This is a genomic window from Streptomyces sp. DSM 116793 (assembly GCF_057320905.1).
This window is the reverse complement of sequence record NZ_CM170494.1, coordinates 3,628,291-3,685,961: the sequence shown is the minus strand read 5'-3', so window position 1 is coordinate 3,685,961 and position 57,671 is coordinate 3,628,291. Positions and strand designations below refer to the sequence as shown.

Here is a 57,671-nt window from a genome sequence, read left to right as displayed (position 1 = left end):
CCGGGGGATGCTCAGCGCGGTGGCGTTGGAACGGTCCTTGGCGACGTGCAGCAGGATGTTGGTGTCGGCGTGGCCGACGCTGCCCTTGTCGCCGTAGCCCTCGTTGCCCTTGCCGGTGCGCTTGTCGGTGCCGATCAGCAGGATGTTGAAGGCCGCGTCCTTGGCGAAGCCCTGGCTGCCCGCGCCCGCGACGTCCGTGGTGTTGATGTTGCCGTCCAGGTGCCGGTAGTAGAGGTACCCGGCCGCCGACGCGCCCACCAGGACGAAGGCCATGACGCCGCCGGTCCACAGCAGCGCCTTCTTCGCGGCGGACTTCTTCCTGGGCCTGCCCCGGCGCCGGCCCGGCGGCTCCTGGACCGGACGCCGCCTGCGCTGCCCCGGTACCCGCGGGGTCTCCTGGTCCTCGTACGGCGGCGCTCCGCGCCCGCCCGCGCGCCGGCCGCCGGGGCGTTCGACGGTCGGCATGCGCTGCGTGGCGCCGTCCTGCCCTGCCGCGCGCCCCGGGGAGCGCGGGCCCTGCCGCGCGCTCTGCTCGCCGCCGGGGCGCCCTGCCCCGCGGGCGCCGCGCCCGGGGCCGCGCTGGCCCGGCATGGGTGACTGCCCAGCGGAGGGATTCAGTCGCAGCTCGTAATCACCGGTGTCCGGGTTCAGTACCCACTGGTCTGCGGGGTCGATGTCGTCCGACCGCCCACGGCCTTGCGCGTCCACGGTTGTCCGTCCTCCGTCGGGGCCACGCGGCGCCTTCCCCCTTGCCTGTTGTCAAGGCGCTCGGTGAGTCGTCCAGCAGTGCGCGACCGAAGCGGCCTGATGCACCGGAGCGCTCACACTATCCGCCCACTTCAGTACGGGACGACGGCGGTGACGAATTCCACGCCCCTACAACCGGGCAATCCCCCGCAATTCCTCGAAACGAAGGTGCCCGATTGGCTTTCGCTTTACTCGTCCCGGGTGTACGGGCGTGGCCCGGCGTGCCGCGGCCGCTCAGCCGCAGGTGTCCTGTGCGGCCGTATTGCCCGGGAATGTCGGGGCGGGAGAGCGGGTCGGGCCGCCGCCCCTGCCGTGCGCGCCCTTCCGTGGCGGCCGGACGACCTCCACAGGGGCGTCCGTACGGAGCCGGTCGAAGAGCTTCTCTGCACGGTTCTGTACGAGTTGGTCCCGGTTTGCATTGCCGGGGTACGGGCGGCGTGGCACCGTCAGGAACTGGGTGCGTCCTGTAGGAATGTTGCGCACGCCTCTGACCAGGTCGTAAAGGCTCCGCAGGCGCGCCAGGCCCGGATCGGTCGTCAGGGACGAGGTGGCCGCGTCCAGGACCGGGTAGAGCCGGCCCGGGTTGAGCAGCACGCCGTTGCTGCGCACCTTGGCCATCAGGGCGCCGAGGAAGCGCTGCTGGCGGTCCATGCGGCCGGTGTCGCTGCCGTTGCCCAGGGTCTTGCGCGCCCGTACATAGCCCAGCGCCTGCTCACCGTTGAGTATCTGCCGTCCGGCCCGCAGGCTCAGATGGGCGTCGGCGTCGCGCATCGGCTCCCGCAGGCAGACCCCTACGCCTCCCACGGCGTCCACCAACCGCTTGAAGCCCCGGAAGTCGACGATCACGTAGTGGTCGACGCGGATGTCGGTGAGCCGCTCGACGGTCCGCACGGCGCAGGCCGAACCTCCGGTCTCGAAGGCGTAGTTGAACATCGCGTACATCGGCTTCGTCACGGTGCCGTCCCGTCTGCGGCAGGCGGGCACCCGCACCATCAGGTCGCGCGGTACGGACACCGCGGTGGCCCGCCGCCGGTCGGCGGCCAGGTGCAGCAGGATGGTGGTGTCCGAGCGCTGGGTGCCGTCGTCGCGGCCGTATGTGCGGTTGGCGGCGCCGGCCCGGCTGTCCGAGCCGATCAGCAGGATGTTCTGGGCACCCCGCACCAGCGCCGTGGGCCGCTCCTTCTCGTACCGCTCCAGCTCGGCCGCCGCGCCCGTGTCCGCGGTGATGTTGCCGTTCAGCTTCTCGTACGCGACCCATCCGGCGCCCCCGGCGCCGAGCACGAGGGCGGCGCCCGCGGTCGCGGTCCAGCGCAGCCAGCGGCTCCTGCGCCGGCGGCGGGCGGTTCCGGCGCCGCTCGGGGTCGAGCCCCGGCGGCGGGGGCGGCCGCGACGGGCGGCCGGTCCCGGCGTGCCGTCGCCCGGCCCGGCCGGCCCGGCCGGCCCGCCCGGCCCGCCCGGCCGGCCGGACTCCGGCGGCATGCCCTCGGTGTCGGCCACGTGCGCATCCACCCCTTGGGACGACGGCGGGAAACCGGCCCGACGGCGACTTTCGGCCGCGGCCCGGTCCGTTCCTACGACCATCACCCGCGAACGCCCCGGCGGCGCGCGGGCGGTGCGGCGCACTGCGCCGAACGGGTGGCGTCCGAGGGCCGGCGTCCGGTGGGGGTGCTGGGAGAGGGGGGCGGGGAACTGCGCGACCAGCCCTCCACGGGCGGTGGTGGTGAAGGGGGCCGTAAGGGGCTGGGTCTGGGGCGCGCCGCAGGCGTGTGGTGTGGGTGTCGGGGGTGCTTGTGTCTGTGAGGGGGGGTGCCGCTTGTGGTTTGTGTCCGGTCAGCGTCCGGTGGGGGGTGCTGGGAGAGGGGGGCGGGGAACTGCGCGACCAGCCCTCCACGGGCCGGTGGTGGTGAACGGGGCCGCAACGGGCTGGGCCTCGGGCGCGCCGCAGGCGCGTCCCGCGGCGGAGCCGCACAATGCCGCAGCCCCGCGCCGGGGCGCCCTACCGGGCGATGGCCGTGACCCGCTCGGACTCGACGCGCTTGTCAAGGGCACCCTCGACCAGGGCATCCGCGTTGCGGCACAGCACCACGGACCCGCCGGCCGCCAACGGTGCGTACAACCCCGCGCTCAGGCCGTCCCAGGTGTCGTACCCGCGGGTGGACAGCAGCCGGGAGCCGGGCCCCGTCAGGCCGAGCCCGGGCGCGTCGGCGGCGGCCCGCGCCGCGACCTCCGCACCTGACAGCTCCGCCCCGGCGACGACCAGCGCGGGCGCGGCGGGGTCGACGGGCGCGAACGGGCTGAAGCGGTCGCCCTGCCCCGGCACCTCCACCGCGTAGTCGGTGAACCCCTCCGGCGGTTGCGGGAAACGCCCGCCCAGCGGGCGCAGCGCCAGCGCCACGCGCTCCCCGCGGCAGGCGCGCGCCGCGTCGAGCGCGTCAGGTCCGCTGACCACCAGGTCCGCCTCCGCCGGGTCCCCGCCGACGTCCGCGACGACGCCCACCGAGGAGCAGGCGAGCAGCCACACCGCCGTCTGCCAGTGCGCGGGCAGCAGCAGCGCGAGCCGGTCGCCGGGCTCGGCCGCCAGCTCGTCCTGGAGGAGGTTCGCCGTCTTGGCCACCCAATTGGCGAAGGTCGCCACGGACAATTCGACGCGTTCACCCGTCGCGTCGTCGTAGAAGGTCACCAGAGGGCGGCCCGGGTCGGCGGCGAGTGCGGATCGCAGCAGGTCGGCGGGGGTGCGGTCGGTGGTGTTCACGCCGGTGAGCATACGCGTGCACCGGCCGGGCGCGGCCGTGCGGGGGAACGCGGGGCCACCCGGATGGGCCGACGGCGCTTCGCTGCGGCCAGGGTCCGCGCCTCGGGTGAAATGGACAGTTTCGTTGCTGTCTGTAAACGATCGGATGCATGCGTGGATTTCTTCTCTCCTCAGCGGGCGCCACATGCGTGGCCGCCCTTGCCCTGCCCTTCGCCCTCACGCCCGGAGCCAGGGCGGCCACCGCGGCGCCGTCCGCGCCCCCCGCCGCCCCTGCCTCCGGCGGCACCCAGTCCCTGCCCCTGGTCCCGCTCGCCGCGGGCCGGGCCCTCGGCGACGTCCCCGCACAGGGCCTGATGCGCGGTCATGTGCGTCCCTTCTCGCTCGTCGGCGTCGCGTGGGACGACCCGGACGCCCCCCTCGCCGGACGGGTCCAGGTCCGCACCCGCCCGGCCGGCGGGAAGGCCTGGTCGCGCTGGCGGGACGTGGCGGTACAGGGCCACGAGCACGCGCCCGACCCCGGCTCCGCCGAACGCACGGGGCGCCGGGTGCGCGGTGCCACGGCCCCCCTGTGGGTGGGCAGGTCGGACGGTGTGCAGGTCCGGGTGACGCCGGCGGCGACGGGCGGCAAGGGCGCGCCGGCCGCCCGGGGCCGCCCGGCCGGGACCGGGACCCGGGGGGCCGCGGGGCGCACGGCGAGGACCCTGCCGGCCGGGCTGCGGCTCGAACTCGTCGACCCGGGCGGGCCGGGCGAGGCACCCGTGATCCGGGAGGCACCCGCGACCCGTGAGCGGCAGGCGATCCGCGAGAGGCCACCGGCCCGCGAGAGGCCCGCGACTCGCGAGGCACCCGCGCCCCGTGAGACGCCCACGGCGGGCGCAGCCGCGGAGGACGGAGCCGGAAGGGACGGAGTCGGTCAAGGCGGGGCCGGAAAGGGGGGAAGCGGTCAGAGCGGAACCGGGAACGAAGCAACCGGGAAGGAAGGAGAAGGAACCGGAAAGGAAGGAACCGGAACCGAAACCGGTCACGGCGAGCACGCGACCGCGCCGGGAACCGCGGCGGGAGCCGCCGTGCAGGGAGCGGCCGTGCAGGGAGGAGCCGTGCAGGGAGGAGCCGCGGCACCGGGCACCGCGCGCCCCGCCGGACTCGCGCATGCGAGCGCGCCGCGGCCGGTCATCGTCAGCCGTGCGGACTGGGGCGCCGACGAGAGCCTCAGGGAGAGCGGCTTCCGCTACACCGACACGGTGAAGGCCGCCTTCGTGCACCACAGCGACAGCGGCAACGACTACTCCTGCGCGCAGGCCGCCGAGGTGGTCCGCGGCATCTACCGCTACCACGTGGAGACCCAGGGCTGGCGGGACATCGGCTACAACTTCCTCGTCGACAAGTGCGGAACCGTCTACGAGGGCCGGGCCGGAGGCGTGGACAGGCCGGTGATGGGCGCCCACACCATGGGGTTCAACACCGACAGCACCGGCATCGCCGTCCTCGGCAGCTTCACCGACACCGACCCGCCCCAGGCCGCCCTGGACTCGCTCGCCCGGCTCGCCGCCTGGAAGCTCGGCCTGACCGGCGCCGACCCCGAGGGCACCACCCTCCTCACCTCCGACGGGGGCAACCTGTTCCCCAAGGGCGAGCAGGTCCGGCTGAACGTGATCTCGGGACACCGGGACGGCTACAACACCGACTGCCCCGGCACCCGGCTGTACGACAGGCTCGGCACGATCCGCAGCAGCGCGGCGGCGCTACAGGGCCGGTGAGAGCGGAGTCGTCGAGAGCAGGGCTGTTGAGGGCACGGTCGTCGAGGGCAGAGGCGCGCGGGCGGGACAGGCCCGCAGGCATGCAGGCATGCAGGCATGACGCAGGTACGCAGGCAGGGGCAGGGGCAGGGGCAGGGGCAGGGGCAGGGGGCTCAGGGGCGCACAGGGGCCAGGGGCACAGGCACAGGTCGCGGAGCGCGGAGGAGGGCCGCCGGGGTGCCGCTCAGGCCGGTCGCCGCCGGACCGTCTGCCTAAACTGGCCGGCCGGAACAACCTCCGGCCGGCCCCAGCAGGAAGCAGAGACGACGTGACAGAAGCGATCCTTCTGGTCGGGGGCAAGGGCACCCGGCTGCGCCCGCTCACGGTGAACACGCCCAAGCCGATGGTGCCGGCCGCCGGTGTGCCGTTCCTCACGCACCAGTTGGCGCGGGCCCGGGCGGCGGGCGTCGAGCACATCGTCCTGGCGACGTCCTACCTGGCGGAGGTCTTCGAGCCGTACTTCGGCGACGGCTCCGGGCTCGGGCTGCACCTGGAGTACGTCACCGAGCGGGAGCCGCTCGGCACCGGGGGCGCGATCCGCAACGTCTCCTCCCGGCTGCACTCGGGCCCCGACGACCCGGTGCTGGTCTTCAACGGCGACATCCTCACCGGTCTCGACATCCGTGCCCTGATCGCCGCCCACGACGCGGCCGGCGCGGATGTGTCGCTCCATCTGACGCGGGTCCCCGACCCGCGTGCGTACGGCCTGGTCCCCACCGACGCCACCGGGCGTGTGCTGGCCTTCCTGGAGAAGCCCAGCACGCCCGAGGAGATCGTCACCGACCAGATCAACGCCGGCGCGTACGTCTTCCGGCGCTCGGTCATCGACACCATCCCCGAGGGCCGTCCGGTCTCGGTGGAACGGGAGACGTTCCCGGGGCTGCTGGCCGCCGGGGCCCACCTGCAGGGCATGGTCGACTCCACGTACTGGCTGGACCTGGGCACCCCGGAGGCCTTCGTCCGCGGCTCCGCCGACCTCGTCCTGGGGCGCGCACCGTCGCCGGCGGTGCCGGGGCGCTGCGGGGACCGGCTCGTCCTGCCCACGGCACGGGTCGCGCCGGGCGCCAAGCTGAGCGGGGGGACGGTGGTGGGGGAGCGCGCGCTGATCGGCGCGGGCGCGCGGCTGACGGGCAGCGCGGTGCTGTCCGGCGCGGTGGTGGAGCCGGGTGCGGTGGTCACCGACTCGCTGATCGGCGAGGGTGCCCGGGTGGGCGCGCGCACGGTCGTCACCGGAGCGGTCATCGGCGACGGGGCGTCGGTCGGCGCCGACAACGAACTGCTCGCCGGGGTCCGCATCTGGTGCAACGCGTCGCTGCCGGCGGGCGCGGTCCGGTTCTCCTCCGACCAGTGAGCGGCGGCCCCGGGCGGGGACGCGGTCTGCGGGCGGGGCCGCGGAGCCCTGCGGGGCGGGGCGCTCGCGGGCGGGACGCGGGAGACGCGCGGGCCGGGACCGGGGAAAGGGGGAACCGCCCCCGGCCGGGAGACCGGGGGCGGTGGTGTCGACGGGGTCGGCTCAGTAGCCGTGGCCCTTGACGTCGATGTCGACGTTCCGCGAGCAGTCGATGTTGTCGTTGTTGGTCGACAGGATCGGGACGTCGATGACGCGGATGCTGTTGCAGTTCAGGACGTTGTTGTCGTTGCTGATGTCGTCCTGGGCAGCAGCAGTTCCGGCGGCAACGCCCGCCAGCGCCAGAGCGGTGAACGAGGTGGCGAGGGTCTTCTTGAGCATCATGTTTCTTTTTTCTCCTTGAGGAGTGGGGGAATTCCGCGGATGCGAAGTCCACGTTTGGTGGCGTCGGCCGACTGGCCCACATCCGTTCACCCCGGAGGGTGTGCGTTCTGTGGGAGTCAGTATCCGGCGTTGCCAATTGGTGAACGAACCGGAGGCCCGCCAGGTATTGATCCGAACGGGTGCCGTTTCATCGTCCTACCGGATCGGAGCCGTATTCGTTTCCGGCGCCTCGACTTCCTCGACATGCCGCACATTCGTTGAGCAGTCGATGTTGTCGTTGCTCGTTGACAGGACAGGGACGTCGGCAAGGCGCAGGTTGAGACAGTTGAGCACCTGTGCATCGTTGACGAGAATCACGTCGTTGTCGGCCTGCGCGACGCCGGAGCCGGCGGCGAGCAGGGTCGCCGAGGAGAGCGACACAGCGGCGATTCTTTTCAGGATCACAGAAGCCTCTGTTCGTATCGGAGCGCTTTGCTTGGTTCGTCTCGCGACACATTCGGGAGATGGCCCGTATGCCGGACAGGCAGTGCTTGCACTGTGTTCTGCCTTGTCTGCCTTGTGTGTTACTGCGCTGATAAACGAGAGCGCCCGGCCCGAGTTGTGCTGCCGAATGAGTGAACCGACCGCCGTAAACGTCCGCATGGCCGCGTCCGGGACACGCCGGGGCGTGGTGCTTGAGTTTTCCCGGCCGTGAATGCAGGGGAATTCGGGATTGTGCGGTGGCGTGGCGTCAGAGGGGCGGCGCGGGTGTCGGGAGAGTGGCCCGGATGTCATGAGGGGCGGCGCGGACGTCATGAGGGGCCGGCGCGGGGATCGGGATAGTGGCACGGTGTCGGAGGAGCCGCGCGCGTGAGGGGTCCGGCAGCCGGAGGAGGGGCCGGGGTGAGCGGCCGGCAGCCGGAGAAGGCGCCGGGGTGCCGGGGTGACTGGCCGGGTGTCGGAGGAGGCGCCGGGGTGAGTGGTCCGGGTGAGTGGCGCGGGCGTCAGAGCAGGCCGATGTCCGTGCGGCGCATGCGCGGGGCGCGGCGGGCCGGGGCGCGGCCGCTGAGCAGGATCAGCCGGGCGGCGCGGTGCCGCTGCCCGGCGTACGGCTCCAGCAGCCGCAGCATCTCCGCGTCGTCGGCGGTCCGGTCGCCGTTCAGTGCGTAGCCGACGATGCCGGGCAGGTGGAGGTCGCCGACGGTGACCTCGTCCGGTGCGCCGTGGCTGCGCTGCACGGTCTCCGCGGACGTCCAGGGCCCGATGCCCGGCACCAGTTCGAGCCGGGTGCGGGCCTCGCCGGGCGGCAGGTCCACGGCCTCCTCGAGCCGCCGGGCCACCCGTACCGCCCGCAGGATCGTCGACGACCGCTTCTGGTCGACGCCGGCGCGGTGCCAGTCCCAGGACGGGATCAGCGCCCAGGTGCGGGGCGCCGGCATCACGTGCAGCCGGTCGGGCGCGGGTCCGGGCGCCGGCTCGCCGTAGCCGCGTACCAGTCGCCGCCACGCCCGGTACGCCTCCAGGGTGGTGACCTTCTGCTCCAGCACCGTGGGGATCAGCGACTCCAGGACGAGACCGGTGCGGGTCAGCCGCAGGCCCGGCCTGCGGCGCTGGGTCAGCGCGACGAGGCGGTGCCGGGGGGTGAAGGCGGACGGGTCGTCCGCCGCGCCGAGCAGGTCCGGGAGCCGGTCGAGCAGCCAGGGTGCGCCCGGCCCCCAGGCGGCGGCCTCCACGTCGGCGCCGGAGACCGCCACGCGCAGCGTGCCGGGCCCCGCGGGGGTGCGGGTGGCGCGCCATATCGAGCCGTCCGGCAGCGCGCGGAAGGTGGGGTCGCCGCCGCCCCTGCGCAGCGGCCCGAGCACCAGGCCCAGGTCGAGCGGCCCGGGGGGCGTCCAGCGCCGGGTGAGCACCCGGGGGCGGGGGGCGCCACCGGGAGCGGGCGCCGGGGCGGCGGGCTGCGCGGGCACACCGGGATGCCCGGCGCGCACTGCGGTGCGCGCCGGGTGGCGGGGGGCGAAGCGTCCTGCCACGGTGCACCTCATTTCACGCTACGGCCGCGAAGTGCACCCTACGTGCCTTCGGCACGGGGACGACGGCCCGGGCGCCGCCCCGCACCGGCGGTGGCCGGAGACAACGGAGAGTGCCCTTTCGAGGGCGCCGGGACAGCAGGGGAGGGAGGTCACCGCGTCACGATGAACCCCTCCGCCTCGCGCGCGGGCCGTTCCTTCGGCGGCTCGGCCGGATGACCGATCGCCACCGCCCCCATGGGGTCCCACTCCGCGGGGAGCCCGAGCACCTCCCGGACCACGTCCCGGCAGAACATCGTCGACGACACCCAGGCGGAGCCCAGCCGCTCACCGGCGAGCGCGACGAGGAAGTTCTGCACGCCCGCGCCCATGGCGACCACGAACATCTCGCGCTCGGCGGCGTCACGGCGCGCGTCACCGTAGGTGTGCGCGCCGTCCGTGACGAGGCACGGCACCGCCAGACAGGGGGCGGCCCGCAGCACCTCGCCGCGGCGCACCCGCTTGGCGATGGACTCCTCGGACTTGCCGTCGGCACGCAGATCGGCGATCCAGGCGTCCCGCATGGCGTCCAGCAGGCGGGTGCGGGAGTCCGGCGACTCCAGCAGGACGAAACGCCACGGTGTGGTGTGGTGCGGCGCGGGCGCGGTGACCGCCGCCGCGACCGCCCGGCGCACCGCGCCCGGGTCCACGGGCTCGTCCGTGAACGCGCGGACCGTGCGCCGCTGGGTCACCGCCTCCCGCACCGCCTCCGAGGTGCCGAGCCGGAACATGTCGTCACGGGCGACCCGCACCAGCGCCCGCGCGCCCTGCGCCCCGTCCCCGTTCGCCGGCCCCTCGCCGTCCTCGTCCGTGGCCGTCAGCTGCGGCAGCCCGCGCACCACGGCCACCGGCAGCCCCGCCGTCTTCCCCTTGACCAGGTCCCCCGCGGCTGCCAGCTCGTCGGCGGTGGCGATGACGGTGGACTCAAGGGGGTTGCCGTGGGCGTCCGTGCCGCCGCGCAGGTCGTCCAGGACGCGGACGCCGCAGGAGCCGATGGCGACGTCGGTGAGGCCGGTGCGCCAGGGGCGGCCGAAGGTGTCGGTGACCAGGACACCGACGTCCACTCCGAGGATGTCGCGCAGCCCGGCGCGCACCGCGCGCGCGGAGGCGTCCGGGTCCTCGGGCAGCAGCAGGACCGTGCCTGCGGGGGTGTTGGACGCGTCGACGCCGGCGGCTGCCATCACCAGGCCCTGGCGGTTCTCGACGATCCGCAGGGTGCCGCGGCGGGCCACCACCCGGACCGTCTCCGCGTCGATGGCCGCCTCGCGGTCGGCCGCCTCGACGATCCGGCCCTCCGCCTTGGAGACGACCTTGGAGGTGACCAGAACCACATCGCCGTCCCGGAGGCCGGGCTCGGCGGCGGCGATCAGCTTGGCGAGGTCGTCCCCGGCCGCGACCTCGGGCAGGCCGGGCACCGCCCAGACCCGGTACGCCGCAGGGGAGTCGTCCGTCGCGCGTGTGCCGGCGTCCGTCGCGCGCGTGCCGGCGGTCATGCCCGGACCTCGTCGGCGAGGGCGAGGGCCTCCTCGGCCATCCGGGCCGCGGCGCCGACGTCCGTCATCATCAGCGGCACCGCCCGGCAGCGGATCCCGGCGGCCGTCACCCGCTCCACCGCGGCGGCGTCCACGGTGTCGACGAGCCAGCCGTCCAGCAGGCCCGAGCCGTAGTGCTCGGCGACGGCGGCGGCGTTGGACTCCACGCCGACCGCGGCGAGCACCTTGTCGGCCATGCCGCGCACCGGCGCGCCGCCGACGATGGGGGAGAGGCCGACGACGGGCACGCCGGCGTCCGCGATGGCCTCCCTGATGCCGGGCACGGCGAGGATGGTGCCGATGCTCACCACCGGGTTGGACGGCGGGAAGAGGACGGTGTCGGCCTCGGCAATCGCCTCCAGGACGCCGGGCGCGGGCTTCGCCTGGTCGGCCCCGACGGGCACCACCGCGTGCGCGGGCACCGAGGCGCGCAGCCGTACCCAGTACTCCTGGAAGTGGATGGCGCGCCGCTCGCCGGCCGCCCCGGTGCCGTCCCCGCCCTCCTGGGGGGTGGCTTCGCCGTCGGCGGGCGGCAGGGTGACCGCGACGTGCGTCTCGACGCGGTCGTCCGTCATGGGGATGAGCCGCACGCCGGGCTGCCAGCGGTCGCACAGCGCCTCGGTGACGGCGCTCAGCGGGTACCCGGCGCCGAGCATCTGGGTGCGGACGACGTGGGTGGCGAAGTCGCGGTCGCCGAGGGCGAACCAGTCGGGACCGGCACCGTAGGCGGCGAGCTCCTCCTTGAGGTGGAAGGTCTCGTCGGTGCGCCCCCAGCCCTGTTCCTCGTTGATCCCGCCGCCGAGGGTGTACATCACCGTGTCGAGGTCCGGGCAGACCCGCAGGCCGAAGAGGTGGATGTCGTCGCCGGTGTTGCCGATGACGGTGATCTCGGCGTCCGGTGCTGCTTTCTTGAGACCGCGCAGGAACCGGGCACCGCCGATGCCGCCTGCCAGAACCACAATGCGCATAACGCCCAGTCTTGCAGGCGGGTACGACAACGCGTCAGCCGCGGCCCCCGGACCGGCTCCGGACGCCGGGACACCGGCCCGCACGACGGCCGGCGCCTGGCCGTGCGCCGGCCGTGCGCCGGCCGTCCGCCGGCGAGAGCGGCCCCGCGGGCCGCGGAACGGTCAGGCCGCGGCGGGACCGTCAGGCCGCGGCGGGACCGTCGGGCACTGGTGGGAACCGTCAGGCACCGGTTCGACGGTCAGGCCGTGGTGGGGCCGGAGTGTCCGGCGGGGGCGGTGTGCCGCCGGATCGCGCAGCTCGCGGTGTGGACGGGCATCTCGGTGAGGCCGGGGTGGTAGATGTGCAGGCTGACCGCGGGTTCGAGGGAGTCGTTGACGACGCCGTGCACATAGCCGGGGGCGAAGACGCGCTGGGCGCCGGCGGTGAGGGTGTGGACGCCGCGCCCGGTGTGCTCGGTGAGGGTGCCGTCCAGGACGGTCAGCACCCCCGAGGAGGGTCCGTGGTCGTGCGTTCCGCTGCCCTGGCCGGGCACCCAGGAGAGCAGCCACATCTCGTACCCGGGGCCGGTGCGCAGCCGGTGGTACCAGCGGCTGAGGGGGTCGTAGCGCACGAGGGGCCGCCACTGGGCGCGGTCGGCGGCGATCGCGCGGGCCAGGCCGGCGAACTCGGCCACGGTGGAGGGGTGCTCGGGGGCGGGCTGGAGGAGGTGCATGACCTCCAGGATGTCGCCGGCGATCTGCAGATCGCTGTCGCTGTTCATGACGGCGGGAGTGTCCTTGGCGGGAGAGCTGGGGTGTCGCGGACGGCACCCGGAGCCGGGGCGTCGGGGGAGAGGGGGCCGGAGCGGTGGGGCTCAACAGCAGCGACAGCAACAGCTCATGCGCGCGGGGGCAGCACTGGAAGACCCGGTGGGACGGGTCACGGTGAGCGCCGAGTTCGCGAGCATGCCCACAAGGACATCGGTTCACACCTGTGTTGTCAATCTGATGCCGTATATGGCCGGGATGTTTCACCCCATCCGGTTGCCCGGCTAGACGAAAGGTTTGTGCACCGGGGAGGGTGGGGCGGTGTCCCCGGGCGGCCGGAGCGGTGCGGCCCCGGTGGTTCCGTGCCCCGCGTGCAGGGGCCCGGCCCGGTCCGCGAAGAACCGGCCGTGTGGCTGAACTGGATCGGCGTGCGGAACGTCTTTCTCTCTGGAGGCTCGTGCACGGCCGCGGAGGGTCCGCGGCGCCCTGTGGAACCTCCCGGGGACCGGGGTGGAGTCCGGCCTTCCGGGTGGGTCTCTGGCGTGTGCCGCGGTTATGCGGATTTGAACACTTTCGGCAAGGGGTTGGTTCCGCAGAGTGAATACAGGGCTCGGTAGCAGATCCCAGCTTGACTGCCCCGGAGCGTCACACTTGTAATTTCACTCGTGTCGTTCGGCCGGAATCGGAACGGGCGCACCACGGGGTCGCAAAGACAGACGAGGGGCACATATGACCGAGCTGTTTGAGGAACTGCTGGTCGAGGCCGAAGAGGAACTCGGCTGGCAGGAGCGCGCGCTGTGCGCTCAGACCGACCCTGAGTCCTTCTTCCCCGAGAAGGGCGGCTCCACGCGCGAAGCGAAAAAAGTATGCCTCGCGTGCGAAGTACGCTCGGAATGCCTCGAATACGCACTCGCCAACGACGAACGGTTCGGTATCTGGGGCGGCCTCTCGGAGCGTGAGCGGCGCCGTCTGAAGAAGGCGGCCGTTTAGCGGCTGCCCGCAGGGGCCCCGTCGCGCCGTGCGCCGCACCCGGGGCCGCGCCGCGCCCGGCCCGCCAGGGGCCCGAGGTCCCGGCACGCCCATCGCCGCGTGCTCCGCCGTGTCCGGAGATTCTCGTGCCGCCGCCATGCGGTGGCACCTTTTCGGGGCGCCTCCGCATTCGCGTGTGCCGCTGCGGCCCGTACGCCCGGAGGGAATCGTCTCCGGTGCGCATCCGGTACGTATCCGCTGTGCGTCAGCGGGTACGGAACTCACTTGCCTGTGTTCGTCCGCGCAATCGCCTGCCGGCCTTCGGTCGTGGCCGGGGAATCGCCTGCCGGCGCACGGCGGTGGGTGCCCAAACGCGCGCCGGCGCACGGTAGTTGTAAGCAATCACCTGTGCTTTATGGAGCCGCCGGCGCGGAATCGTCTCCCGGCTCACCGGACGGCGGCGCCCGGCGCATTCGGAAATGACTTCCCGTCAGTTTTTTCGGTGACTCCGTGTGACGCGTCGCTTTGCGTGCTCGGCGGGACGGGGACGGCCGGGGCCGGGCGTGCGGTGCGGCAGCGTCCCCGAGCGATGGCGTCCGGCGCGGGAGGCCGGCGGAACCCCTGCGGGACCCCCCTGCGGGAAACCCCGCCGGGGAGCCCCGCGGAAAGCGGGCGGGGGAGAGGTTGTCCACAGGCGGCCGATGGCTGTGCGGCCCAGCCGTTAGTGTGGGCCTTCGTCCGAGACGCACCGCGACCAGAGCGGGACCCGGTGCGTCCACCGCAGTCCAGCGAACCGGGGCCCGTACCTCGATGTCCGTGCACAGCCATCCGGCCACGCAGTATGCAGCCGCCGCCACAGGGTTCGGCGGGGTGGGGCAGCCGCTGTCCGACCCGGCCCGGCAGCCGCTGTCCGACCCGGCCACGCCGCCGGAGTTCCCCCGGCACGTCGTCACCGCCGTGCTGGTCTCGCACGACGGCGCCCGCTGGCTCCGCGACGCCCTCGCCGGCCTGCTCGGCCAGGACCGCCCCGTGCAGAGCGTGATGGCGGCCGACACCGGCAGCGCCGACGACTCCGCACGCCTGATCACCGAGGCCATCGGCCAGGACCGCGTGCTGCACCTCGCGCGGCGCACCGGATTCGGCGCCGCCGTCGACGAGGCGGTCCGTACCGCGGGCGTGCTCACCCCCGACGACCTGCCGTACCTCAAGCGTCCCAGCGGCTGGGACCCGGTCACCCGCGCCTGGCGTGACGAGGCGTACGACATGCCCGACCTGCCGTACGGCGAGCCCGAGCAGTGGCTCTGGCTGCTGCACGACGACTGCGCCCCCGAGCCCGGCGCCCTCGCCGAGCTGCTCCGCGTCGTCGAGCAGGAGCGCGAGGCCGGCAAGGACGTCGCCGTCGTCGGCCCCAAGCTCCGCGGCTGGTACGACCGCCGCCAGCTCCTGGAGGTCGGCGTCTCCATCGCCAACAGCGGCCGACGCTGGACCGGCCTGGACCGCCGCGAGCAGGACCAGGGCCAGCACGACCAGGTGCGGCCCGTGCTCTCGGTGTCCACCGCGGGCATGCTGATCCGCCGCGACGTCTTCGAGGAACTGGGCGGCTTCGACCGCCGCCTGCCCCTGATGCGCGACGACGTCGACCTGTGCTGGCGCGCCCAGGCCGCCGGCCACCGCGTCCTCATCGCGCCCGACGCGATCGTGCGGCACGCCGAGGCGGCCTCCCGCGAGCGCCGCACCGTCGACTGCGTCGGCCGCACCTCCACCTCGCCGCACAAGGTCGACAAGGCCGGCGCGGCCTACACCCTGCTCGTCAACACCCGCTCGGCCGTGCTGCCCTGGGTGCTGCTGCGGCTGGTCCTCGGCACCCTGCTGCGCACGCTCGCCTACCTCGTCGGCAAGGTGCCCGGCCAGGCCCTCGACGAGATCACCGGCCTGCTGGCGACGCTGCTGCGGCCCGAGCGGATCCTCGCCGCCCGGCGCAGGCGCGGCGCGCCGGTCATCGGCAAGGACGAGCTGCGCCCCCTGTTCCCGCCGCCCGGCGCCACCGTACGGCTCACCATCGAGCAGGCCGCGGCCAATCTCGTGGGCCGCTCCGACCCGGAGGCCTCCAGCGCCGGCCGGCACGGCGGAGCCGTGGAGTCGGGCCCCGGCGGCGACGACGCCGACTTCCTGGAGATCGAGCAGTTCGCGCGCCTCAAGCGGATCGCGCGCAGGCCCGGGCCGATGCTCTTCGTGGTGCTGCTGCTGATCTCCCTCGTCGCCTGCCGCGCCCTGATCGGCGGCGGCGCGCTGGCCGGCGGCGCGCTGCTACCCGCCCCGGCCGACGTCTTTGAGCTGTGGGGCCGGTACCTGGACGGCTGGCATCCGGTCGGCCCCGGCGGCACCGAGTCCGCGCCGCCCTATCTGGCCGTCGTCGCGCTCCTGGCCACCCTGCTGTTCGGCTCCACGGGCCTCGCCGTCACCGTGCTGCTGGTCTGTTCGGTGCCGCTGGCCGGCTTCACCGCCTACTTCGCCTCCCGGCCGCTGGTCGCCTCCCGGCTGCTGCGCGCGTGGGCGAGCATCGCGTACGCGTTCCTGCCCGCCGTCACCGGCGCGCTGGCGGGCGGCCGGATCGGCACCGCGGTGCTCGCCATCCTGCTGCCCCTCATCGCGCGCGCGGCCATCGCCTCCGGTGGCCTTGCCTCCTCAGGCGCCTCCGGCGCGCGCGGCAGCTGGCGCGCCACCTGGGCCTACGCCCTGCTGCTCACGCTGACCACGGCCTTCACGCCCATCGTCTGGCCGATCGCGCTGATCCTCGGCATCGGCCTGCTCGCGCTCCGCCGCGACGACCTCGTGGCCCAGGGACTCCGCTTCCTGGCCGTGCTGGGCACCCCCCTGCTGATCCTGGCTCCCTGGTCGCTCTCGCTGCTGCCGTTCGGCTTCTTCCGGGAGGCGGGCCTGGCGTACGGAAAGGGGGTCGCCTCCGCGTTCGACCTGCTCGGCGCCTCGCCCGGCGGCCCCGGCACCCTCACCGGCCTGCTGCTGATCGGGATCCCGCTGGCCGCCCTCGCCGCCCTGCTCCGCGGCGAGCGGCAGACGGCCGTGTACACGGCGTGGGCCGTCGCCCTGACCGCCCTGGTCTTCGCGGCGCTCTCCAACGCCTCCACCTGGGCCGGCCCGGCCACCCTCGTCTACGGCATCGCCCTCCTGGGGGCCGCGGCCGTCGGCGCCGAAGGGGCACGCGCGCGCGTGGCCGAACTCAGCTTCGGCTGGCGGCAGCCCGTCGCGGCGCTCATCGCGCTCGCCGCGGCACTGGGCCCGCTGGCGGCCGCGGTCTCCTGGATGGTGGGCGGCGCCGACGGTCCGCTGGAGCGGCGCGACCCGGTGCAGGTGCCCGCCTTCGTCGCCGAGGAGAGCGGCACGCAGGACCAGGCCCGCACCCTCGTCCTGGACGGCGATTCGCCGGCCAGGGTCTCGTACAGCCTCGTGCGGGGCTCGGGCGCCCGGCTCGGCGACGCCGAGCTGACCGAGGCGGCCGGCGGCAACACCCGCCTGGACAAGGTGGTCGCCAACCTGGTCGCGGGCTCCGGCGCCGACCAGGCCCAGCAGCTCGGCGGCTTCGCGGTGCGCTATGTGCTGGTGCGCGACGGCGCCCCCCGGCAGATGAGCCGCGTCCTGGACGCCACCCCCGGCCTCACCCGGCTCAGCCAGCAGGACGGCACCGCCCTGTGGCGCCTCGACCGCCAGGTGGCCCGTGTGGTCGTCGAGCCGCCGTCCGGCGCCGGCTCCACCGAGCCGGCCCCGGTCGCCGCCGGCCCCGTCGAGGTGCACACCACCATCCCGTCCGGCGCCGACGGCCGCGTCCTGCGGCTGGCCGACACCGCGGACCCGGGCTGGACGGCCACCCTGGACGGCCGCCCGCTGGCCAGGACCACCGTCGACGGCTGGGCGCAGGGCTTCAAGCTGCCCGCCGCCGGTGGCCGTCTCGACGTCACCTTCGACACCCCCGTCGGCCACACCGCCTGGCTCATCGTTCAGGGCTTCCTCGCCGTGGTGCTGGTGGTGCTGGCCCTGCCGGGCCGCCGCCGCGACATCGACGACGACCTGCCGGAGGAGACCCCGGTCCCCGCCGAGCCCATCGAGGGCGAGGGCCGCCGGGCGCGCAGGCTGCGGGCCCAGGCGGAGTCCATGGAGGCCGCGGTGGACGGTGCGCCCGGCGGCCGTCCGGCGAGCGGTGCGGCGGCCGCCCCCGGCGCGGGCACCGGGGGCGCCGATCAGCCCCCGCACCCCGAGTTCGCGGGCGCCCCGGCCGGCACGGCCGTCCCGGAAACGGTGCGGCAGCCGGACGACACGCTCCACCCGGGCGCCCCCGGTGCCGACGACGACACACAGGCCCCCACCCCCGTGGACCAGCCCGCCGGCCAGATCCCGCAGCAGGGTGCGTACGGCGAGTGGGACACCGGAAGCGAGCCGTACCAGCCCGCCGGGTACGGCGCCGGCTACGGCGACGAGCAGTACGCCCAGGGCCAGTACGGCGCGGGCCACTACCAGGGCGGCGCCTATCAGGAGGGCGAGTACGCGGACCAGGGCGCCCACCAGGGCGGCCAGTTCGGCCAGGACGCCTATGGGCAGCAGTACCAGCCCGGTGAGTACCCGTCGGGCGAGTACTCGCCCGAGGGGTACCAGGACGCCGGCTACGGGCAGTCCGGGCAGGGCGCAGGCCAGTACGGAGCGGGCGGCCCGTACGACCCGTACGGCACCTACGGCGGCGCGTACGACCAGTCCGCCCGGCCGGACCAGCCCGGCTACGACCCCGCCTACGGCCAGGGCTACGACACCGAGTACGGCCAGGTGCCGCCGCCTCCCGCCCGGCCGCCGCACGGCACCGACAGCGACCGCCCCGACGGGAGCCAGCAGTGAACCGCACCACCCTGTCCCTGATCGCCGGAACCACCGCACTCGTGGCCGTCACCGGTCTCGCGACCCTCACCGCGCCGGACGGCTCAGCCGACGACACCGGGGGCTCCGCGGCACGGCGGCCCGTGGAGCGCAGCAGCCTGCTCTGCCCCTCGCCCGGCCCCTCGGACCTCGCCGACACGACGTACACGTCCTTCACACCGGGCTCCGCGAGCGGCGCGGCCAAGGGCGCTGCCGAACTCCTCCCCGCGGACCGCCGGCCGGACGACGCCTCGGACACCGGCGGCAGCAAGGACAAGGGCAAGGGGAAGAGCGGCGGCAAGAAGACCGACGACAAGACGTCTGGATCCGACAACAAGACGTCAGGATCCGACGACAAGACGTCAGGGAAGGGCGCAGGCCAGGCCAAGCCTGTGCTGTCCGGCAAGCAGCCCGGCAAGCCCGCCACCGCGGACGTGTCGGGCGCCGACCGCCCCGCGCTGATCGGTTCCGCCGACGGAGCCATGGCCCCCGGCTGGACCGTGCAGCAGACGACGCAGATCCCCGCGGGCGACGGCCGCGGCCTCTACGGGGTGAACTGCTCGGCACCCGACACGGACTTCTGGTTCCCGGGCGCGAGCACCGCGGACGACCGCACCGACTATGTCCACCTCACCAACCCGGACGACTCCGCGGCCGTCGCCGACGTCGAGCTGTACGGCAAGGGCGGCGCGATCAAGTCGGACGTCGGCGAGGGCATCCAGATCGGACCCCACCAGAGCGTCCCGGTGCTGCTGTCGACGCTCACCGACCGGCCGGAGACCAATGTCACGGTCCATGTGACGGTCCGCAGCGGCCGGGTCTCCGCCGCCATGCAGGCCGCCGACGCCCACCTGGGCGGCGACTGGCTGCCCGCGGCGGGGACGCCCGCGACCAGCCTGGTCCTGCCGGGCATCCCCAAGGACACCACGTCCGCCCGCCTGGTCGCCTTCGCCCCCGGCGAGGACGACGCCGACCTCAACGTGAAGCTGATCTCCCCGACCGGCGCCATCACCCCCGCCGGCCACGAGACCCTGCACGTCAAGTCGGGCATGACCGCCGCCGTGGACCTGGGCGACATCACCCGCGGCGAGGCGGGCACCCTGATGCTGACCCCCTCGGACTCCGAGGGCCGCCCGGTGCCCGTGGTGGCGGCGCTCCGGGTGGTGCGCGGCAAGGGCGCGAACCAGGAGTCGGCGTTCATCCCCGCCACGCCCCCGGTCGGCGAGCGGGCCACTGCCGCCGACAACCACGCCAAGGGCACCACGCTCTCCCTCACCGCCCCGCACGGCGCCGTCAAGGTCCGCGTCACCTCGTCCGCGGGCAGCGGCGGCGGGTCCCCGGCCTCCAAGACCTACACGGTCAAGGCAGGCACCACCCTCGCCGTCCAGCCCCCCGCCCCCCAGGGCCTCAAGGGCACCTACGCCCTCACCGTGGAACCCGTCTCCGGCGGCCCCCTCTACGCCTCCCGCACCCTGGAACTCCCGCACGACGACATCCCCATGTTCACCATCCAGCCCCTCCCGGACGACCACGGCATGGTCCAGGTCCCCAAGGCGGCGGAGGACCTGTCGATACTCCAGTAGGAGCGCCCGGTCGGGCGCCTGGCCCCGAGGGGCGGTGAATCGAGCCGGTCCGGCGTCGGGGACCGGGGATCGCCCAAGCCCGTCCGGCGGTCCAGGTCGCCCGAAGGGCGACGGGGCCGGGACGGGCCCTGAACTGGGACGGGCGAGGCCGGGGCGAGCCGGGGCCGGAACGGGCCCTGAACCGGAACGGGCCCTGAACCGGAACGGGCCCTGAACCGGAACGGGCCCTGAACCGGGACGAGCCCTGGACCGGGACGGGCTCGGGACCCGCACGGGCCCGTCGGGCCCTATTCCTCCCCGTACCCGGGATCCACCGTCTCCGGCGTCAGACCCAGCAACTCCGCCACCTGCTCCACGACCACCTCATGGACCAGCACAGCCCGCTCGTCCCGGCTCTTGGTCCGGATCTCCACCGGCCGCCGATAGATCACGACCCGCGCGGGCCGCCCCGCGCCTCCGGACACCGTGCCGCCCAGCGGAACCGCATCGTCCGCCCACCCCCCGCCGTCACCACTCCCCGGCTGGGGCACCTCCAGGACCAGGAAGTCGATCTCGGCGAGCTGCGGCCAGCGCCGCTCCAGCCGCTCCACGGAGTCCTGCACAAGATCGGCGAAGACCTCCGCGCGGCTCGCGGAGAGCGGTACCTGCGGCGGTGCGACGGGCCCGCGCATACCCCGTCCATGACGGTCGCGACGCCGTGGCCCGGGGCCCGTGGTGGGGGGCGGTACTGGCTTGTCCATCACTGGTGAAGCGTAGTCCTCACGCGGGCCCGGGCGCGCGTGCGGAGGACGGCCCCGCCGCACCGGAGCGGCCGCGTGAACCCCCGTGGACGCCGGCGTCCACACCCGACCCCGGCCATTCCGTCCGTGCACGAACTATGCCGTTTCACGATCATTCGGGCCAGGCTTGAGCACGATTGCATTTCTGTCCCAGACTGCGCTGCTACTGCCAAATGACGGGTTTTATGACGGCTGATGACCGGACAGCCCGACATGACCCTCCGAACCGCGCACCGTCCGTGCAGGTCAGTACGGACTCGCCCGAATTGCGCCGCGACGAGATCCCGCCACGACACGGTGGGGTGACCTCGGGGAGAGTCATCGCGGCCCGGTCAAGAGTGCGGTACCGTCCATCGTCGTGAGCCCTGTACGTCGCTGTTCGCGCACCGCCTGCGGCCGGCCTGCCGTTGCGACGCTGACGTACGTCTACGCCGACTCCACCGCCGTCCTGGGTCCCCTCGCCACCTACGCCGAGCCGCACTGCTACGACCTCTGCGCCGAGCATTCCGAGCGGCTGACCGCGCCCCGCGGCTGGGAGGTCGTCCGGCTCGCCGACGCCTCCGGCCCGGCCCGCCCCACCGGCGACGATCTCGAAGCGCTCGCCAATGCGGTAAGGGAAGCGGCCCGGCCCCAGGAGCGCGCCGCGGAGGCGGGCGGCGGCCGCCAGGCGGACCCCATGGAGGTCGCCCGCCGCGGCCATCTGCGCGTCCTGCGCTCCCCGGACAACTGAGCACTCTCCCGCTCCCGGATCCCGTCCGCCCCGGCCCCCGCGCTCGCGATCGGCCGCGCACCCCCGCCCCGGGCCACTCGGGAGGCCCCACGCCCCAGGCATCCCGAGCAGCCCGAGCGCCCGCGCCGCCCGAGTGCCTCCCCGCGCCCTGGCAGACGTCCCGATGGCGTCCCCATGGCGTCCCCATGGCGTCCCGATAACGCCCAGACGACGACGCCCCGCTGACGACTTCCGGTCGTTCAATTCTGTACAAGGCATTGACGCAGGGTCCCGCAGACACGAACATCCCCGTACCCGTGAGAGATCACTTTCCACATCACGGAATCCGGGGAGATGAGGTTGTCCGTGTTCACCCAACAGCTGGAGCCCGTCGCCGCCTCGCTGGGCCTGTCAGCGCTTGTCGCATGCCTCCCGCTCGTCGTGGTCCTGGTCCTGCTCGGCGCCGTCCGGATGAAGGCGCACCACGCGGGCCTGCTGGGCCTCCTCGCCGCCGTGCTCGTCGCGTGGTTCCCCTACGGGATGCCGCTCGGCCAGACGGTCTCCAGCGCCTTCGAGGGCGCCGTCTTCGGGCTGCTGCCCATCATGTGGATCGTCGTCAACGCCCTGTGGGTGTACCGGATGACCCTGCGCACGCGGCACTTCGACATCCTGCGCCGTTCCTTCGGGCGGCTCTCCGACGACCCGCGCATCCAGGGCCTCGTGATCGCGTTCTGCTTCGGCGCGCTCCTGGAGGCGCTGGCCGGTTTCGGGGCACCCGTCGCGATCTGCTCGGTGATGCTGGTGGCGCTGGGCTTCGACCCGGTGCGCGCGGCCGTCGTCTCCCTGGTCGCCAACACCGCGCCCGTGGCGTTCGGCGCCATGGCCACCCCCGTCGTGACCCTGGCCCAGGTCGCCGGCCTGCCGCTGGACCAGGTCGCCTCGGTGGTCGGGCGGCAGACGCCGCTGCTGGCCCTCGTGGTGCCCCTGGTGCTGGTCGGGCTGGTCGACGGCCGCCGCGGGCTGCGCGAGACCTGGATACCCGCGCTGGTGTGCGGGGTGGCCTTCGCGGTGGTGCAGTTCGCTGCGTCCAACTACGTCTCCCCGCAGCTCGCCGACATCGGCGCCTCACTGGCCGGCGCCGGCGCACTCGTGGCGCTGCCGCGGTCCCGCAGGCCCGCCCCCGAAGCCGTACGCGCCTCCGTCCTCACGGGCGCGCGCAGCGAGGACATGGACCAGGAGGACCCACGGCCCGAGGTGCTGCGTGCCTACGCGCCCTACGCGCTCATCGTCGTCATCTTCTCGATCGCCCAGATACCGCCCGTGAAGGAGCTCTTCGACAAGGCGACCCAGGCGGTCGACTGGCCCTTCCTGAACGTCGCGGGCCCCGACGGCAAACCCGTCAGCTCCAACGTCCTCAGCCTCCCCCTGGTCTCCACCGGCGGCACGCTCGTCCTGGTGGCGGGCCTGTGCACGGCGATCGTCCTGGGGGTCCACGCGCGCGTGGCGGTACGGGAGTGGGCGGCGACCGTCCATGAGCTGCGGTACGCGATCCTCACCGTGACGTCGGTGCTGGCCCTCGCCTACGTCATGAACCTGTCGGGGCAGGCGGCGACGATCGGCCATTTCGTGGCCGCGGCCGGCGCGGGCCTCGCGTTCCTCTCCCCGGTGCTGGGCTGGTTCGGCGTGGCCGTCTCGGGCTCGGACACCTCCGCCAACGCCCTCTTCGGAGCGCTGCAGGTCAGCGCCGCCCAGCAGTCCGGCCTCCCGCCGGACCTGCTGGCCGCGGCCAACAGCTCCGGCGGCGTGCTGGGCAAGATGATCTCCCCGCAGAACCTCACCATCGCCTGCGCCGCCGTCGGCCTCCGCGGCCGCGAGGGCGACCTGCTGCGCAAGGTGCTCCCCTGGAGCCTGCTCCTCCTCCTGATCATGTGCCTGATCGTGGTGGCGCAGAGCACGGCGGTCCTGGGCTGGATGCTGCCGTAGGGGCCGCCGGGAACGAAGGAGCAGGGGGACCGCACGAGCCGGAGGGCACCGCACGAGCGGGAGAGCACCGGACGAGCCGCACGAGCAGACCGAGCCGCACGAGCAGACCGAGTCGCAGGAGCATGCCGGGCCGCACGATCCGCACGAGCAGGCCCGGCCCCATGGAGATACCGGTCCGAACGGATGGCAACGCGCTTTCCGAGGCCACGGAGTCTCCAGCAGCCTCCAGAGATACCCGCAGCCATACGGGGGTATACGACCGTTACAACGTGCACAACGTGCACAACGTGCACAACGCCCGGCGCCGCGGCTCCGCGCTCCGTCCGTCGCCGTACGGTCCGCGTCAGCTTGGGCTCCGTACAAACGGCCGTCAGTCCCTACGGGTAGCGTTGGCCTACCGCAGAGGACTTCAGGAGGGCTCGCTGTGACCGCTGATCTGTCGCAGATCGTGAAGGCGTACGACGTCCGCGGAGTGGTCCCCGACCAGTGGGACGAGCCACTGGCCGAGCTGTTCGGGGCCGCCTTCCAGAGGGTCACCGGCGCCGCGGCGATGGTGATAGGGCACGACATGCGCCCCTCGTCGCCCGGCCTGTCGCGGGCCTTCGCGCGCGGCGCCGCGGCCCAGGGCGCCGACGTCACGGAGATAGGGCTGTGCTCCACCGACCAGCTCTACTACGCCTCGGGAGCGCTGAACCTCCCGGGCGCGATGTTCACGGCGTCGCACAACCCCGCCCGGTACAACGGCATCAAGATGTGCCGCGCCGGCGCGGCCCCGGTCGGCCAGGACACCGGCCTCGCGGAGATCCGGGCCCTCGTCGAGGAGTGGCAGGACACCTCGGCCCCCGCCCCCGCCGAGCGGGCCGGCACCCTCACCCAGCGTGACACCCTGCGGGACTACGCCGACCACCTCCGCTCCCTGGCCGACCTCACCTCGATCCGCCGCCTGAAGGTCGTGGTCGACGCCGGCAACGGCATGGGCGGTCACACCGTGCCGACGGTCCTGAGCGGTCTGCCCATCGACCTCGTGCCGATGTACTTCGAACTGGACGGCACCTTCCCGAACCACGAGGCAAACCCGCTCGACCCGGCCAACATCGTGGACCTCCAGGAGCGCGTGCGCACGGAGGGCGCGGACATCGGCATCGCCTTCGACGGCGACGCGGACCGCTGCTTCGTGGTCGACGAGCACGGCGACCCGGTCTCGCCGTCCGCGGTCACCGCCCTCGTCGCCTCCCGCGAGCTGGCGAAGAACGGCGGCAGCGGCACCGTCATCCACAATCTGATCACGTCGTGGTCGGTACCCGAGGTGGTCCGCGAGAACGGCGGCACCCCGGTCCGCACACGCGTCGGCCACTCTTTCATCAAGCAGGAGATGGCCAGGACCGGCGCCATCTTCGGCGGGGAGCACTCCGCCCACTACTACTTCCGCGACTTCTGGAACGCGGACACCGGCATGCTGGCGGCCCTGCACGTCCTCGCCGCGCTCGGCGGCCAGGACGGCCCCCTCTCGGGCCTGGTCGCCCAGTACGACCGCTACGCCTCCTCCGGCGAGATCAACTCCACCGTGGACGACCAGGCGGACCGCCTCGCCGCGCTCAGGACCGCCTTCCAGGACCGCGAGGACGTCACCCTGGACGAACTCGACGGCCTCACGGTCACGGCCGCGGACTGGTGGTTCAACGTCCGCGCGTCCAACACGGAGCCGTTGCTGCGGTTGAACGCGGAGGCCCGTGATGAGACCACGATGACCAAGATCCGCGACGAGGTCCTCTCCATCGTCCGGGGCTGACCCCCCAAGCGGAACGGTTGCCCCCGGTCCCCACACGCACGCCGTGGGCCCGCGCGCCCGCGGTGGCGGCCTTCCCCCCTGCCCTGGCGGTGCGGGCCGGTACGTCCAAGCGCCGCGCGCCGTGGGCTGTGTCCCCCGGTGCCTGAAGGGCCTGGGAGTTACCGCGGCGTGCGGAACGATTGCCCACAGCGGTCAGCGGTACGGGCGGGCGCCGACAGCGGGCGGCGGTTCTGGCGGGCGGGCGCCGACAGCGGTGACCGGTGGCTGGAAGGTGCGGTCCCACCGGGTCGCAGTCGCCGACGAGAGGTGAGGGGACGTGGGGGGATGTCCGCCCGCAGTGTCCGGCGCCACGACCAGAGAACCCGAACGCCTACGGAGGGCGCCGGACCGAGGACGGATATCCCCCCGCGGCCCCGCCCCACAACGAAACCCAAGGCGCCCCAGCCCCATCAGAACCCGCGCACGCCAAGACCACCCCACCCACCAAAGCCAGAAGGCGCCCCAGCCACAACCAACGCCCGCACCGGCCCCGCGAGCACTCCCACAAGCACCCCCGGGCCGGCCCCCACCCCCGCGCTACCCTGACCAGGAAACACGCTCCAGAAAAGGACCCCGAATGCCCCTCGAATCCGGCCTCCTGGACATCCTCGCCTGCCCGGCCTGCCACGCTCCGCTCACAGAGGAAGAGACCCAGGACCACGACCAGGACAGCGAACTGCTCTGCACGAGCAAGGACTGCGGCCTCGCCTACCCCGTCCGAGACGGCATCCCCGTCCTCCTCGTGGACGAGGCCCGCCGCCCCGCATAACACAATCGCCCCCCACGAACTCGAACCACACCCGCGCCACCTCACACGCGAACCACCCTCACCACCCCACACGCGCACCACCCCACACGCGCACCACCCCACATCCCTCCACCGCACCACCGCTCACCCACCCACCCCCCTCCCTCCCTCCCCCTCCCCCACCCCGAAGCCCACCGCCGCACAACCGACGCCCCGCCCCGGAGGCCCCAGCCATGCTGGACGAATCGCTGCTCGACGCGCCCGAAGACCTGGCCAGGGCCGACCGCCGAGGCCTGCTCCGCGGCGCCGCCGAAGCCGGCGCCCGCGTCCGCACAGCCCTGCGCCACGCCACCGAGTCCGGCATCGCAGAGCTCCAACCCGACGGCCGCCCCCGCGCCCTCCTGATCGCCGGCCCCGGCACCGCCGCCACGGGCGTCGCCGACCTGCTCGGCATGCTGGTAGGCGCCGGCTGCCCCGTCACACGCCTGAGCCCCACCGGCGTGGCCCCCGCCGCGGGCGCCCTGCGCTGGGCCCTGCCCGGCTGGGCCGGCCCGGTGGACCTGCTCCTCGTCACCACCCCGGACGGCACCGAGCCCGGCCTTGAACTCCTCGTCGAGCAGGCCTACCGCCGCGGCTGCACGGTCGTCTCGGTGTCCCCGGCGGGCTCCCCGCTCGCCGAGGCGGTCGAGGGCGCGCACGGTCTCGCCGTACCGATGGCCACCGCCCCGTACGAGCAGGACGAGCCGGACGCGGCGTCCGCCCCCGGCGCACTGTGGGCGTTGCTCACCCCACTGCTGATGCTGCTCGACCGCACCGGCCTGCTGACCGCTCCGCCGCCGGCCCTCCAGAAGGTCGCGGACCGGCTCGACCACGTCGCCGAGCGGTGCGGCCCGGCCATCGCCACGTACAGCAATCCGGCCAAGACGCTCGCGGCCGAACTCGCCGAGTCGCTCCCGCTGATCTGGACGGAAGGTCCGTCGGCGGGCCCGGCAGGCCGCCGGTTCGCCGCCGCGCTCGCGGAGCTGGCCGGCCGGCCCGCGCTCTCCGCGGAGCTGCCCGAGGCTATGCCGGCGCACGGTGCGCTGCTCGTCGGCGCCCTGGCCGCCGGCGCCGACCCCGACGACTTCTTCCGCGACCGGGTGGAGGAGCCACAGCCGCTGCACGCACGCGTGGTACTGCTGCGGGACCGTCCCACGGACAACCTCAGCGCCGCCCCGGCCGCCCGCGAACTGGCCCTCAGCCATGACACCGCGATCAGCGAGTTCGAGCCGGAGGACGGCGCCGAGCTGGAGACGATGGCCGAGCTGATCGCCATCACCGACTTCGCCGCCGTCTACCTCGGCCTGGCCACCAGGACCTACTGACACACGGATGCGCACAACCTGAGAAGCGCACCCCCCAACCCGCCCCGAGACCCACCCCAGGAAGCCCCACATGGACCGCCTAGCGAACACGATCCGGCCCTACGCCTGGGGCTCGGCCACCGCGATCCCGAACCTCCTCGGCGTCGAGCCGACCGGCGAACCGCAGGCCGAGATGTGGATGGGCACCCACCCCGGCGCCCCCTCGGGCACCCCCCGCGGCCCCCTGAACGAGGTGATCGCCGCGGCCCCCGAGCGCGAACTGGGCGCGCGCGCCACGGCCAGGTTCGGCCCCCGCCTGCCGTTCCTCCTGAAGCTGCTCGCCGCAGGCGCCCCGCTCTCCCTCCAGGTGCACCCGAACCGCACCCAGGCCGAGGAGGGCTACGCGGACGAGGAGCGCCGCGGCGTCCCGGTCGACGCGCCGGAGCGCAACTACAAGGATCCCAACCACAAGCCCGAACTCATCTGCGCCCTCACGCCCTTCGACGGCCTCTGCGGCTTCCGCGAACCCGCCGCGGCCGCCGACCTCCTGGCCCGCCTGGAGGTCGACTCCCTCAAGCCGTACGTGGACCTGTTGCGCGCCCACCCCGAGGAGGCCGCCCTCAGGGAGGTGCTCACGGCGCTGCTCACGGCCGACCCGGACGACATGGCCGTCACCGTGGCGGAAGCCGCCGCGTCATGCGCCGCACTCGCCCGCCGAACCGACGACGGCACCGGCACCCGCACCCGCACCCGCACCGGCACCCGCACCCCCGCCGTCCCCGACTCCGGTATGGACACCGGCACCGCCTGGGGCGCGGACTACGCCGCATACGCCTCCCTCGCACACCACTACCCCGGCGACCCCGGCGTCATCGCCGCGATGCTGCTCAACTACGTCCGCCTTGCACCGGGCGAGGCCCTCTACCTCGGCGCCGGCGTCCCGCACGCATACCTCCAGGGCCTGGGCGTGGAGATCATGGCTAACTCGGACAACGTGCTGCGCTGCGGGCTCACCCCCAAGCACGTCGACGTCCCCGAGCTGCTGCGGATCGTCCGCTTCGAGGCGAGCGGCCCTGGAGTGCTGCGTCCGGCGCCGGGCGAGGACGGCGAGGAGGTCTACGAGACCCCGATCGACGAGTTCCGCCTCTCCCGGTACGCCCTGACCGAGGGCACGGCCCCCCGCGTCCTGACCGTGCCCACTCCGCAGATCCTGCTCTGCACGGCGGGCGCGGTACGGGCGGGCGACGTCCCGCTCGGCCCCGGCGAGTCGGTGTTCGTCCCCGCCGGTGAAGAGGCCCGGGTGAGCGGGACGGGAACCCTCTTCCGGGCCACCGTCGTGGCCTGAGGGACCGCAGAGGCACCACCGCATGCGGGCCTGTCGGCGCGTGCTGCAACAATGACCCACTGCAAAGGACGGGCAAAGCCGGTGAGCGCGCCGCCGACGACACGGCACCGGCGAACACAGCGCACGCGACGAACACAGCGCATGTGACGAACACGGCGCATGTGGACGAACACAGCGCATGTGACGAACAGCGTCACGCGACGAACAGAGTCACGCGACGAACAGAGTCACGCGACGAACACAGCGCACGCGAAAAGGGCGAACGCAAAAAAAAGGGGATGCGGGGAACAGATGAGCGCTTCAGGCGGCACCAAGGCGATCGTGGCGGCACTCGGCGCCAACCTGGCGATCGCCGCATCGAAGTTCGTGGCGTTCGTCTTCAGCGGCTCCTCGTCGATGCTGGCCGAGGCCGTGCACTCGCTGGCCGACTCCGGCAACCAGATCCTGCTGCTGCTCGGCGGCAAGAAGGCCCGGCGCGCCGCCACCCCCCAGCACCCGTTCGGCTACGGCCGCGAGCGCTTCATCTACGCCTTCCTCGTCTCGATCGTCCTGTTCTCCATCGGCGGCATGTTCGCGCTCTACGAGGGCTACGAGAAGGTGAAGCACCCGCACGACCTGGAGTCCTGGTACTGGCCGGTCGGCGTCCTGGTGTTCGCGATCGTCGCCGAGGGGTTCTCGTTCCGCACGGCGATCAGGGAGGCCCGTGAGCTGCGCGGTGGCTTCTCCTGGGTGCAGTTCATCCGCCGTGCGAAGGCCCCCGAGCTGCCGGTCGTCCTGCTGGAGGACTTCGGCGCCCTCATCGGCCTGCTGCTCGCGCTGGGCGGCGTCGGCCTCGCGCTGCTCACCGGCAGCGGCGTCTGGGACGGCGTCGGAACCCTGTGCATCGGCGCGCTGCTGATCTCGATCGCCCTGGTGCTGGCCGTCGAGACCAAGTCGCTGCTGCTCGGCGAGGCCGCGGGCGCCGAGGTGCTGGCCAGGATCGAGAATGCGCTCGTGGACGGCGAGTCGGTCACCCGCATCATCCATATGCGCACTCTCCACCTCGGGCCCGAGGAACTCCTCGTCGCCGCCAAGATCGCCGTCCGGCACGACGACACCGCCGCGGAGGTCGCCGCCGCCATCAACGCCGCGGAGGAGCGCATCCGGGGCTCCGTCCCCATCGCCCGGGTGATCTACCTGGAGCCCGACATCTACAGCGCCGAGGAGGCCGCCGCGGGCCCCGACCCGGCCGCCACCCCGGGCGGCCCGGGCCCGGCTGCCGGCCACCCGGAACACTGAGCTTCCGGGGCGCGACCGCCGCGCCGCCGTCGTCGTACTTCTTTGTGAGTCCGCGCACGTCGATCCTGGGCGGCACGCCGGGAATGATGGAGGGTGCGGCGGTACGGCCGGCGGAGAACCCCGCCCGCACCGCCGCGAAGGGCCGAAACGGACTGGGGTCGGCGCCCCGATCGGTGTAAATTCGTGACCGAGCCAGACGTCGCTGCTGATGGCGGTCGGGCGGCCTCCAGGGGCCGACCGAGGGAGAGAGGGCCTCCGACGGACTGCGCTGCGCGCACCCGGGCATCCGTATGCCCGTTGCCCGCCGTTGCGCAGGTCAGCCGTACCCACCTCGATCAACCACGAGGAGCAGCACGAATGTCGACTGTCGCGAACCGACAGCAGCAGGACTTCAAGGTCGCCGACCTTTCGCTGGCCGAGTTCGGCCGCAAGGAGATCACCCTCGCCGAGCACGAGATGCCCGGCCTGATGGCCGTCCGCGAGGAGTACGCCGCCCAGCAGCCGCTGGCCGGCGCCCGGATCACGGGCTCGCTGCACATGACCGTGCAGACCGCCGTGCTCATCGAGACGCTGGTCGCCCTCGGCGCCCAGGTCCGCTGGGCATCCTGCAACATCTTCTCCACCCAGGACCACGCCGCCGCCGCGGTCGCCGTCGGCCCCGACGGCACCCCGGACAACCCCAAGGGCGTCCCCGTCTTCGCCTGGAAGGGCGAGACCCTTCAGGAGTACTGGTGGTGCACGGAGCAGGCGCTGACCTGGCCGGACACCCCGACCGGCGGGCCCAGCATGATCCTCGACGACGGCGGTGACGCCACCCTCCTGGTGCACAAGGGCGTCGAGTACGAGAAGGCCGGCGAGGTGCCCTCCGTCGACACCGCCGAGAGCGAAGAGCACGCCGTCATCCTGCAGCTGCTCACCCGCAGCCTCGCCGAGAGCCCGCAGAAGTGGACGAACCTGGCCTCCGAGATCCGCGGCGTGACCGAGGAGACCACCACAGGCGTCCACCGCCTGTACGAGATGCACCGCGACGGCACCCTCCTCTTCCCGGCGATCAACGTCAACGACGCCGTCACCAAGTCGAAGTTCGACAACAAGTACGGCTGCCGCCACTCCCTCATCGACGGCATCAACCGCGCCACCGACGTCCTGATCGGCGGCAAGACCGCCGTCGTCTGCGGCTACGGGGACGTGGGCAAGGGCTGCGCCGAGTCGCTGCGCGGCCAGGGCGCCCGGGTGATCGTCACCGAGATCGACCCGATCTGCGCCCTCCAGGCGGCGATGGACGGCTACCAGGTGGCGAGGCTCGACGACGTCGTCGAAGAGGCCGACATCTTCGTCACCGCCACCGGCAACCGCGACATCATCATGGCCGCGGACATGACCCGGATGAAGCACCAGGCGATCGTCGGGAACATCGGCCACTTCGACAACGAGATCGACATGGCGGGCCTGGCGAAGATCCCGGGCATCGTCAAGGACGAGGTCAAGCCGCAGGTCCACACCTGGACCTTCCCGGACGGCAAGAAGATCATCGTGCTCTCCGAGGGCCGCCTGCTCAACCTGGGCAACGCGACCGGCCACCCCTCCTTCGTGATGTCGAACTCCTTCACGAACCAGACGCTGGCGCAGATCGAGCTGTACACCAAGCCCGACCAGTACCCGACGGACGTGTACGTCCTGCCCAAGCACCTGGACGAGAAGGTCGCCCGCCTCCACCTGGACGCACTCGGCGTCAAGCTCACCAAGCTCCGCCCCGAGCAGGCCTCCTACATCGGCGTCGAGGTCGAGGGCCCCTACAAGCCGGACCACTACCGCTACTGAACCACCGGCCTCGGCCGACGGCCGGGTCGAGCAGGCCCCCGCACCCCCGTGGCGGGGGCCTGCTCCGTCCCGGAGGTACGGTCGACGCGTTCCGACGGGTACGGGACGCCGCCGTCCCCGACCCGTGTGCCGGAAGACTCAGGACCTCCCATGCCCCGCGGCCGTTATTCGCTCCATGATCCGCACGATCACACCCCCCTGGGCGAGGAACACTTCCACTGCGCCCCCGGCCCGTCCGGCTGGCGCTATGTCTCCGAGCTGACCACTCCCGCGGGCGACCACGCGGGCTCCGTCGACCTGGCCGTCGACGAACTGGGCCGCCCGATCCGTCTGGAACTCCACGCGTCGAGCTGGCAGGTGCGCGGGGCCGCCCTCGACGGCGTCACCTGGGTACGCACCGACCCCACCGGCACGCACGCCACCCAGGGCAACGCCCCCGCTCATGCCTTCAGCGGCACCTCGCCGGCCTTCCTCGTCTCCACCGCCCGACTGCTGCGCCTCACCCCCGGTTCCCCCGCCACTCGTGTCCGCCTCGTCACCTTCACCGACCCCGTGCTGGCACCCCGCACCGTCGACCAGTCCTGGGCGCTGGTGAAAAGAGAAGCACACGCCACTGACAACGGCCCCCTGACCGTGGACGAATACCAGGTCAGCGCCCTGGACACGGGCGAGCGGCACACCGTCCACCTCACCGGCGACGTGGTGCTCGCCGCCCCCGGTATCGAACTGGAAGACCTCGACTCGCCGCCGTCGGTGTTCCCCTGATCCCGGGGCTCCGGAATGTCATGGCGGTGCTTCGGAAGGCCGCGGCGGTGCTCCGGAAGGCCGCGGCTGTGCTCCGGAACGCTGTGCCGGTCCGGGAGGGGGCCGGGCCGGCGGTCACGTCCGCGACCGAACTGCGGTCGTGCCGCGGTCACGCCCGGCGCCGGACGAGCCGTGCCTGTGCTCACGCCGGCGGGACGAACCCCGTGGCAGCCCCGTCGCGCGGTGCAGGCCCCGATCCCGGAGCGCGAGTGGGACCCGAGGGGGGCGCCGGCTGCGCACCGGGAGCCGCCGGTGCGGGAGCGGGCTCAGGTGCGGGGGCGGGCTCGGGTGCGGCGGTGGGCTCGGGTGCCGTGATGGACTCAGGTGCAGCCGTGGGCGGTTGCGCCGGAGCATGGGGCGGCGCCGGAGCGAAGGCGGGCGCGGGGGCGGGCGCGCCCCCAGAACCTCCCCAGCTCCACGCGCCCGGCGCCGCCCCGCCCCCGAAGGCCCGGCGGGCGTCACGCGTCTGCCGTTCGTGGACCACGGCGGCCAGATAGGCGGCGGGCGGCACGTCGGGTGGCGCCGGGGCGCCCGTACACTCCGCGAGGTCCGACGCCAGCCGGGCGGCCATCGTCCAGCCCACCTGCGGGTCCAGCTGCTCCATCCGGGTCAGGTACTGGCGGACCGCCAGCCACAGACCGTCCGGCACGCCCGACAGGTCGAGGCCCGAGAACCGCCCGGCCAGCCACGGCGGCGGAGGTGGCACAAACCCGCCGGACGGTCCGGGCACCCGCTCCCGCACCACCAGCGTCCCCGCGAACACATCCCCGACGCGTCGCCCGCGCGCCGACACCAGGGACGCGATACACGCGACGACCCCCACGGACAGCAGGATCTCCACCGCCCCCATCGCCCCGCGCACGAGCGCATGCCGGAACCGGATGGGCCCTCCGTCGTCCCGCACCACGCGCAGCCCGAACGCAAGCTTCCCCAGCGACCGCCCATGAGAGAGCGTCTCCACCGCGATCGGCCCGCCCACCAGCAACAGCAGGAACGACGCGATCGCAATGGCCGCCGCGGCGGCATCGTCCAGGGAGGACGTCGAAGCCAGCACCGCGAACATCACCGACAGGTAGACCACCAGAGCGACGACCAGATCGAGCACCTCGGCCAGCGCCCGGCTCGGCAGCCTCGCGGGACGCAGCTCCAGCGCCACCGCCTCGCCCGTCACAAGCTCGCTCACGCCTGCCGTCCTCTCTCCGCTCCCCAACGGTCCGCGCCCGCCTCAGCGCCCTCACGGGGCCCCTCCGGGGCAGTGGCCCGGTCCGCACCGGAAACTGCCAGTCTGCCAAGCTGACGTGTATCGCGCCGCACCAGGAGGTGGGATACACCTCGTAGTCGGGGCCGGACGGTGGCGCCGGCGGTGGCACACGGCCCCGTGTCAGCGACGGGTGGCCACGAGAGCCACCGGGAAGCTGTGAGAGTCACAAGGAGCGACGAGGAGTGGCCGCCATGGACCTCGATGTGTTCGTGTCCGCGCACCGTGCGCAATGGGACCGCCTCGACAGCCTGGTGCGCCGCCGGCGCCGCCTGACCGGCGCGGAGGCCGACGAACTCGTCGCCCTCTACCAGCGCACCGCCACCCACCTCTCCCTGATCCAGTCCAGCGCCCCCGACCCCCGGCTCACGGGCCGCCTCACACAGCTGCTGGCCCGCGCCCGGAGCGCGGTCACCGGCACCCGCCGCGCCTCCTGGCGCGACGTGGCCCGCTTCCTCACCCGCGGCTTCCCGGCGGCGGTCTACCGCAGCAGGCACTGGTGGGTCCCGACTGCCCTGGTCTCCACGGCGATATCGATCGTCCTGGGCTGGTGGATCGGCACGCACCCGCAGGTCAGGGCCACCATCGCGGCCCCGTCGGAACTCCGGAGCCTGACCCGGCCGGGCGGGGAGTACGAGACGTACTACTCCAGTCATCCAGCGGCATCGTTCGCAGCCCAGGTGTGGACGAACAACGCCGAGGCAGCCGGACTCTGCCTCGTCCTGGGAGCCTTCGTCGGCATACCCGTCCTCTGGGTGCTGTTCCAGAACATGCTCAATGTGGGCGTGGGCATCGGCCTGATGTCCTCGGCAGGTCGCCTGGACACCTTCCTCGGCCTCATCCTCCCGCACGGCCTCCTGGAACTGACCGCCGTCTTCGTCGCCGCCGGCACCGGTCTCAGGCTGGGCTGGACGGTGATCGACCCCGGCCCCCGCTCCCGCCGGACCGCCCTCGCGGAGGAGGGCAGGGCCGCCCTAGGGATGGCGGTCGGCCTGGCGCTCGTCCTCTTCGTCTCGGGGACCATCGAAGGCTTCGTCACACCGTCGGGACTTCCGACGTGGGCGCGCATCGGCATCGGCATCGCCGCGGAGACGGCGTTCCTGGTGTACGTGTACGTGGTCGGGGGGCGGGCGGCCAGGGCCGGCGAGACGGGCGACCTGGCCCCGGAGGAACGCAGTGCGGACCTCCCGCTCGCGGCCTGATGTGCATCAAGCACCCGCGAGCTGCTAGTCTCCCTTCACCGCGCCGAAGTCCCTTGACAGGGATGGGGCGTGGCGCTAGGTTAGAGCAGTTGCCTTGAATCAGGTCAGGCCAGGTTGGACTGGACGCCGGTTCAGGCTTCCGTGACGATCTACGAACTCCTTCGCAATCCTGGATTCCGGAGGAGCCTCCCGGCCCTGAAATGGAATATGCGGCTGGCCAGTCCCGGTCAGTCCCCGCTGAATCCATCTGATAAGGTCAGGACCTGCAAAGGGAAGCCGAGAGGCACCCAAAGGCACAGGCCCTCCAACGGCCACTGGATACGAATTCCGGTCGGTGACGACAAGGAAAACGGATCTGGTACGGTTGGAAACACCGAAGGGAAACGCCCGGAGGAAAGCCGCGGAATTTGGTTCCGGGGTGAGTACAAAGGAAGTGTCCGTTCCTTGAGAACTCAACAGCGTGCTAAAAGTCAACGCCAGATATGTTGATACCCCGTCTGCCGGAGATTGTTCTCCGGTGACGAGGTTCCTTTGAAAAAATACACAGCGAGGATGCTGTGTGCGGGAAGATAATTCCTCTTCCCGCACCGCTCTCGTGATGTGTTCGCCCCGAGTACGGGGAAGCATTCACGGAGAGTTTGATCCTGGCTCAGGACGAACGCTGGCGGCGTGCTTAACACATGCAAGTCGAACGATGAACCGGCTTCGGCCGGGGATTAGTGGCGAACGGGTGAGTAACACGTGGGCAATCTGCCCTTCACTCTGGGACAAGCCCTGGAAACGGGGTCTAATACCGGATATGACACCGGGAGGCATCTCCTCGGTGTGGAAAGCTCCGGCGGTGAAGGATGAGCCCGCGGCCTATCAGCTTGTTGGTGGGGTGATGGCCTACCAAGGCGACGACGGGTAGCCGGCCTGAGAGGGCGACCGGCCACACTGGGACTGAGACACGGCCCAGACTCCTACGGGAGGCAGCAGTGGGGAATATTGCACAATGGGCGCAAGCCTGATGCAGCGACGCCGCGTGGGGGATGACGGCCTTCGGGTTGTAAACCTCTTTCAGCAGGGAAGAAGCCGCAAGGTGACGGTACTTGCAGAAGAAGCGCCGGCTAACTACGTGCCAGCAGCCGCGGTAATACGTAGGGCGCAAGCGTTGTCCGGAATTATTGGGCGTAAAGAGCTCGTAGGCGGCGTGTCACGTCGGTTGTGAAAGCCCGGGGCTTAACTCCGGGTCTGCAGTCGATACGGGCATGCTTGAGTTCGGTAGGGGAGATCGGAATTCCTGGTGTAGCGGTGAAATGCGCAGATATCAGGAGGAACACCGGTGGCGAAGGCGGATCTCTGGGCCGATACTGACGCTGAGGAGCGAAAGCGTGGGGAGCGAACAGGATTAGATACCCTGGTAGTCCACGCCGTAAACGGTGGGCACTAGGTGTGGGTCACATTCCACGTGGTCCGTGCCGCAGCTAACGCATTAAGTGCCCCGCCTGGGGAGTACGGCCGCAAGGCTAAAACTCAAAGGAATTGACGGGGGCCCGCACAAGCGGCGGAGCATGTGGCTTAATTCGACGCAACGCGAAGAACCTTACCAAGGCTTGACATACACCGGAAAACCGTGGAGACACGGTCCCCCTTGTGGTCGGTGTACAGGTGGTGCATGGCTGTCGTCAGCTCGTGTCGTGAGATGTTGGGTTAAGTCCCGCAACGAGCGCAACCCTTGTCCCGTGTTGCCAGCAGGCCTTTGTGGTGCTGGGGACTCACGGGAGACCGCCGGGGTCAACTCGGAGGAAGGTGGGGACGACGTCAAGTCATCATGCCCCTTATGTCTTGGGCTGCACACGTGCTACAATGGCCGGTACAATGAGTTGCGATGCCGTGAGGTGGAGCGAATCTCAAAAAGCCGGTCTCAGTTCGGATTGGGGTCTGCAACTCGACCCCATGAAGTCGGAGTCGCTAGTAATCGCAGATCAGCAGTGCTGCGGTGAATACGTTCCCGGGCCTTGTACACACCGCCCGTCACGTCACGAAAGTCGGTAACACCCGAAGCCGGTGGCCCAACCCCTTGTGGGAGGGAGTCGTCGAAGGTGGGACTGGCGATTGGGACGAAGTCGTAACAAGGTAGCCGTACCGGAAGGTGCGGCTGGATCACCTCCTTTCTAAGGAGCACTTCTTACTCGGATCCTGTTGTGGGGTTCGGGTCAGAGGCCGGTTCATCGGCGAGTGTCCGGTGCCGGTTGCTCATGGGTGGAACGTTGACTATTCGGCCTGGTTCTGGGCTTGGAGGCTGCTAGTACTGCCCTTGTGGGGGCGTGGAACGTGGTTCTTCGGGTGGGACGGGTTGAGCACGCTGTTGGGTGTCTGAGGGCGCGGCCGCTTGGTTGTGTCTTCGGTTGCCGGCCCCAGTGAACTCAAGCCGTGTGGTTTGGGGTGGTGGGTGGTTGGTCGTTGTTTGAGAACTGCACAGTGGACGCGAGCATCTGTGGCCAAGTTTTTAAGGGCGCATGGTGGATGCCTTGGCACCAGGAACCGATGAAGGACGTGGGAGGCCGCGATAGGCCCCGGGGAGCTGTCAACCGAGCTGTGATCCGGGGGTGTCCGAATGGGGAAACCCGGCAGTCGTTATGGGCTGTCACCCATACCTGAACTCATAGGGTATGTGGAGGGAACGCGGGGAAGTGAAACATCTCAGTACCCGCAGGAAGAGAAAACAACCGTGATTCCGGGAGTAGTGGCGAGCGAAACTGGATGAGGCTAAACCTTGAGCGTGTGAGACCCGGCAGGGGTTGCGTTCAGGGGGTTGTGGGAGCGAGCTTCAGCAGTCTGCCGGCTGTTGGGTGAGTTAGAAACCGTTGATGTAGGCGAAGGGCATGCGAAAGGCCCGGCGTAGAGGGTAAGACCCCCGTAGCTGAAATGTCAGCGGCTCACTTGTTTGTTTCCCGAGTAGCATGGGGCCCGAGAAATCCTGTGTGAATCTGGCGGGACCACCCGCTAAGCCTAAATATTCCCTGGTGACCGATAGCGGATAGTACCGTGAGGGAATGGTGAAAAGTACCCCGGGAGGGGAGTGAAATAGTACCTGAAACCGTGTGCCTACAAGCCGTGGGAGCGTCGCTGGCGGGAACTTGTTCCTGTTAGTCGTGACTGCGTGCCTTTTGAAGAATGAGCCTGCGAGTTTGCGGCATGTTGCGAGGTTAACCTGTTGTGGGGGAGCCGTAGCGAAAGCGAGTCCGAATAGGGCGGTGGAGTAGCGTGCTCAAGACCCGAAGCGGAGTGATCTAGCCATGGGCAGGTTGAAGCGGCTGTAAGAGGTCGTGGAGGACCGAACCCACCAGGGTTGAAAACCTGGGGGATGACCTGTGGTTAGGGGTGAAAGGCCAATCAAACTCCGTGATAGCTGGTTCTCCCCGAAATGCATTTAGGTGCAGCGTCGTGTGTTTCTTGCCGGAGGTAGAGCACTGGATAGGCGATGGGCCTTACCGGGTTACTGACCTTAGCCAAACTCCGAATGCCGGTAAGTGAGAGCGCGGCAGTGAGACTGTGGGGGATAAGCTCCATGGTCGAGAGGGAAACAGCCCAGAGCATCGACTAAGGCCCCTAAGCGTGTGCTAAGTGGGAAAGGATGTGGAGTCGCAGAGACAACCAGGAGGTTGGCTTAGAAGCAGCCATCCTTGAAAGAGTGCGTAATAGCTCACTGGTCTAGTGATTCCGCGCCGATAATGTAGCGGGGCTCAAGCACACCGCCGAAGTCGTGTCATTGCGATATTACTCTTAACGGAGGTCGTGATGGGTAGGGGAGCGTCGTCTGCTGGGTGAAGCAGCACCGGAAGGTAGTTGTGGACGGTTGACGAGTGAGAATGCAGGCATGAGTAGCGATTCACACGTGGGAAACGTGTGCGCCGATTGACTAAGGGTTCCTGGGTCAAGCTGATCTGCCCAGGGTAAGTCGGGACCTAAGGCGAGGCCGACAGGCGTAGTCGATGGATAACCGGTTGATATTCCGGTACCCGCTGTGAAGCGTCAAACATTGAATCCAGTGATGCTAAGCCCGTGAAGCCGCCCCGGAGCCTTCGGGTGAAGGGGAGTGGTGGAGCCGGTGGCCCGAGCTGGTAGTAGGTGAGTGATGGGGTGACGCAGGAAGGTAGTCCATCCCGGGCGGTGGTTGTCCCGGGGTAAGGGTGTAGCCCGTCAGGTAGGTAAATCCGCCTGGCTTGTGGGTGAGGCCTGATGCCGAGCCGATTGTGGTGAAGTGGATGATCCTATGCTGTCGAGAAAAGCCTCTAGCGAGTTTTGTGGCGGCCCGTACCCTAAACCGACTCAGGTGGTCTGGTAGAGAATACCGAGGCGTTCGGGTGAACTATGGTTAAGGAACTCGGCAAAATGCCCCCGTAACTTCGGGAGAAGGGGGGCCATTCCTGGTGATCGCCCGTGCGGTGTGAGCTGGGGGTGGCCGCAGAGACCAGCGAGAAGCGACTGTTTACTAAAAACACAGGTCCGTGCGAAGCCGTAAGGCGATGTATACGGACTGACGCCTGCCCGGTGCTGGAACGTTAAGGGGACCGGTTAGCTCACTTTCGGGTGGGCGAGGCTGAGAACTTAAGCGCCAGTAAACGGCGGTGGTAACTATAACCATCCTAAGGTAGCGAAATTCCTTGTCGGGTAAGTTCCGACCTGCACGAATGGCGTAACGACTTCTTGACTGTCTCAACCATAGGCCCGGTGAAATTGCAGTACGAGTAAAGATGCTCGTTTCGCGCAGCAGGACGGAAAGACCCCGGGACCTTTACTATAGTTTGATATTGGTGTTCGGTTCGGCTTGTGTAGGATAGGTGGGAGACTGTGATGCGGGCACGCCAGTGTTCGTGGAGTCGTTGTTGAAATACCACTCTGGTCGTGCTGGATGTCTAACCTGGGTCCGTGATCCGGATCAGGGACAGTGTCTGATGGGTAGTTTAACTGGGGCGGTTGCCTCCTAAAGGGTAACGGAGGCGCCCAAAGGTTCCCTCAGCCTGGTTGGTAATCAGGTGTTGAGTGTAAGTGCACAAGGGAGCTTGACTGTGAGACTGACGGGTCGAGCAGGGACGAAAGTCGGGACTAGTGATCCGGCGGTGGCTTGTGGAAGCGCCGTCGCTCAACGGATAAAAGGTACCCCGGGGATAACAGGCTGATCTTCCCCAAGAGTCCATATCGACGGGATGGTTTGGCACCTCGATGTCGGCTCGTCGCATCCTGGGGCTGGAGTCGGTCCCAAGGGTTGGGCTGTTCGCCCATTAAAGCGGTACGCGAGCTGGGTTTAGAACGTCGTGAGACAGTTCGGTCCCTATCCGCTGTGCGCGTAGGAGTCTTGAGAAGGGCTGTCCCTAGTACGAGAGGACCGGGACGGACGAACCTCTGGTGTGCCAGTTGTTCTGCCAAGGGCATGGCTGGTTGGCTACGTTCGGGAGGGATAACCGCTGAAAGCATCTAAGCGGGAAGCCTGCTTCGAGATGAGGGCTCCCACCTACTTGATGGGGTAAGGCTCCCAGTAGACGACTGGGTTGATAGGCCAGGTCTGGAAGCACCGTGAGGTGTGGAGGTGACTGGTACTAATAGGCCGAGGGCTTGTCCTCAGGTGCTCGCGTTCACTGTGTTGGTTCTGAAACCACGAACAATCACATGGTCTTGCCCGTAGGGGTTGGGGTTGTGGTTGGTGGTGTGTGTTTCGGTGGTTATAGCGTGGGGGAAACGCCCGGTTACATTCCGAACCCGGAAGCTAAGCCTTACAGCGCCGATGGTACTGCAGGGGGGACCCTGTGGGAGAGTAGGACGCCGCCGAACTCTTATTAGAAGAAAACCCCCGTACCGGTTTCGGTACGGGGGTTTTCTTTTTTTGTGGCCATGGGCTCTGCTCATTCCTGCAAGCCTCCGGTCCCTACAACTCCCGTCGCTCACAGCCTCCCTGCGGACTTCAGAGCGAGGTAGGCATCGGCCAGCTCGGGAGCCAGAGCGTCCGGCAGAGCGTCTACCACCGTCACACCACGGCGTGTCAGTTTGTCGGCGGTGCGGCGGCGTTCGTCCTGGGCCTGAGCGGCGGCTGCCGCGTCGTACACGGCGTCGATGGTTCCCCTTCCCGCGGCCATACGGGTGATGCGCGGGTCCGCGACGGAGGCCACCAGCACGGTGTGCCGCTGGGTGAGCATGCCGAGGACCGGAAGCAGCCCCTCCTCCACGGGAGCCGCTTCGAGACTGGTCAGCAGCACGATGAGGGCGTGCCGGGGCGCGGTGCGCAGGGCCGCGGACACCAGGCCCCGCGCGTCCGTCTCCACCAGCTCGGGTGCCACACCGGCCATGGAGTCCACCAGCGCGGGCAGGACGTCGTTCGCGGTCCTGCCCTGGACCAGGGCGCGGATCCCGCGGTCGTAGGCCAGCAGGTCCACGCGGTCCCCTGCGCGGGAGGCGAGCGCGGCCAGCAGCAGGGCCGCGTCCATCGCCGCGTCGAGGCGTGGCGCGTCGCCGACGCGGCCGGCGGAGGTGCGGCCGGAGTCCAGGACGAGCAGGATGCGTCGGTCCCGTTCCGGACGCCAGGTCCGGACGGCGACCGAGGACTGTCGTGCCGTGGCCCGCCAGTCGATGGAGCGGGTGTCGTCGCCCGGGACATAAGCGCGCAGGCTGTCGAACTCCGTGCCCTCACCGCGGGTCAGCACACTGGTGCGGCCGTCCATCTCCCGCAGTCGGGCCAGCTTGGACGGCAGGTGCTTACGGCTGTGGAACGGCGGCAGGGCCCGCACCGTGCCCGGAACCAGATGGCTGCCCTGGCGGCACAGCAGGCCCAGCGGCCCGTAGGAGCGGACGGTGACACGGACGGCGTGGTGGTCTCCGCGGCGCGTGGGGTGGATGTGGGTGACGACACGGCGGCGTTCGCCTGCCGGCACCGTCAGCCGATGATGCCTGGCACCGTCCTGCGAGGCCCGTGCCCCGCTGCTCGGCGGCCAGGCATCGCGTAGGGCGGCCCGCAGCGGGCGGCCGGAAGTGTTGGTGACGGTGAGCGTGGTGTCCACCGATTCGCCGAGGCGTACCGACGTGTCCGGTGAGCGGGTGAACGCGAGGCGGCGCACGGGAGCGGCCAGTGCGAGGTCGCAGAGGCACGCGAGCGCGATCGGGAGGTTCACGGCCAGGATGCCCGTCCAACTCGGCGCGAAGAAGCCGACGAGCAGGGAGGCGAGGGCCGCCAGCAGAGCGGTGCGTCCGGTCAGGGCCATGAATCCTCGGGCTGTGGTCGTGGTGGTCGTGGTTGGTCGTGATCGTGGTCGGTGGTGCAGGTGGGGGGGCGACGGGGCGGGAGCGGGACGAGTGAGTGGGGAGCCGTGACGATGGAGTCAGCGGGGCACGGGGACGTGCGCCAGGACCGAGTTGATGACGGAGTCGGCGGTGATGCCCTCCATCTCGGCCTCCGGCCGCAGTTGGACGCGGTGCCGGAGGGTCGGCAGGGCCAGGGCCTTCACATCGTCGGGGATGACGTAGTCGCGGCCGGTCAGCCAGGCCCAGGCGCGGGCCGTGGAGAGGAGGGCCGTGGCGCCGCGCGGGGAGACGCCGAGCGTGACGGACGGCGACTCACGGGTGGCGCGGCACAGGTCGACCACATAGCCGGTGATGTCGTGCGAGACGGCGGTGCGTGCGACCGCTTCCCGGGCCGCTTCCAGGTGTGCGGGAGTGGCGACGGGGCGCACCCCGGCGGCGTGCAGGTCGCGCGGATCGAAGCCTTCCGTGTGGCGCTTCAGTACGCCGATCTCGTCCTCGCGCGAGGGCAGCGGGACGTGCAGTTTCAGGAGGAAACGGTCGAGCTGGGCCTCGGGCAGCGGATAGGTGCCCTCGTACTCGACCGGGTTCTGCGTGGCGGCGACGAGGAACGGCTCGGGGAGCCGGCGAGGTGTGCCGTCCACCGTGACCTGGCGTTCCTCCATGGCCTCCAGCAGGGCCGACTGTGTCTTCGGCGGGGTGCGGTTGATCTCGTCGGCGAGCAGCAGATTGGTGAAGACCGGGCCCGGCTGGAAGGAGAACTCCGCGGTGCGCGCGTCGTAGACGAGGGAGCCCGTGACGTCGCTGGGCATCAGGTCCGGGGTGAACTGGACCCGTTTGGTGTCGACTGCGAGGGCGGCGGCGAGGGTGCGCACCAGGAGCGTCTTCGCCACCCCGGGGACACCTTCGAGAAGGACATGGCCGCGGCAGAGGAGCGCCACGACCAGGCCTGTGACGGCGGGGTCCTGGCCGACCACGGCCTTGGCGATCTCGGTGCGCAGCGCCTCCAGGGAGGCGCGGGCGCCGCCCGGGTCGGCCACGCGAGGGGCATTGTCAGTGGTCGGGTCCATCATGAACGGCGTACCTCTCCTTCGAGGGCGTCGAGGTGTTCGGCGAGGGCGATGAGTGCTGCGTCGTCGCGGGGCGGCGGCCCGAAGAGGAGGGCGTGCAGGTGCTGTTCACGGCCCGGGGCGTGCGGCTGACGGCTCGGGGAACCGGGTGTGCCCGGGGCTTGCGCGGGGCTCTGGCTCCTGGCCAGCCGGGCGGCCAGGGCGGGGAGCAGCACCTCGGGGGAGTGCGCGTGGGAAGGGGGAGTGCCGATGAGTGGGGCGAGTCGGAGGCGGGTGGCGGTGCGCAGGGAGTCGGCGGCGCGGTCGCGTGCGTCGGCCTTGCGGTAGAGGCGGGCGCGGCCCTCCGCGGCCTCGGAGGCACGGATGGCGACGGGCAGCCGTTCGCGGACGAGGGGGCCCAGGCGGCGGGCCCGCCAGAGGGCGGCCAGCGCGACCGCGACGGCGGCCTGGAGCGTGCCCCAGAGCCAGCCGGAGGGGATCAGGTCGTAGAAGCTGCGGCTGCCCGTGTCCGTGGTGGCCGGGTCGGCGAGCGAGGGGAGGTACCAGACCAGATGGGGGCGGGAGCCGAGGAGTTGCAGGGCGAGGGAGGCGTTCCCCCGAGCGTCGAGCCGGTCGTTGTAGAAGATGTCCGGCGCGCCGAGGACGACGGTGTCGCCCCTCGTGCCCGCGTCGGGGACACGGACGAGCGTGGGGAGCCCGTCGCTGAAGTAGCAGGAGTCGGCGGAAGGGGACGTCGGGTCGTAGCGGAGCCCGCCGGTGTCGGCCGCGCCCGCGCGCCGGGCGGCCGGAAGGGCGCAGCCGGGGGTGAGCGTCGAGTCGATGCTCGGGGCCGGGTCCGCGCTGACGTCCGGGACGAGCGTGGCGGCCGACGCCGCGCTCGGTGCGACGAGGACGGTACGCCCGCCGGCCCCTGCCATCGCCGCGTGCAGCCGCGCCTGCTGGCGGGGCGTCAGCAGATCCGGGTCGGCCACCAGGAGGGTGGTGTCCGGGCCCGCGGCCGCCCGTGCCGCCTCAAGGGTGGTGACGGTTCGCGTGGAGACACCCCGGTCGGAGAGGAGCGCTGCCACGGCCCGGGAGCCGAGCGGGTCGGCGGACCGTGGATCGAGCCGGCCGTGCTGGGCGTCCGAGCGGACCACGGCGATGACGATCGCCGCGGCCAGCAGGACCGCGGCGGCCAGGACGAGACCTCGTGCGCGGGTCCAGACGCTCCGGGCGGTGGGGGCGGTGGACGTTGTCCCGGGCGGCGTCGGCCCCTTCGGCGTCGTGCGGGGTGGCGCCGTGCCGCGTGGGTTCGTGCCGGATGGTGGCGTTCCGGACGGGGACGTGCCGGACGGGGACGTGCCGGCCGGCGGGGCGGCGGTGCTGTGCGGTGGAGCGTCGGGGCCGGCCGGCGGGTGTGGTGCCGCGGGGGGCCGGGAGCCGTCGGGGGTGCGCCCCGGGGCGGGGGCGGCCCCTGGGGTGGGAGCGGTGTCCGCCGCGGGAGTCTGCTGCGAAGCCTGGCTCGGCCGCGAGGCGGGACCCGGCTGCGGGGTGGGGGAGGAGCCGGTCATTCGGGCGTCCTCCGAGGCGGGGTGCCGGGATGGCTCGCGGTGGTGGTGTGGCTCGTGTGGCTGCTCGCCGTGCCGGCGCCGGCCCCGGTGAGCACGGGCCGGGCGCGTACCAGGTCCTCGTCGAGCGCGGACATGCGCCGGTACGCGGGCTCGTCGCCGCTGCGGCCGCCGTATGCGACGTCGTCGAAGTCCCGCGCGGCGGCGCGCAGCCGGTCCTCGTGGGAGGGCAGCGAGACGGCGGCCTCCGCCGCGGCCTCGTCGGCGGTGCGCCCCGGCCGCGGTTCGAGCAGCGCGCGTTCCTCCAGGTCGCGCACGATGGCCCGCATCCGCTCCTGGACCGCCCGGCTCCAGTGGCCCTCGGCGGCGTGCGCCTCCGCGGCGGCGCGGTGTTCCGCCGCGCCGCGCGGCCGGTCGGTGAAGAGCGGTGCGGCCGCCGCGGGTGTGCGGCGGGGCGTGCCCAGGCGCCACCAGAGCGCCGCGGCAAGCGCCAGCACGGCCAGCACGATGACGAAGAGGCCGAGCCCGCCGCCGGGCGTGACGCCGGAAGCCGCGTTGAAGAGGTCCTGGACCCAGGCCAGAAAGCGGTTCAGCGCGCGGTGGAGGAGACCAGGGTCGTTCTGGTGGTACATCCGCTTCGACAACTCGCGCTTGGCGGCTTCCCGCGCGGGGTCGCGCGAGATGGTCACCGGGGGGTCGTCGGCGCGGCGCGGCAGCAGCGCTGCCGCCGGCAGAAGGCCGGACGTGAGGCCGGACGCCAGGAGCCTGCGCCACGGCCGGTTCCCGGCCGCCCCCACGGCCCACGGTCGTTCTCCGGCCGTCCCCGTGGCCCACGGCCGGTTCCCGGCCGCCTCCGCGGCCCACGACCGGTCCGCGTCCCCGGCCGCTGCCACGACCCGCGGGCGGTTGCCCGCTGGCGGGCGCCTGCCTTCTGGCCGCTGCTCTCCATCCGGCCGGCGCCTGCCCCCCGCCCCAGTCCGTGGCGGGTCAGGCGCCGCCCCCGGGCGCGGTGGGCCGGCCGTGTGCGGTCTCCCCCTGGTGCCCACGGCATCAGCCTCCGGGGACCGCGCCGGGCGCCTCGGAACCGTAGCCGTGGAGGCCGGCCGCGCGGCCGAGCTCCAGGTCGAGCGCCTCGCGGCGGATGCGCTGGTCGATGTAGAGCAGGACGGCGACCCCCGCGGTGATCGGGAAGGTGAGCGTGGAGCCGACCACCGACCCGATGCCGCTGATGATCAGGAACGTCCAGCTGTGGGCGCCGCCGGAGCTGCCCAGGATCCCCGAGACGCCGTCGCCGCCGACCGCGCCGGCGACGAGGGAGAACGGGATCAGGATGATCGACGACACGATGTTCGAGATGATCGTGGCCAGCAGCTGGATGCCGAGGACGCGCCACCAGGAGCCCCTGACCAGCTTGGCGGAGCGGCTGAGGGACTTCAGCACGCCCTGCTTCTCCAGCATCAGCGCCGGCGACGCGAGCGCGAAGCGGATCGCCAGCCACAGCGCCACGACCGCGGCGGCGAGCCCGCCGAGCACGGCGAGCGGGACGCCCGCGCCGCCCCCGGCCGTCAGCGCGATCAGCACCCCGGGCAGCGTTCCGGCGGCGACGATCGCCATGACGATGAGCGGCAGCAGGAACGTGAGCCCGAACAGTCTGGGCACCTGCGGCCGCGCGTCGCGCCAGGCCTCCGCGATGGTCACCGGCTTGCCCAGCACGGCCCGGCTGGTCACGGTCGTGAGCAGCGCCGTCGCGATGATCACGCCGAGCAGGCTGACGAGCAGCACCACACCCGAACTGATCAGGACCCCGCGCATGGCGTGACCGAGCTCGTCGATCGAGGCGGTGCGGTCGTCGAGGGCCGCCGTGTCCGCCGTGTCGTTCAGCACCAGGCCCTGCACCAGGACCAGCGCGATCTGCACCACCACGGCGACGCTCAGGGAGATGCCGAGGACGGTCCGCCAGTAGGTGCGCATGGTGGACACGGCGCCGTCGAGGATCTCGCCGACGCCGAGCGGACGCAGCGGAATGACGCCGGGCTTGGCCGCGGGAGGCCGGCCCTGCCAGCCGCCCCAGCCGGGGCCCCCGGGCTGTCCGCCCCAGCCGGGTCCACCGGGGCCGCCCCAGCCGGGGCCGCCAGGGCCGCCGGGCCCCGGGCCGCCCCAGCCCGGCCCACCGGGACCACCGGCCCCCGGGCCGGGTGCGCCCCAGCCGGGTCCGGGCGGCGGCGGGGGCGGCTGCGCCGGGGGCGGGCCCGCCTGCTGCCCGCCGGGCGTCGACCACGGGCCGGGCGGCGGCTGCTGTTCGGACCATCCCGGCAGCGGCTGCGGGGCGCTCCGGCCGGGTGGCTCAGGGGCCTGCCGGCCGGTCGGCTGTGGAGAGTCGTGCGGGGGCCGCTCCGGGACCCCCTGGCCGGTCGGCCGGGGAGTGTCCTGCCTGGTCGGCTGGTGCCGGGTCGGTTGCGCGGTGTCCTGGCCGCTCGCAGGCTGCTCCGGGGACTCGCCGGCCTCCCCGGCCTCCCGGGACTCGCCGGCGCTGCCGGTGCCGGCCGGGCTGCCCGTGGGGCCCGTGCCGCCGGGTTCACGTCCGCCGTGGGCGCCGGCGGGGTCGCCGGCACTGGCAGCGCCGCCCGCGCCGGCCGGTGCGCCTGCGTCGCCGGCGCCCGCCGCGGTGCCGGCGGGCTGCTGCTGCGATGGCTGTCCGCCGGCGGGCGCCTGCGGCTCGTCGGCGGGTTTCCGGCGGGGGTCCGGTGCGTCCGGGGCAGGTGCGCCGGCGGAGGGGTCAGGGCGGTCGGAGGGTGCGGATCCGGGCGAGGCCCAGCCCGGAGTGTCGTTCATCGTCGCTCCTTCACGGTGCCCGTCCGCGGATGCGGCGGCAGGTTGGGGGCCATCGTGTCACGGTGCGTCCGCCGGGGCGCCGGGCGGCATCGGCAGACCGGGCAGCATAAGGCCGGACCGCCTTCGATTGTCCGCCGGATACCGGGCAGACTGGGCCAATGGCTGAGTACGCGCGACCCACCCAGGACACAGAGCCGGGCGATGCCCCGGGCGACAGACCGGCGCTCGCGGTGATCCGCTGGGCGGAGCCGCCCGAGGGCCCGGCGGTGGTCCTGCTGGACCAGACCAGGTTGCCGTCCGAGGAGACCGAGCTGGTCTGCGCGGACGCCGCGGCGCTGGTGCAGGCGATCCGGACGCTGGCGGTGCGCGGCGCCCCACTGCTGGGCATCGCGGGCGCGTACGGGGTGGCGCTCGCGGCCGCGCGCGGATCCGACGTCGACGAGGCCGCCGACGCGCTCGCCGGTGCCCGCCCCACCGCGGTCAACCTCGCCCGTGGCGCACGGCGCGCCCAGGCGGCGTACCGTGCGGCGCTGGCCGCCGGGGGCGACCGGGCGCAGGCGGCCGCGGCGTGCCTCGCCGACGCGCGCGCCCTGCACGAGCACGATGCGCGGAGCAGCGCGCGGATGGCCCTGCACGGCCTGACGCTGCTGGACGAGCTGGCGCCGGGCGACGGCCACCGGATCCTCACCCACTGCAACACCGGGGCGCTGGTCTCCGGCGGTGAGGGCACCGCGTTCGCCGTGGCGCTCGCCGCCCACCGCGGCGGGCTGCTGCGCAGGCTGTGGGTGGACGAGACGCGGCCGCTGCTGCAGGGCGCCCGGCTCACCGCATACGAGGCCGCCCGGCACGGCATGCCGTACACGGTGTTCACCGACAACGCGGCGGGCGCGCTGTTCGCGGCGGGCGAGGTGGACGCGGTACTGATCGGGGCCGACCGCATCGCGGCCGACGGGTCCGTGGCCAACAAGGTGGGCAGCTACCCGCTGGCGGTACTGGCGAAGTACCACCATGTGCCGTTCGTGGTGGTGGCGCCGGTGTCGACCGTCGACCTGGACACACCGGACGGGGCCGCGATCGTGGTGGAGCAGCGCGCGGCACACGAGGTGACGGAGATCACGGTGCCGCGGGCGCTGACGGGGGTGGACGCCGGCGCGGTGATCCCGTTGGCGCCGGCGGGCTCCCCGGCGTACAACCCGGCGTTCGACGTGACGCCGCCGGAGCTGGTGACGGCCATCGTCACCGAGGAGGGCGTCGCCTCGCCGGTGACGGCGCAGGCGCTGGCGGAGCTGTCCGCCAAGGCGCGCCCGGCGGCGGTGAGCTGAGCACGTCCGTGCCGCGCCCCGCGAGGGCCGGGCCCGCCCCGACGCGCGGCCGGGAAGGAAGCCGGTCCGGCGAACGGCCCCGGCCGCCGCTGGCCCGCCACTATGCTCGCAGCGCTGCCGGGCCCGTCCGGGCCCGGCACGGCAGCCGTGCACACGGCACAGGACCCGCGGCCCGGACGGAACGGACGGGCCGTTCGGACCGGACGGACCCGGACCACCTCGGCCCAGGGCCGCACGCCGGCGGTAACCGGCGGAGACCGACGGCAACCGGCAGGGACGTGCAAGGGACAAGGGGGACGACACGAGAGCGGGGGAGGTCCCTTGAGGTGCCGGTAACCACCCTTGGCATCAACGCCGACATCGACACCACCGGACACAGACGGTCATCAAGGACATCCAGGGACAATGGTAGGCGTCGCCGCAGGTCAGTGAGCTGGGTCACGCATGTGCACGGTTCGAAAATGAAAATGGGATGATGTCGTTATGAAGGGACGAGTCCTTGTCGTCGACGACGACACCGCACTGGCCGAGATGCTCGGGATTGTGCTGCGTGGTGAAGGGTTTGAGCCGTCGTTCGTCGCCGATGGCGACAAGGCGCTCGCCGCTTTCCGGGAAGCCAAGCCCGACCTGGTGCTGCTGGATCTGATGCTGCCCGGCCGGGACGGCATCGAGGTGTGCCGTCTGATCAGGGCGGAGTCCGGTGTGCCCATCGTGATGCTCACCGCGAAGAGCGACACGGTGGACGTGGTCGTCGGCCTGGAGTCGGGCGCGGACGACTACATCGTCAAGCCGTTCAAGCCGAAGGAACTGGTGGCCCGGATCAGGGCCCGGCTGCGCCGCTCGGAGGAGCCCGCGCCGGAGCAGCTCGCCATCGGCGACCTGGTGATCGACGTCGCCGGGCACTCCGTGAAGCGGGAGGGGCAGGCGATCGCGCTCACCCCGCTGGAGTTCGACCTCCTGGTGGCGCTGGCCCGCAAGCCGTGGCAGGTCTTCACCCGTGAGGTACTGCTCGAACAGGTCTGGGGATACCGGCACGCCGCCGACACCCGGCTGGTCAACGTGCACGTCCAGCGGCTCCGCTCCAAGGTCGAGAAGGACCCCGAGCGGCCCGAGATCGTGGTGACCGTCCGCGGCGTCGGCTACAAGGCCGGACCGAGCTGACATGCCCCGGGACGACGGCGCCGCTCCGGCCCCCGGCACGCCGGGAGTGCGCCCGGGGCGGCCGGTCGGCCCCGGGGCCACGAGCCCGCAGGTCGCGCGGCTGGTGCGGCTCGCCAGGCTGGTGGAGGGCGGCCTGCTGCTTCAGGGGGGCGTGCAGGGCAGCCCGGTGCTGCGGCTGTTCACCCGCTGGGTGCGCCGCCCCCTGCTGCCCGCGGCGCGGCTGTGGCGGCGGAACATCCAGCTCAGGGTGGTCGCCACCACCCTGGTGATGTCGCTGGGTGTCGTCCTGCTGCTCGGCTTCGTCGTCATCGGTCAGGTGCGCAACGGCCTGCTGGACGCCAAGGTGAAGGCGTCGCAGAGCCAGGCGGACGGCGGTTTCCGCGCCGCCAAGGACAAGGCCGACTCCGCCGGCACCGACACCGGCCAGGGCACCGCCACCACCCCGGACGGCCGTCCCGAGCAGAACGCCGCCGTCTGGATGACCGAACTCGTCGACCAGCTCTCCAGCGGCGGCCAGAGCGCCTTCGACGTGGCGACGCTGACGCCCGACGGCGACGGCGACGCCAGCAGCGTCCGCGCGCCGCGCGCGTCCGGCGGCGTCGACCCGATCCAGAGCGTCCCCACCGACCTGCGCCGCAGGATCGCCCGCGCCGCGGGCGCCTCGCAGAGCTACACCCGGATCATCTACAGCGACGGCCAGGAGTCCCAGCCGGGCCTGGTCATCGGCAAGCAGCTCAACGCCCTGAACGGCACCACCTACCAGCTGTACTACTTCTTCCCGCTCGCTCAGGAGGAGAAGTCGCTCAGCCTCGTCAAGGGGACGCTGGCGACGGCCGGTCTCTTCGTGGTGGTGCTGCTCGGGGCCATCGCCTGGCTCGTCGTACGGCAGGTGGTGACGCCCGTGCGGATGGCCGCGGGCATCGCGGAGCGGCTGTCCGCGGGCCGCCTCCAGGAGCGGATGAAGGTCACCGGCGAGGACGACATCGCACGCCTCGGCGAGGCCTTCAACAAGATGGCGCAGAACCTCCAGCTGAAGATCCAGCAGTTGGAGGAGCTCTCCCGGATGCAGCGCCGCTTCGTCTCGGACGTCTCCCATGAGCTGCGCACCCCGCTGACGACGGTGCGCATGGCGGCCGACGTCATCCACGAGGCCCGGGAGGACTTCGACCCGGTCACGGCGCGCTCGGCCGAACTGCTCGCCGACCAGCTCGACCGGTTCGAGTCACTGCTCGCGGACCTGCTGGAGATCAGCCGCTTCGACGCCGGGGCCGCCGCCCTGGAGGCCGAGCCGGTCGACCTGCGGGAGGTGGTACGGCGTGTGGTCGGCGGCGCGGAGCCGCTGGCCGAGCGCAAGGGCACCCGGATCCGGGTCGTCGGCGACCACCAGCCCGTGGTCGCGGAGGCCGACGCCCGGCGTGTGGAGCGGGTGCTGCGCAATCTCGTCGTCAACGCGGTGGAGCACGGCGAGGGCCGGGACGTCGTGGTGCGTCTCGCGGCGGCCGGCGGCGCGGTCGCCGTCGCGGTGCGGGACTACGGCGTCGGTCTCAAACCGGGTGAGGCGACGCGTGTTTTCAGCCGTTTCTGGCGGGCCGACCCGGCACGCGCGCGTACCACCGGCGGGACCGGACTCGGGCTCTCCATCGCCTTGGAGGACGCCCGGCTGCACGGCGGCTGGCTGCAGGCGTGGGGGGAGCCCGGCGGCGGCTCGCAGTTCCGGCTGACGCTGCCCCGCACCGCCGACGAGCCGCTCAGGGGCTCACCGATCCCGCTGGAGCCCGAGGACTCCCGGCGCAACCGCGCCCTGCGTGAGGCACGGCTGCCGCACGCGCGTGCCGCACTTCCGCCCGGCCGCACGGCCGGCTCCGGCGGTCCCGCCGTCCGGACCGGGCCGTCCGGACGGCCCGCCGTACCGGCGCAGCCCGCCGTTCCGGGCACCTCCGCAGCGCCCGGCACCGGCGCGCCCACGGCCGGCCCGACGGCCCTGCCGGGCAGCGGCGCCCGCGTCGTACCCCGCGGCGGCAAGGGCCCCCGCGCGAAGACGGGCTCGCCCGTCGGCAGCGGGTCGCGCTCCCCCGAGGAGCCGACCGCCGCGGAAGCGGAGCGTGCCGAAGCGGAACGTGCGCAGAAGGCGAACGTTCCGGAAACCGGACGGGGCGCGGACAGCCCCTCGGGAGCACGACGGACGGGCGGCGCGCACGGCACCGGGGAGACGGACCGCCCGCACCACGCACACGATGCGACCGGGTCCCCCAGTGCGCACGATGCGACCAGTGCGCACGATGCGACCGGGGCCCCCGGCCCGGACGGCACACCGTCCGTGAAGGCCACCGGTGCGCCCGCGGACGCCGCCGCCACCCGGCGCACGGAAGAAAGGGCCGCGCGTGGCTGAGGGGCGGACCCGGGACCCGGGATGGGAGCGGATACGGCGCGGGCCTCGGTGGGGGCGCATACGGCGCGGCGGGCTGCTGCTGGGCGGCGCAGTGGTGCTGCTCGCGGGCTGCGCCTCCATGCCGGACAGCGGGGACCTGCGCGGCGTCGAGGCCTCGCAGCGGCCCGACTCGCAGGTGCGGGTCTTCGCCATGCCGCCACGTGAGAACGCCGGCCCGGATGAGATCGTGCAGGGCTTCCTCGAGGCGCTGACCAGCGACGACCCCAAGTTCGAGATGGCACGCAAGTATCTGACTCCGGCCGCCGCCAAGGCCTGGCACCCGGAGGGGTCCACCACCGTGCTCGCCGAGGGCCCCAATCCGGTACGCGTCACGGACCGCAGCGGGTACGACAGCGACGGCGGCCGCCAGTACGCGCTGAAGGGCCACAAGGTCGCCTCCGTCGACCGGCAGCACGCCTACCAGCCCGCGGACGCCCCGTACAGCGAGGCCGTCCACCTGACCCGCCGGAAGGACGGCGGGCACCGCGAGTGGCGCATCGACCTGCCGCCCAGCGGGATCGTACTCGGCGCGTCCGACTTCCAGCGCATCTACCGGCCCGTCAACAAGTACTACTACGCGTCGGGACCCGCGTCCGGCGCCGACGACGGCAGCGGCGGTCCCGGGCGGCTCGTCGCGGACCCGGTCTACGTGCGCCAGCGCGTGGACCCGGTGACCCAGACCGTGCAGGCCCTGCTGGACGGCCCGACACGGTGGCTGAGCCCGGTGGTCCGGACGAGCTTTCCCCCCGGGACGCGCCTGAAGCCGGGCGTCGGCGCGCTGACGCCCGACGACCAGAACCGGCTGAAGGTGCCGCTGAACGCCAGGGCCGATCGGGTGGGACGGTCGCAGTGCCAGCAGATGGGGGCGCAGATCGTCTTCACCCTCCAGGACCTGATCTCCACGGGCGTCATCGACGTGGAGCTCCAGCGCCCCGACGGGTCATCGCTGTGCGAGGTGAACGAGGACGAGGCGGAGGCCCTCTCTCCGCTGCACACCGCGGACCGCGTCGGCTACCAGTACTTCCTCGACGCCGAGCACCGGCTGGTCAGGCTGCCCGGCGCCAGCACGGGTGCCCACGAACAGGCGCAGCGGGTGCCGGGCCCGTTCGGCGCCGGCAGCAAGGCGATGAGCAGGATCGCCGTCTCCCGGGACGAACTCCACGCCGCCGGGGTCTCGCTGAACGGGCGTGACCTGTACGTGGCCGACATGCTCTCCGGCGCCTCCTACGGTGCCCCGGTGCTGCACAGCGAGGCCGCGTCCGAGAGCGACCGCCTGACGGCGCCGAGCTGGGACGGGCACGGTGACCTGTGGGTGGCCGACCGCGACCCGCACAAGCCGAGGCTGCTGATGCTGGAGCACGGCACGGGCGACGTCGTGGACGTCACCACCGACGGCCTCGACCCGGCGCACATCGACGCCGTACGGGTCGCCGCCGACGGCGTACGGATCGCGCTCCTCGTCGAGCAGGACGGCAAGGAGCACCTGCGGATCGGGCGGATCGAGCGGTTCGGCGACGGCGACAACCCGCACGTGAGCGTCACCGACCTGCGCCCCGGGGCGCCGCAGATGGAGGAGGTCACGGCCATGTCCTGGGCCGGCGACAGCCGCCTCGTGGTGGTCGGCCGCGAGTCCGGCGGGGTGCCGCAGGTGCGGTACGTGCAGTGCGACGGCTCGGCCCCGGCCAGCGGCGTCCTGCCCGGCCTGACGGGTGTCCAGGAGATCGCGGCGGCCGACGACGACCGGCTCCCGCTGCTCGCGCACTCGGACGACGGGATCGTCAGGATGCCGCCCGGGGCGCCCTGGCAGACGGTGCTCACGGGCGGGACGTCACCCGTCTACCCGGGGTAGCCCTGCCCTTCTACCCGGTAGCCCTGCCCGTCCACCCGGCGCGGAGGACTGCACGCCCCGGGCCCGATCCGGCGCCGCCCGGGGGGCTCGTCGCGCGGAACTGAAGCCGGCTGGCGGAGGCGCGGCGGCGCACAGGGAGGCGGGAGGTTGCACCCCGCGCAGAGTTGTCCACAGGGAGTTTTCCACAGGGGTGGCCGCGCGCCGCGGGCGTTGGCACAGTGGGCGTATGAGGGCGTGGTGGCAGGACCTCATGGACCTCGTGGTGCCGTCCGAGTGCGCCGGATGCGGGCGGCCGCGGGCGGTGGTCTGCGCGGTCTGTGCCGCCGCGCTGTCCGGCCGGCAGCCGCGCCGGGTGCGCCCCGTGCCCGAGCCCCGTGGCCTGCCGCCGGTGCACGCCGCCGCCCCGTACGCGGACGCGGTCCGCGCCCTGCTGCTGGCCCACAAGGAGCGCGGTGCCCTGGCCCTGGCCCGCCCGCTGGGCGCCGCCCTCGCGGGTGCGGTGCGCGCGTCCTGCGCCGGCTCGGCCGCTGCGGGGCCGGTGCCCGTGGCGCTTGTGCCGGTGCCGTCCGCGCGGTGGGCGGTGCGGGCGCGGGGCCACGACCCCGTGCGCCGGACGGCGCTGGCCGCTGCGGCCGAGCTGCGCCGCGCCGGGACGCCCGCTCGGGTGCTGGCGGTGCTGCGCCAGCGCCGCCCGGTCGCCGATCAGTCGGGCCTCGGCCCCCGGCAGCGCGGCGCCAATGTCTCCGGCGCGTTGGGGCCCGCCCCCGGCGCGAGCGCGTTGTTGCGCGCCGCCGGCAGGGCAGGCCGGGTCGTTCTGGTCGATGACCTGATCACGACGGGGTTCACCCTGACCGAGGCGGCGCGTGCATTAAGTGCGGCGGGAGTGGAAAGGGGGACCAGTGCGGCGGTGGTGGCCGCCGCACCCGACTCCTTCGGAGCCCTCGAAACCGGCGGAAGGTGTCAGGACCAACCGCTCCCACAGGGCCCCGCGGAACGGGCCGGTACTGCTTGAAACACACCTCACCGCAGGTGGGGACCGAGCATCACCGCAGGTGGAGAGGGGGCAGCGGATGCGAGGGGAGGTAGCCGGCGCAAGAGGGTGACGACATCCGCTCGGGCGAGATACGTTCGATTGTGAGGAATGCGGAGTCCGCACCCGACACAGTCGAATCCTCGTTCCGGGCCTCCGCAATCACCCGGAAGGGGTGGGTCGAGATCCCGCCCGCTGGGGAGGAGGAGGTGGACGTCACCGAGTCCGAGGTTCCGGTACGGCCGGGATCTGGTGCACAAGGGAGATGCTCCGCCGCCTGTGCGGAGCGATCCGGGAACGGAGTTCTGCGTGGACATCGTCGTCAAGGGCCGCAAGACCGAGGTGCCCGAGCGGTTCCGGAAGCACGTGGCCGAGAAGCTGAAGCTGGAGAAGATCCAGAAGCTCGATGGCAAGGTGATCAGCCTCGACGTCGAGGTGTCCAAGGAGCCCAACCCCAGGCAGTCCAACCGCTGCGACCGTGTGGAGATCACACTCCGTTCGCGTGGCCCCGTGATCCGCGCGGAGGCCGCCGCCAGCGACCCGTACGCGGCGCTGGACCTGGCCACGGACAAGCTGGAAGCCAGGCTGCGCAGGCAGCACGACAAGCGGCGCAGCCACCGCGGCCGGCTCTCCGCGGCCGAGATCGCCGATCATGTTCCCGAGGCGGCCACGCTGGGCGGCGACGGCTCCATCGTGACGGAGCAGGAGCCGACCGCCCCCGTGCCCACGAAGAAGATCGGCTCCCTGGAGGTCACCGGCGAGGGCCCGCTCGTGGTGCGCGAGAAGCACCATGTCGCGGCCCCCATGACGCTCAATCAGGCGCTCTACGAGATGGAGCTGGTCGGGCACGACTTCTACCTGTTCATCGACTCCGAGACGAAGGAGCCCAGCGTCGTCTACCGCCGGCACGCGTACGACTACGGCGTCATCCACCTCACCACCGATCCGATGATCGCCGAGGCCCCGCCCGGAGCGGGCGGCGCACTGGGCGGCTGATGCGCCGGGCGTGATGCCCGAGTCCCATGGGTGCCCCTGGAGCGCTTACGTGCGCCCCGGGGGCACCTCTGTGCGACCACATCCAGTCGCTTGCCGTCGCCGCACTGTCATCCGGGCATGAAATCATGGGCGTCTACCCGACCCGGGGTGCTGTCGACCCGGCTTGGCCCAAGACCCATCCGGCAGCGAGCAGACGGGCCACGGCCTTCAGGGGGAGGAACGATGGCGGAGAGCTTCGGACCACTGCACGGCGCCCAGTACCACGACGCGAACGCCGGGGCCGGCGAGAGCGACGAGGGCACCGACGGCATGGGCCCGGACACGAGCGGGTCGCGCAAGGAACCCATCAGGGTCCTCGTGGTGGACGACCATGCCCTCTTCCGCCGCGGCCTGGAGATCGTGCTCGCCGCCGAGGAGGACATCCAGGTGGTGGGGGAGGCGGGAGACGGCGCGGAGGCCGTGGACAAGGCCGCCGACCTGCTGCCCGACATCATCCTGATGGATGTGCGGATGCCGAAGCGCGGCGGTATCGAGGCGTGCACCTCCATCAAGGAGGTGGCCCCCAGCGCCAAGATCATCATGCTGACGATCAGCGACGAGGAGGCCGACCTCTACGACGCGATCAAGGCCGGTGCCACCGGCTACCTGCTGAAGGAGATCTCCACCGACGAGGTGGCCACCGCGATCCGGGCCGTCGCCGACGGCCAGTCGCAGATCAGTCCCTCCATGGCCTCCAAGCTGCTCACCGAGTTCAAGTCCATGATCCAGCGCACCGACGAGCGGCCCCTGGTGCCCGCGCCCCGGCTCACCGACCGCGAGTTGCAGGTCCTGAAGCTGGTCGCCACGGGAATGAACAACCGTGACATCGCCAAGGAGCTCTTCATCAGCGAGAACACCGTGAAGAACCACGTGCGCAACATCCTGGAGAAGCTTCAGCTCCACTCCCGGATGGAGGCCGTGGTCTACGCGATGCGCGAGAAGATCCTGGAGATCAGGTAGCGCGCGCCGGTTTCCCGCGCGCCGGCCCTCCGCGTGCCGGCCTTCCACTCGCCGGCCTCCCGCGTGCCGGCCTTCCACTCGCCGCCCTCCCGGGTTCCGGCCTTCCGCGCGATGGCCTTCCACTCGCTGCCCTCCCGCGTGCCGGACTCCCCCGCACCGGTCGTTCCGCTCAGGCCCTGACTCAGCCCGTCGCCGGCCTGTGGTGAACGCTCACTTCCAGCCAAGTACGCCGTCCCACGGCGCGGCACCGGCGGTCGGCCGCCGTCACTCCAGGGCCCG

Annotated in this window: 39 protein-coding genes and 3 rRNA genes (2 of these 42 only partly in view); 25 read left to right on the top strand and 17 right to left on the bottom strand. The window is 72.1% G+C overall.

Annotated elements, in window-relative coordinates; genetic code table 11:
* The 3 genes from ACSMXW_RS14275 to ACSMXW_RS14265 form a co-directional block, all read right to left on the bottom strand.
* Positions 1-708: the start of an LCP family protein gene (locus tag ACSMXW_RS14275; RefSeq protein ID WP_485806654.1), read on the bottom strand. 1,131 nt of this gene lie to the left of the window's left edge; 708 of the gene's 1,839 nt are visible here — the first part of the coding sequence; the start codon lies at positions 706-708; the stop codon falls past the left edge of the window.
* Between the two features lie 273 nt (positions 709-981).
* Positions 982-2,244, bottom strand: coding sequence for an LCP family protein (locus tag ACSMXW_RS14270; RefSeq protein ID WP_485806652.1), 1,263 nt, complete (start codon positions 2,242-2,244; stop codon positions 982-984).
* Between the two features lie 499 nt (positions 2,245-2,743).
* Positions 2,744-3,499, bottom strand: a complete 756-nt coding sequence (locus ACSMXW_RS14265; protein WP_485806651.1) for a TIGR03089 family protein — start codon at positions 3,497-3,499, stop codon at positions 2,744-2,746.
* Positions 3,500-3,648: 149 nt separating this feature from the next.
* Between ACSMXW_RS14265 and ACSMXW_RS14260 the strand changes: the two genes are divergently transcribed.
* Both ACSMXW_RS14260 and manB read left to right on the top strand, forming a co-directional pair.
* Entirely contained in the window at positions 3,649-5,256 is a 1,608-nt protein-coding gene (locus ACSMXW_RS14260; RefSeq protein ID WP_485806650.1) for a peptidoglycan recognition protein family protein, read from the top strand.
* Between the two features lie 307 nt (positions 5,257-5,563).
* Complete coding sequence (gene manB / locus ACSMXW_RS14255; RefSeq protein ID WP_485806649.1) at positions 5,564-6,646, top strand: mannose-1-phosphate guanylyltransferase; 1,083 nt, start codon at positions 5,564-5,566, stop codon at positions 6,644-6,646.
* Positions 6,647-6,808: 162 nt separating this feature from the next.
* On the opposite strand, the gene ACSMXW_RS14250 is transcribed toward manB, so the two are convergent.
* The 6 genes from ACSMXW_RS14250 to ACSMXW_RS14225 form a co-directional block, all read right to left on the bottom strand.
* Positions 6,809-7,027 carry a hypothetical protein gene (locus tag ACSMXW_RS14250; RefSeq protein WP_485806647.1) on the bottom strand — a complete coding sequence of 73 codons (219 nt, stop codon included), beginning with the start codon at positions 7,025-7,027 and terminating at the stop codon, positions 6,809-6,811.
* A 195-nt stretch (positions 7,028-7,222) separates the two neighbouring features.
* Positions 7,223-7,471: a hypothetical protein gene (locus ACSMXW_RS14245; protein WP_485806646.1), complete on the bottom strand. Its 249-nt coding sequence runs from the start codon at positions 7,469-7,471 to the stop codon at positions 7,223-7,225.
* Between the two features lie 539 nt (positions 7,472-8,010).
* Positions 8,011-9,036: a DNA-3-methyladenine glycosylase family protein gene (locus ACSMXW_RS14240; protein ID WP_485806644.1), complete on the bottom strand. Its 1,026-nt coding sequence runs from the start codon at positions 9,034-9,036 to the stop codon at positions 8,011-8,013.
* A 149-nt stretch (positions 9,037-9,185) separates the two neighbouring features.
* Positions 9,186-10,565 (bottom strand): coenzyme F420-0:L-glutamate ligase, encoded by a 1,380-nt coding sequence (locus ACSMXW_RS14235; RefSeq protein WP_485806642.1) that lies wholly within the window; start codon positions 10,563-10,565, stop codon positions 9,186-9,188.
* Positions 10,562-11,572: a 2-phospho-L-lactate transferase gene (gene cofD / locus ACSMXW_RS14230; RefSeq protein WP_485806640.1), complete on the bottom strand. Its 1,011-nt coding sequence runs from the start codon at positions 11,570-11,572 to the stop codon at positions 10,562-10,564. The genes ACSMXW_RS14235 and cofD overlap by 4 nt, the downstream gene beginning before the upstream one ends.
* Positions 11,573-11,811: 239 nt before the next feature.
* Positions 11,812-12,333, bottom strand: a complete 522-nt coding sequence (locus ACSMXW_RS14225; protein WP_485806638.1) for a cysteine dioxygenase — start codon at positions 12,331-12,333, stop codon at positions 11,812-11,814.
* 715 nt (positions 12,334-13,048) lie between these two features.
* Between ACSMXW_RS14225 and ACSMXW_RS14220 the strand changes: the two genes are divergently transcribed.
* The 3 genes from ACSMXW_RS14220 (at position 13,049) to ACSMXW_RS14210 (ending at position 19,788) form a co-directional block, all read left to right on the top strand.
* On the top strand, positions 13,049-13,309 hold the full coding sequence (locus ACSMXW_RS14220) for a WhiB family transcriptional regulator (protein ID WP_212912315.1): 261 nt from the start codon (positions 13,049-13,051) through the stop codon (positions 13,307-13,309).
* 789 nt (positions 13,310-14,098) lie between these two features.
* Positions 14,099-18,187 carry a glycosyltransferase family 2 protein gene (locus tag ACSMXW_RS14215; RefSeq protein WP_485806637.1) on the top strand — a complete coding sequence of 1,363 codons (4,089 nt, stop codon included), beginning with the start codon at positions 14,099-14,101 and terminating at the stop codon, positions 18,185-18,187.
* Entirely contained in the window at positions 18,184-19,788 is a 1,605-nt protein-coding gene (locus ACSMXW_RS14210; protein WP_485806635.1) for a DUF5719 family protein, read from the top strand. The genes ACSMXW_RS14215 and ACSMXW_RS14210 overlap by 4 nt, the downstream gene beginning before the upstream one ends.
* Positions 19,789-20,075: 287 nt before the next feature.
* Here the strand turns inward: ACSMXW_RS14210 and ACSMXW_RS14205 are convergent, their stop codons facing one another.
* Positions 20,076-20,528: a metallopeptidase family protein gene (locus ACSMXW_RS14205; RefSeq protein WP_485806633.1), complete on the bottom strand. Its 453-nt coding sequence runs from the start codon at positions 20,526-20,528 to the stop codon at positions 20,076-20,078.
* 397 nt (positions 20,529-20,925) lie between these two features.
* On the opposite strand from ACSMXW_RS14205, the gene ACSMXW_RS14200 reads away from it, so the two are divergent.
* The 9 genes from ACSMXW_RS14200 (at position 20,926) to ACSMXW_RS14160 (ending at position 32,387) form a co-directional block, all read left to right on the top strand.
* Positions 20,926-21,297 carry a DUF3499 domain-containing protein gene (locus ACSMXW_RS14200; RefSeq protein ID WP_485806631.1) on the top strand — a complete coding sequence of 124 codons (372 nt, stop codon included), beginning with the start codon at positions 20,926-20,928 and terminating at the stop codon, positions 21,295-21,297.
* Positions 21,298-21,642: 345 nt separating this feature from the next.
* The gene (locus tag ACSMXW_RS14195) at positions 21,643-23,259 is read left to right on the top strand and encodes an L-lactate permease (RefSeq protein WP_485806630.1); all 1,617 of its coding nucleotides are present in this window, start codon (positions 21,643-21,645) and stop codon (positions 23,257-23,259) included.
* A 424-nt stretch (positions 23,260-23,683) separates the two neighbouring features.
* Positions 23,684-25,048: a phosphomannomutase/phosphoglucomutase gene (locus ACSMXW_RS14190; RefSeq protein WP_485806628.1), complete on the top strand. Its 1,365-nt coding sequence runs from the start codon at positions 23,684-23,686 to the stop codon at positions 25,046-25,048.
* A 616-nt stretch (positions 25,049-25,664) separates the two neighbouring features.
* Positions 25,665-25,856: a Trm112 family protein gene (locus tag ACSMXW_RS14185; RefSeq protein WP_485806626.1), complete on the top strand. Its 192-nt coding sequence runs from the start codon at positions 25,665-25,667 to the stop codon at positions 25,854-25,856.
* A 212-nt stretch (positions 25,857-26,068) separates the two neighbouring features.
* On the top strand, positions 26,069-27,199 hold the full coding sequence (locus ACSMXW_RS14180) for an SIS domain-containing protein (RefSeq protein WP_485806624.1): 1,131 nt from the start codon (positions 26,069-26,071) through the stop codon (positions 27,197-27,199).
* A gap of 70 nt (positions 27,200-27,269) precedes the next feature.
* A complete protein-coding gene (gene manA, locus ACSMXW_RS14175) occupies positions 27,270-28,523 on the top strand; it encodes a mannose-6-phosphate isomerase, class I (protein ID WP_485806622.1) in 1,254 nt (417 codons plus the stop codon).
* A 291-nt stretch (positions 28,524-28,814) separates the two neighbouring features.
* Positions 28,815-29,801 carry a cation diffusion facilitator family transporter gene (locus tag ACSMXW_RS14170; RefSeq protein WP_485806621.1) on the top strand — a complete coding sequence of 329 codons (987 nt, stop codon included), beginning with the start codon at positions 28,815-28,817 and terminating at the stop codon, positions 29,799-29,801.
* A 357-nt stretch (positions 29,802-30,158) separates the two neighbouring features.
* Entirely contained in the window at positions 30,159-31,622 is a 1,464-nt protein-coding gene (gene ahcY, locus ACSMXW_RS14165) for an adenosylhomocysteinase (protein ID WP_485806619.1), read from the top strand.
* Between the two features lie 150 nt (positions 31,623-31,772).
* On the top strand, positions 31,773-32,387 hold the full coding sequence (locus tag ACSMXW_RS14160; RefSeq protein ID WP_485806617.1) for a hypothetical protein: 615 nt from the start codon (positions 31,773-31,775) through the stop codon (positions 32,385-32,387).
* Positions 32,388-32,568: 181 nt separating this feature from the next.
* On the opposite strand, the gene ACSMXW_RS14155 is transcribed toward ACSMXW_RS14160, so the two are convergent.
* Positions 32,569-33,609 (bottom strand): RDD family protein, encoded by a 1,041-nt coding sequence (locus ACSMXW_RS14155; protein ID WP_485806616.1) that lies wholly within the window; start codon positions 33,607-33,609, stop codon positions 32,569-32,571.
* A 269-nt stretch (positions 33,610-33,878) separates the two neighbouring features.
* Here ACSMXW_RS14155 and ACSMXW_RS14150 point away from each other — a divergent pair, with 269 nt between their 5' ends.
* The 4 genes from ACSMXW_RS14150 to rrf all read left to right on the top strand — a co-directional run bounded on the left by ACSMXW_RS14150 (position 33,879) and on the right by rrf (position 40,700).
* Positions 33,879-34,886, top strand: coding sequence for a stage II sporulation protein M (locus tag ACSMXW_RS14150; RefSeq protein ID WP_485806614.1), 1,008 nt, complete (start codon positions 33,879-33,881; stop codon positions 34,884-34,886).
* 626 nt (positions 34,887-35,512) lie between these two features.
* Positions 35,513-37,042 (top strand): 16S ribosomal RNA (locus ACSMXW_RS14145).
* A gap of 325 nt (positions 37,043-37,367) precedes the next feature.
* A 23S ribosomal RNA gene (locus ACSMXW_RS14140) occupies positions 37,368-40,492 on the top strand.
* Between the two features lie 91 nt (positions 40,493-40,583).
* A 5S ribosomal RNA gene (gene rrf / locus ACSMXW_RS14135) occupies positions 40,584-40,700 on the top strand.
* Together the 16S, 23S and 5S rRNA genes form the textbook arrangement of a ribosomal RNA operon.
* A gap of 110 nt (positions 40,701-40,810) precedes the next feature.
* Here rrf and ACSMXW_RS14130 read toward each other — a convergent pair.
* The 5 genes from ACSMXW_RS14130 to ACSMXW_RS14110 all read right to left on the bottom strand — a co-directional run bounded on the left by ACSMXW_RS14130 (position 40,811) and on the right by ACSMXW_RS14110 (position 47,607).
* Positions 40,811-42,121, bottom strand: a complete 1,311-nt coding sequence (locus ACSMXW_RS14130; protein ID WP_485806613.1) for a DUF58 domain-containing protein — start codon at positions 42,119-42,121, stop codon at positions 40,811-40,813.
* A gap of 117 nt (positions 42,122-42,238) precedes the next feature.
* Positions 42,239-43,228, bottom strand: a complete 990-nt coding sequence (locus ACSMXW_RS14125) for an AAA family ATPase (RefSeq protein WP_485808026.1) — start codon at positions 43,226-43,228, stop codon at positions 42,239-42,241.
* Complete coding sequence (locus ACSMXW_RS14120; protein ID WP_485808024.1) at positions 43,228-44,406, bottom strand: DUF4350 domain-containing protein; 1,179 nt, start codon at positions 44,404-44,406, stop codon at positions 43,228-43,230. Before ACSMXW_RS14120 ends, ACSMXW_RS14125 begins: the two co-directional genes overlap by 1 nt.
* A 368-nt stretch (positions 44,407-44,774) precedes the next feature.
* Positions 44,775-45,464 (bottom strand): DUF4129 domain-containing protein, encoded by a 690-nt coding sequence (locus ACSMXW_RS14115; protein ID WP_485806611.1) that lies wholly within the window; start codon positions 45,462-45,464, stop codon positions 44,775-44,777.
* A gap of 361 nt (positions 45,465-45,825) precedes the next feature.
* Positions 45,826-47,607 (bottom strand): DUF7847 domain-containing protein, encoded by a 1,782-nt coding sequence (locus tag ACSMXW_RS14110; RefSeq protein ID WP_485806610.1) that lies wholly within the window; start codon positions 47,605-47,607, stop codon positions 45,826-45,828.
* Between the two features lie 158 nt (positions 47,608-47,765).
* Between ACSMXW_RS14110 and mtnA the strand changes: the two genes are divergently transcribed.
* The 7 genes from mtnA (at position 47,766) to ACSMXW_RS14075 (ending at position 57,392) form a co-directional block, all read left to right on the top strand.
* Entirely contained in the window at positions 47,766-48,929 is a 1,164-nt protein-coding gene (gene mtnA / locus ACSMXW_RS14105; protein ID WP_485806609.1) for an S-methyl-5-thioribose-1-phosphate isomerase, read from the top strand.
* A 483-nt stretch (positions 48,930-49,412) separates the two neighbouring features.
* The gene (gene mtrA / locus ACSMXW_RS14100) at positions 49,413-50,090 is read left to right on the top strand and encodes a two-component system response regulator MtrA (protein ID WP_189930715.1); all 678 of its coding nucleotides are present in this window, start codon (positions 49,413-49,415) and stop codon (positions 50,088-50,090) included.
* Position 50,091: 1 nt separating this feature from the next.
* Entirely contained in the window at positions 50,092-52,479 is a 2,388-nt protein-coding gene (mtrB, locus tag ACSMXW_RS14095; protein WP_485806607.1) for an MtrAB system histidine kinase MtrB, read from the top strand.
* 118 nt (positions 52,480-52,597) lie between these two features.
* Entirely contained in the window at positions 52,598-54,367 is a 1,770-nt protein-coding gene (locus ACSMXW_RS14090; RefSeq protein WP_485808023.1) for an LpqB family beta-propeller domain-containing protein, read from the top strand.
* A 226-nt stretch (positions 54,368-54,593) separates the two neighbouring features.
* Positions 54,594-55,379, top strand: coding sequence for a ComF family protein (locus tag ACSMXW_RS14085; protein WP_485806606.1), 786 nt, complete (start codon positions 54,594-54,596; stop codon positions 55,377-55,379).
* A 327-nt stretch (positions 55,380-55,706) separates the two neighbouring features.
* Positions 55,707-56,393 (top strand): ribosome hibernation-promoting factor, HPF/YfiA family, encoded by a 687-nt coding sequence (gene hpf, locus ACSMXW_RS14080; RefSeq protein WP_485806604.1) that lies wholly within the window; start codon positions 55,707-55,709, stop codon positions 56,391-56,393.
* A 222-nt stretch (positions 56,394-56,615) separates the two neighbouring features.
* Positions 56,616-57,392, top strand: coding sequence for a response regulator (locus tag ACSMXW_RS14075; protein ID WP_485806602.1), 777 nt, complete (start codon positions 56,616-56,618; stop codon positions 57,390-57,392).
* A gap of 264 nt (positions 57,393-57,656) precedes the next feature.
* On the opposite strand, the gene ACSMXW_RS14070 is transcribed toward ACSMXW_RS14075, so the two are convergent.
* Positions 57,657-57,671: the final stretch of a winged helix-turn-helix domain-containing protein gene (locus tag ACSMXW_RS14070; protein WP_485806601.1), read on the bottom strand. The gene runs 1,242 nt beyond the window's last position; the window shows 15 of its 1,257 coding nt (coding positions 1,243-1,257); its start codon lies off the right edge, out of view — the gene reads right to left on this strand; it ends in the stop codon at positions 57,657-57,659.

Excerpts from the sequence above, each read along its gene's own strand:
- ACSMXW_RS14260 (WP_485806650.1), top strand. The coding sequence starts at position 3,649 with ATGCGTGGATTTCTTCTCTCCTCAGCGGGCGCCACATGCGTGGCCGCC.
- ACSMXW_RS14250 (WP_485806647.1), bottom strand. The coding sequence starts at position 7,027 with ATGATGCTCAAGAAGACCCTCGCCACCTCGTTCACCGCTCTGGCGCTG.
- ACSMXW_RS14235 (WP_485806642.1), bottom strand. The coding sequence starts at position 10,565 with ATGACCGCCGGCACGCGCGCGACGGACGCCGGCACACGCGCGACGGAC.
- cofD (WP_485806640.1), bottom strand. The coding sequence starts at position 11,572 with ATGCGCATTGTGGTTCTGGCAGGCGGCATCGGCGGTGCCCGGTTCCTG.
- ACSMXW_RS14225 (WP_485806638.1), bottom strand. The coding sequence starts at position 12,333 with ATGAACAGCGACAGCGATCTGCAGATCGCCGGCGACATCCTGGAGGTC.
- ACSMXW_RS14220 (WP_212912315.1), top strand. The coding sequence starts at position 13,049 with ATGACCGAGCTGTTTGAGGAACTGCTGGTCGAGGCCGAAGAGGAACTC.
- ACSMXW_RS14215 (WP_485806637.1), top strand. The coding sequence starts at position 14,099 with ATGTCCGTGCACAGCCATCCGGCCACGCAGTATGCAGCCGCCGCCACA.
- ACSMXW_RS14205 (WP_485806633.1), bottom strand. The coding sequence starts at position 20,528 with ATGGACAAGCCAGTACCGCCCCCCACCACGGGCCCCGGGCCACGGCGT.
- ACSMXW_RS14185 (WP_485806626.1), top strand. The coding sequence starts at position 25,665 with ATGCCCCTCGAATCCGGCCTCCTGGACATCCTCGCCTGCCCGGCCTGC.
- ACSMXW_RS14180 (WP_485806624.1), top strand. The coding sequence starts at position 26,069 with ATGCTGGACGAATCGCTGCTCGACGCGCCCGAAGACCTGGCCAGGGCC.
- manA (WP_485806622.1), top strand. The coding sequence starts at position 27,270 with ATGGACCGCCTAGCGAACACGATCCGGCCCTACGCCTGGGGCTCGGCC.
- ACSMXW_RS14170 (WP_485806621.1), top strand. The coding sequence starts at position 28,815 with ATGAGCGCTTCAGGCGGCACCAAGGCGATCGTGGCGGCACTCGGCGCC.
- ahcY (WP_485806619.1), top strand. The coding sequence starts at position 30,159 with ATGTCGACTGTCGCGAACCGACAGCAGCAGGACTTCAAGGTCGCCGAC.
- ACSMXW_RS14160 (WP_485806617.1), top strand. The coding sequence starts at position 31,773 with ATGCCCCGCGGCCGTTATTCGCTCCATGATCCGCACGATCACACCCCC.
- ACSMXW_RS14150 (WP_485806614.1), top strand. The coding sequence starts at position 33,879 with ATGGACCTCGATGTGTTCGTGTCCGCGCACCGTGCGCAATGGGACCGC.
- ACSMXW_RS14130 (WP_485806613.1), bottom strand. The coding sequence starts at position 42,121 with ATGGCCCTGACCGGACGCACCGCTCTGCTGGCGGCCCTCGCCTCCCTG.
- ACSMXW_RS14125 (WP_485808026.1), bottom strand. The coding sequence starts at position 43,228 with ATGGACCCGACCACTGACAATGCCCCTCGCGTGGCCGACCCGGGCGGC.
- ACSMXW_RS14110 (WP_485806610.1), bottom strand. The coding sequence starts at position 47,607 with ATGAACGACACTCCGGGCTGGGCCTCGCCCGGATCCGCACCCTCCGAC.
- mtnA (WP_485806609.1), top strand. The coding sequence starts at position 47,766 with ATGGCTGAGTACGCGCGACCCACCCAGGACACAGAGCCGGGCGATGCC.
- mtrA (WP_189930715.1), top strand. The coding sequence starts at position 49,413 with ATGAAGGGACGAGTCCTTGTCGTCGACGACGACACCGCACTGGCCGAG.
- mtrB (WP_485806607.1), top strand. The coding sequence starts at position 50,092 with ATGCCCCGGGACGACGGCGCCGCTCCGGCCCCCGGCACGCCGGGAGTG.
- ACSMXW_RS14090 (WP_485808023.1), top strand. The coding sequence starts at position 52,598 with ATGCCGGACAGCGGGGACCTGCGCGGCGTCGAGGCCTCGCAGCGGCCC.
- ACSMXW_RS14085 (WP_485806606.1), top strand. The coding sequence starts at position 54,594 with ATGAGGGCGTGGTGGCAGGACCTCATGGACCTCGTGGTGCCGTCCGAG.
- ACSMXW_RS14075 (WP_485806602.1), top strand. The coding sequence starts at position 56,616 with ATGGCGGAGAGCTTCGGACCACTGCACGGCGCCCAGTACCACGACGCG.